At 72.3% G+C, this 56442-nt stretch carries 51 protein-coding genes, 1 pseudogene and 1 riboswitch (2 of these 53 running past the window's edge); of the genes and pseudogenes, 19 read left to right on the plus strand and 33 right to left on the minus strand.

Annotation, left to right across the window (positions count from 1 at the left end):
* The 5 genes from AB0G56_RS29035 to AB0G56_RS29055 all read right to left on the minus strand — a co-directional run.
* Window positions 1–1857 carry the 5' portion of a bifunctional diguanylate cyclase/phosphodiesterase gene (locus AB0G56_RS29035; RefSeq protein ID WP_360974677.1) on the minus strand. 408 nt of this gene lie to the left of the window's left edge, so only the first 1857 of its 2265 coding nucleotides appear in the window; the start codon lies at window positions 1855–1857; its stop codon lies beyond the left edge, outside the window.
* Window positions 1858–2116: 259 nt separating this feature from the next.
* Complete coding sequence (gene ligA, locus AB0G56_RS29040; protein ID WP_360974680.1) at window positions 2117–4312, minus strand: NAD-dependent DNA ligase LigA; 2196 nt, start codon at window positions 4310–4312, stop codon at window positions 2117–2119.
* A 15-nt stretch (window positions 4313–4327) separates the two neighbouring features.
* Complete coding sequence (locus AB0G56_RS29045; protein WP_360974683.1) at window positions 4328–5335, minus strand: methionine synthase; 1008 nt, start codon at window positions 5333–5335, stop codon at window positions 4328–4330.
* Between the two features lie 31 nt (window positions 5336–5366).
* Window positions 5367–6065: an SDR family oxidoreductase gene (locus tag AB0G56_RS29050; protein ID WP_360974686.1), complete on the minus strand. Its 699-nt coding sequence runs from the start codon at window positions 6063–6065 to the stop codon at window positions 5367–5369.
* Window positions 6066–6080: 15 nt separating this feature from the next.
* Entirely contained in the window at window positions 6081–6620 is a 540-nt protein-coding gene (locus tag AB0G56_RS29055) for a TIGR00730 family Rossman fold protein (protein WP_360974689.1), read from the minus strand.
* Between the two features lie 96 nt (window positions 6621–6716).
* On the opposite strand from AB0G56_RS29055, the gene AB0G56_RS29060 reads away from it, so the two are divergent.
* Together AB0G56_RS29060 and AB0G56_RS29065 are read left to right on the plus strand one after the other, a co-directional pair.
* Window positions 6717–7040, plus strand: a complete 324-nt coding sequence (locus tag AB0G56_RS29060; protein WP_360974692.1) for a DUF427 domain-containing protein — start codon at window positions 6717–6719, stop codon at window positions 7038–7040.
* 38 nt (window positions 7041–7078) lie between these two features.
* Window positions 7079–7858 carry an alpha/beta fold hydrolase gene (locus AB0G56_RS29065; protein ID WP_360974856.1) on the plus strand — a complete coding sequence of 260 codons (780 nt, stop codon included), beginning with the start codon at window positions 7079–7081 and terminating at the stop codon, window positions 7856–7858.
* 15 nt (window positions 7859–7873) lie between these two features.
* Here the strand turns inward: AB0G56_RS29065 and mnmA are convergent, their stop codons facing one another.
* Window positions 7874–9004, minus strand: coding sequence for a tRNA 2-thiouridine(34) synthase MnmA (gene mnmA / locus AB0G56_RS29070; RefSeq protein ID WP_360974695.1), 1131 nt, complete (start codon window positions 9002–9004; stop codon window positions 7874–7876).
* Between the two features lie 61 nt (window positions 9005–9065).
* Here mnmA and AB0G56_RS29075 point away from each other — a divergent pair, with 61 nt between their 5' ends.
* Complete coding sequence (locus tag AB0G56_RS29075) at window positions 9066–9836, plus strand: N-acetylmuramoyl-L-alanine amidase (RefSeq protein ID WP_360974698.1); 771 nt, start codon at window positions 9066–9068, stop codon at window positions 9834–9836.
* Between the two features lie 15 nt (window positions 9837–9851).
* On the opposite strand, the gene AB0G56_RS29080 is transcribed toward AB0G56_RS29075, so the two are convergent.
* The 3 genes from AB0G56_RS29080 to AB0G56_RS29090 form a co-directional block, all read right to left on the minus strand.
* Window positions 9852–11021: a cysteine desulfurase family protein gene (locus AB0G56_RS29080; RefSeq protein ID WP_360974701.1), complete on the minus strand. Its 1170-nt coding sequence runs from the start codon at window positions 11019–11021 to the stop codon at window positions 9852–9854.
* 99 nt (window positions 11022–11120) lie between these two features.
* Complete coding sequence (locus tag AB0G56_RS29085; RefSeq protein ID WP_360974704.1) at window positions 11121–11387, minus strand: DUF4190 domain-containing protein; 267 nt, start codon at window positions 11385–11387, stop codon at window positions 11121–11123.
* 94 nt (window positions 11388–11481) lie between these two features.
* Window positions 11482–11646 (minus strand): hypothetical protein, encoded by a 165-nt coding sequence (locus tag AB0G56_RS29090; protein WP_360974707.1) that lies wholly within the window; start codon window positions 11644–11646, stop codon window positions 11482–11484.
* A 134-nt stretch (window positions 11647–11780) separates the two neighbouring features.
* On the opposite strand from AB0G56_RS29090, the gene AB0G56_RS29095 reads away from it, so the two are divergent.
* Complete coding sequence (locus tag AB0G56_RS29095) at window positions 11781–12407, plus strand: TetR family transcriptional regulator (protein ID WP_360974710.1); 627 nt, start codon at window positions 11781–11783, stop codon at window positions 12405–12407.
* A 102-nt stretch (window positions 12408–12509) separates the two neighbouring features.
* On the opposite strand, the gene AB0G56_RS29100 is transcribed toward AB0G56_RS29095, so the two are convergent.
* Window positions 12510–13370, minus strand: coding sequence for a thioesterase family protein (locus tag AB0G56_RS29100; protein ID WP_360974713.1), 861 nt, complete (start codon window positions 13368–13370; stop codon window positions 12510–12512).
* A gap of 154 nt (window positions 13371–13524) precedes the next feature.
* On the opposite strand from AB0G56_RS29100, the gene AB0G56_RS29105 reads away from it, so the two are divergent.
* On the plus strand, window positions 13525–14769 hold the full coding sequence (locus tag AB0G56_RS29105; protein WP_360974716.1) for an alpha/beta hydrolase-fold protein: 1245 nt from the start codon (window positions 13525–13527) through the stop codon (window positions 14767–14769).
* Here AB0G56_RS29105 and AB0G56_RS29110 read toward each other — a convergent pair.
* The 10 genes from AB0G56_RS29110 to AB0G56_RS29155 form a co-directional block, all read right to left on the minus strand.
* Window positions 14678–15334, minus strand: coding sequence for a trimeric intracellular cation channel family protein (locus AB0G56_RS29110; RefSeq protein WP_360974719.1), 657 nt, complete (start codon window positions 15332–15334; stop codon window positions 14678–14680). The two genes, AB0G56_RS29105 and AB0G56_RS29110, sit on opposite strands and share 92 nt — an antisense overlap.
* 13 nt (window positions 15335–15347) lie before the next feature.
* A complete protein-coding gene (locus AB0G56_RS29115; protein WP_360974722.1) occupies window positions 15348–16781 on the minus strand; it encodes a M1 family metallopeptidase in 1434 nt (477 codons plus the stop codon).
* A gap of 100 nt (window positions 16782–16881) precedes the next feature.
* Window positions 16882–18462 (minus strand): dipeptide ABC transporter ATP-binding protein, encoded by a 1581-nt coding sequence (locus AB0G56_RS29120; protein WP_360974859.1) that lies wholly within the window; start codon window positions 18460–18462, stop codon window positions 16882–16884.
* Between the two features lie 23 nt (window positions 18463–18485).
* Window positions 18486–19583, minus strand: a complete 1098-nt coding sequence (locus AB0G56_RS29125; RefSeq protein WP_360974725.1) for an ABC transporter ATP-binding protein — start codon at window positions 19581–19583, stop codon at window positions 18486–18488.
* Window positions 19580–20578 carry an ABC transporter permease gene (locus AB0G56_RS29130; protein WP_360974728.1) on the minus strand — a complete coding sequence of 333 codons (999 nt, stop codon included), beginning with the start codon at window positions 20576–20578 and terminating at the stop codon, window positions 19580–19582. Before AB0G56_RS29130 ends, AB0G56_RS29125 begins: the two co-directional genes overlap by 4 nt.
* A gap of 111 nt (window positions 20579–20689) precedes the next feature.
* Entirely contained in the window at window positions 20690–22477 is a 1788-nt protein-coding gene (locus AB0G56_RS29135) for an ABC transporter substrate-binding protein (RefSeq protein ID WP_360974731.1), read from the minus strand.
* Window positions 22478–22545: 68 nt separating this feature from the next.
* The gene (locus AB0G56_RS29140; RefSeq protein ID WP_360974734.1) at window positions 22546–23553 is read right to left on the minus strand and encodes an ABC transporter permease; all 1008 of its coding nucleotides are present in this window, start codon (window positions 23551–23553) and stop codon (window positions 22546–22548) included.
* 324 nt (window positions 23554–23877) lie between these two features.
* Window positions 23878–24672: an enhanced serine sensitivity protein SseB C-terminal domain-containing protein gene (locus AB0G56_RS29145; protein ID WP_360974737.1), complete on the minus strand. Its 795-nt coding sequence runs from the start codon at window positions 24670–24672 to the stop codon at window positions 23878–23880.
* Between the two features lie 234 nt (window positions 24673–24906).
* Complete coding sequence (locus AB0G56_RS29150; protein ID WP_360974740.1) at window positions 24907–25710, minus strand: enhanced serine sensitivity protein SseB; 804 nt, start codon at window positions 25708–25710, stop codon at window positions 24907–24909.
* A gap of 41 nt (window positions 25711–25751) precedes the next feature.
* Complete coding sequence (locus AB0G56_RS29155; protein WP_360974743.1) at window positions 25752–26450, minus strand: AAA family ATPase; 699 nt, start codon at window positions 26448–26450, stop codon at window positions 25752–25754.
* A 170-nt stretch (window positions 26451–26620) separates the two neighbouring features.
* Window positions 26621–26720, plus strand: a riboswitch (glycine riboswitch).
* Between the two features lie 159 nt (window positions 26721–26879).
* On the opposite strand from AB0G56_RS29155, the gene gcvT reads away from it, so the two are divergent.
* The 7 genes from gcvT to AB0G56_RS29190 all read left to right on the plus strand — a co-directional run bounded on the left by gcvT (window position 26880) and on the right by AB0G56_RS29190 (window position 33187).
* Entirely contained in the window at window positions 26880–28007 is a 1128-nt protein-coding gene (gcvT, locus tag AB0G56_RS29160) for a glycine cleavage system aminomethyltransferase GcvT (RefSeq protein WP_360974746.1), read from the plus strand.
* A gap of 109 nt (window positions 28008–28116) precedes the next feature.
* Entirely contained in the window at window positions 28117–28494 is a 378-nt protein-coding gene (gene gcvH / locus AB0G56_RS29165; protein ID WP_360974749.1) for a glycine cleavage system protein GcvH, read from the plus strand.
* Window positions 28495–28511: 17 nt separating this feature from the next.
* The gene (gene glyA, locus AB0G56_RS29170; RefSeq protein ID WP_360974752.1) at window positions 28512–29774 is read left to right on the plus strand and encodes a serine hydroxymethyltransferase; all 1263 of its coding nucleotides are present in this window, start codon (window positions 28512–28514) and stop codon (window positions 29772–29774) included.
* 99 nt (window positions 29775–29873) lie between these two features.
* A complete protein-coding gene (locus AB0G56_RS29175) occupies window positions 29874–31241 on the plus strand; it encodes an L-serine ammonia-lyase (RefSeq protein WP_360974755.1) in 1368 nt (455 codons plus the stop codon).
* Between the two features lie 523 nt (window positions 31242–31764).
* Entirely contained in the window at window positions 31765–31959 is a 195-nt protein-coding gene (locus AB0G56_RS29180; RefSeq protein ID WP_360974862.1) for a type II toxin-antitoxin system VapB family antitoxin, read from the plus strand.
* Window positions 31959–32378: a PIN domain nuclease gene (locus AB0G56_RS29185; protein WP_360974758.1), complete on the plus strand. Its 420-nt coding sequence runs from the start codon at window positions 31959–31961 to the stop codon at window positions 32376–32378. The genes AB0G56_RS29180 and AB0G56_RS29185 overlap by 1 nt, the downstream gene beginning before the upstream one ends.
* A 254-nt stretch (window positions 32379–32632) precedes the next feature.
* Window positions 32633–33187 (plus strand): GH25 family lysozyme, encoded by a 555-nt coding sequence (locus AB0G56_RS29190; protein WP_360974761.1) that lies wholly within the window; start codon window positions 32633–32635, stop codon window positions 33185–33187.
* A gap of 34 nt (window positions 33188–33221) precedes the next feature.
* Here AB0G56_RS29190 and AB0G56_RS29195 read toward each other — a convergent pair.
* The 9 genes and pseudogenes from AB0G56_RS29195 to AB0G56_RS29235 all read right to left on the minus strand — a co-directional run.
* A pseudogene (locus AB0G56_RS29195) lies at window positions 33222–33884 on the minus strand (NAD(P)-binding domain-containing protein); the annotation flags it as partial.
* Between the two features lie 261 nt (window positions 33885–34145).
* Window positions 34146–34358 (minus strand): EF-hand domain-containing protein, encoded by a 213-nt coding sequence (locus tag AB0G56_RS29200; protein ID WP_360974764.1) that lies wholly within the window; start codon window positions 34356–34358, stop codon window positions 34146–34148.
* Between the two features lie 59 nt (window positions 34359–34417).
* Window positions 34418–35329: a MerR family transcriptional regulator gene (locus tag AB0G56_RS29205; protein ID WP_360974767.1), complete on the minus strand. Its 912-nt coding sequence runs from the start codon at window positions 35327–35329 to the stop codon at window positions 34418–34420.
* A 208-nt stretch (window positions 35330–35537) separates the two neighbouring features.
* Entirely contained in the window at window positions 35538–36749 is a 1212-nt protein-coding gene (locus AB0G56_RS29210) for a hypothetical protein (RefSeq protein ID WP_360974770.1), read from the minus strand.
* Window positions 36749–37579 carry a polysaccharide deacetylase family protein gene (locus AB0G56_RS29215; protein ID WP_360974772.1) on the minus strand — a complete coding sequence of 277 codons (831 nt, stop codon included), beginning with the start codon at window positions 37577–37579 and terminating at the stop codon, window positions 36749–36751. Before AB0G56_RS29215 ends, AB0G56_RS29210 begins: the two co-directional genes overlap by 1 nt.
* 134 nt (window positions 37580–37713) lie before the next feature.
* The gene (locus AB0G56_RS29220; RefSeq protein WP_360974775.1) at window positions 37714–38217 is read right to left on the minus strand and encodes an ATP-binding protein; all 504 of its coding nucleotides are present in this window, start codon (window positions 38215–38217) and stop codon (window positions 37714–37716) included.
* Window positions 38218–38478: 261 nt separating this feature from the next.
* Entirely contained in the window at window positions 38479–39246 is a 768-nt protein-coding gene (locus AB0G56_RS29225) for an enoyl-CoA hydratase/isomerase family protein (RefSeq protein ID WP_360974778.1), read from the minus strand.
* A 102-nt stretch (window positions 39247–39348) separates the two neighbouring features.
* Entirely contained in the window at window positions 39349–40602 is a 1254-nt protein-coding gene (locus AB0G56_RS29230) for an Ig-like domain-containing protein (protein WP_360974865.1), read from the minus strand.
* A gap of 331 nt (window positions 40603–40933) precedes the next feature.
* Window positions 40934–42163 (minus strand): Ig-like domain-containing protein, encoded by a 1230-nt coding sequence (locus AB0G56_RS29235; RefSeq protein WP_360974781.1) that lies wholly within the window; start codon window positions 42161–42163, stop codon window positions 40934–40936.
* A gap of 470 nt (window positions 42164–42633) precedes the next feature.
* Between AB0G56_RS29235 and glgX the strand changes: the two genes are divergently transcribed.
* From glgX to AB0G56_RS29250, 3 genes are all read left to right on the plus strand, one after another.
* On the plus strand, window positions 42634–44817 hold the full coding sequence (gene glgX, locus AB0G56_RS29240; RefSeq protein ID WP_360974868.1) for a glycogen debranching protein GlgX: 2184 nt from the start codon (window positions 42634–42636) through the stop codon (window positions 44815–44817).
* A gap of 31 nt (window positions 44818–44848) precedes the next feature.
* On the plus strand, window positions 44849–45415 hold the full coding sequence (locus AB0G56_RS29245) for a TetR/AcrR family transcriptional regulator (protein ID WP_360974784.1): 567 nt from the start codon (window positions 44849–44851) through the stop codon (window positions 45413–45415).
* A gap of 151 nt (window positions 45416–45566) precedes the next feature.
* Window positions 45567–46613, plus strand: coding sequence for a medium chain dehydrogenase/reductase family protein (locus tag AB0G56_RS29250; protein WP_360974787.1), 1047 nt, complete (start codon window positions 45567–45569; stop codon window positions 46611–46613).
* A 44-nt stretch (window positions 46614–46657) separates the two neighbouring features.
* On the opposite strand, the gene AB0G56_RS29255 is transcribed toward AB0G56_RS29250, so the two are convergent.
* The 4 genes from AB0G56_RS29255 to AB0G56_RS29270 all read right to left on the minus strand — a co-directional run bounded on the left by AB0G56_RS29255 (window position 46658) and on the right by AB0G56_RS29270 (window position 50265).
* A complete protein-coding gene (locus AB0G56_RS29255) occupies window positions 46658–47299 on the minus strand; it encodes a response regulator transcription factor (RefSeq protein ID WP_360974790.1) in 642 nt (213 codons plus the stop codon).
* Complete coding sequence (locus tag AB0G56_RS29260; RefSeq protein ID WP_360974793.1) at window positions 47289–48557, minus strand: sensor histidine kinase; 1269 nt, start codon at window positions 48555–48557, stop codon at window positions 47289–47291. Before AB0G56_RS29260 ends, AB0G56_RS29255 begins: the two co-directional genes overlap by 11 nt.
* Before the next feature lie 62 nt (window positions 48558–48619).
* Window positions 48620–49366, minus strand: a complete 747-nt coding sequence (locus AB0G56_RS29265; RefSeq protein ID WP_360974796.1) for an ABC transporter permease — start codon at window positions 49364–49366, stop codon at window positions 48620–48622.
* The gene (locus AB0G56_RS29270; RefSeq protein WP_360974799.1) at window positions 49363–50265 is read right to left on the minus strand and encodes an ABC transporter ATP-binding protein; all 903 of its coding nucleotides are present in this window, start codon (window positions 50263–50265) and stop codon (window positions 49363–49365) included. The genes AB0G56_RS29265 and AB0G56_RS29270 overlap by 4 nt, the downstream gene beginning before the upstream one ends.
* A 207-nt stretch (window positions 50266–50472) precedes the next feature.
* On the opposite strand from AB0G56_RS29270, the gene AB0G56_RS29275 reads away from it, so the two are divergent.
* The 4 genes in view from AB0G56_RS29275 to AB0G56_RS29290 are tightly spaced (at most 18 nt apart) and all read left to right on the plus strand, a layout consistent with a single transcriptional unit that may run on beyond the window.
* Window positions 50473–52407, plus strand: coding sequence for an ABC transporter ATP-binding protein (locus AB0G56_RS29275; protein WP_360974802.1), 1935 nt, complete (start codon window positions 50473–50475; stop codon window positions 52405–52407).
* A complete protein-coding gene (locus AB0G56_RS29280) occupies window positions 52404–54278 on the plus strand; it encodes an ABC transporter ATP-binding protein (protein ID WP_360974805.1) in 1875 nt (624 codons plus the stop codon). Before AB0G56_RS29275 ends, AB0G56_RS29280 begins: the two co-directional genes overlap by 4 nt.
* Before the next feature lie 18 nt (window positions 54279–54296).
* Complete coding sequence (locus AB0G56_RS29285; protein WP_360974808.1) at window positions 54297–56102, plus strand: ABC transporter ATP-binding protein; 1806 nt, start codon at window positions 54297–54299, stop codon at window positions 56100–56102.
* Window positions 56099–56442, plus strand: partial view of an ABC transporter ATP-binding protein gene (locus AB0G56_RS29290; protein WP_360974811.1) — the 5' portion only. Its footprint extends 1528 nt past the window's final position; only the first 344 of its 1872 coding nucleotides appear in the window; its start codon is at window positions 56099–56101; its stop codon lies off the right edge, out of view. The genes AB0G56_RS29285 and AB0G56_RS29290 overlap by 4 nt, the downstream gene beginning before the upstream one ends.

Raw genomic sequence — 56442 nt, forward strand, 5'->3', positions numbered from 1 at the left:
CTGGGGGTCCTCCAGGAGCACGTGCTCGGTGATCTCCAGCTGGAGGGCGCCCGCCGGGACGCCGTGCCGGGCGAGCCGGGCGGCCACCGAGCCGGCGAAGCCGGGGGTGTGCACGTCGCGCGGGGAGACGTTGACGGCCACCGGGACGAACAGGCCCTGCGCGCGCCACGCGGCGACCTGCCCGAGAGCGGTTTCGAGCACGTACTCCGTCAGATGGGGCATCAGCCCGGAGGACTCGGCGATCGCTATGAACTCGTCCGGCGGGACCTTGCCGCGCTCGGGGTGCACCCAGCGCACCAGCGCCTCCAGGCCGGCGACCTGGCCGTCGAAGCGGACCTTGGGCTGGTAGTGCAACTGGACCTCGTGGGCGTCCAGGGCCCGGCGCAGATCGCCGAGCAGCCCGAGCCGGTCGGGGGTGTTGGAGTCCCGCTTGGACTCGTAGGCCTCCACGCCCGTGCGGTCCCGCTTGGCCTGGTACATCGCGACGTCCGCCCGGCGCAGCATGCCTTCGGCGTCCAGGGCGTGATCGGGGAAGACGGCGACGCCGGCGCTGGCCTCCAGGACGAGGGTGAGCCCGTCGAGGTCGAGCGGGGAGCTGAGGGTGGTGACCAGGCCGCGCGCGATGCGGGTCGCGGACGTGGTGGAGTCGGCGACGGGGAGTAACACGGCGAACTCGTCGCCGCCGAGCCGAGCCGCCTCCGCGCCGCGCGGCAGCGCCTGCCGCAGCCGGTCGGCGATCTGCAGCAGCAGCCGGTCCCCGGCGAGGTGACCGAGTGTGTCGTTGACCGAGCGGAAGCGGTCGAGGTCGATCAGCATCAGGGCGGAGCGGGCACCGATGCGCTCGGCGTCGTCGAGGGCGGTCCAGATGCGCTCCAGGAGCCACTGCCGGTTGGGCAACCCGGTCAGCGGGTCGCGCAGTTGCTCCTCCGCGCGGGCGCGGGCGATCCAGAGGGTGGAGTCCAGGGCGATGAGCGGGATGGCGAACAGCGGCAGCAGCACGGGTTCGGCGACCGCGACGACGCAGACCAGCGGTGCGATGCCGAGCAGGGCCACCGCGACCAGGCCCTGTCTGACCAGCGCGGTGCGGGCGACGGTGGGCACCGGGTCGGTGCGCGGGGCGTGCAGGTACCACAGCAGGACGCGGGTGACCGCGAGGTAGACGGCGGCGACCAGCACCACCTGGGGGGCGGTGTACGCGGTCCAGGTGCCCGGGTCCCAGGGCCGCTCCACGGTCGGCACCCGGCCGAAGGCGCCGAGGACCAGGGCGGCGGCACCGATGCCGAGGATGTCGACCGCGCCGTGCAGCACGCCGGGGCGCCAGCGGTGCCGCCTGGCTATGCCGACCAGGACGACGACGGTCAGGCTGACCAGGCCGGCCGGAACCCAGCCGTAGAGCAGGAGCACGGCGAGGGTGAGGGCGGCGCCGGAGCCGGTGCCGCCCCACCAGCGGGCCCGGCCGAGCAGGACCAGGTGACCGACGATGATGCCGGTGAGCACGGCCAGCGACCAGCCGGCCGTGCCGGACGGGAAGAGCGCGTGCCCGGCGGTGAAAGCGCGGTAGAAACCGGCGCCGAGGGCGAGGGCGGCCACCGCGACGACCACCGTGGGCAGGGCCGGCCGGGACGGGGGCCGATCGGAGTCGTCGTCCGGCAGCCCCGCCGTGCGCGGCCCGGGCGGCCGCGCGGCGGCGCGCGCCCTCGTCCCCGGGTACGGTCCGCCTGCGCGGCCGGGTCGTCCGGCGCGCCCCGCGTGCGTGTCCGTGTCCGAACGCTCCCCCGCCCGCTCCCGGTACCCGCGCCACGCGCCGGTCATCCGGCGCAGCCGTGAGTGCGGGGCGGCGCTCTCGGTCGGTTCCATTCCCGTCCCTCTCACAGCCGGCGGTGCCCACGCCACGCGGCCCGGTGCCCGACGTCCGCTGGGCACGGCCGCGCTGGAAAACACTTCCACGTACTCGTCAGGAGCACGGGGATGCCCCGACCGCAGCTGGGCACGGCGGCGCACCCCTCAACAGTAGGCCGCAGAACGCTTCCTCGGGCAGCGGTCGTCGACGGTTGCCCGAATGCGCCCTGGCCACCCGTATGCATCTGGTATGCGCCGAACAGGGGGCCTTCAACCACTACTCGCCGGTCGGGAGAGCGACTTCGGCCGCCGCGTCCGGTCCTTGTTCCAGAAGTACCCCGAAACCCTCCTCGTTCAGAACGGGAACCTTCAGCTGCATCGCCTTGTCGTACTTCGAACCGGGGTTGTCCCCCACCACGACGAAAGCGGTCTTCTTCGAGACCGAACCGGTCACCTTCGCGCCCCGGCTCTGCAGGGCCTCCTTGGCACCGTCGCGGGTGAAGTGCTCCAGGGTGCCGGTGACCACGACCGTCAGGCCCTCCAGCGGACGCGGCCCTTCGTCCTCGCCCGAGGACTGGTCCTCCAGCGCGACTCCGGCGGCCTTCCACTTGCGTACGATCTCGCGGTGCCAGTCCTCGGCGAACCACTCCTTGAGGGCGGCGGCGATGATCGGGCCGACCCCGTCGGTGGCGGCCAACTCCGCCTCGGTGGCCTGTTCGATGCGCTCGACGGAGCGGAACTCGCGCGCCAGAGCCTGGGCCGCCACCGGGCCGACATGGCGGATGGAGAGCCCGTTCAGGAACCGGGCCAGCGGACGGTCCTTGGCCGCCTCGATGTTCTGCAGCAGCGCGAGGGTGTTCTTCTTCGGCTCGCCCTTCTGGTTGGCGAAGACCGTGACGACCTTCTCCTCGCCCGTCTTCGGGTCGCGCTTGGGCAGGCCGCTGTCCGGGTCGAGGACGTACGCCTTGATGGGCAGCAGCTTGTCCACGGTCAGGTCGAACAGGTCGCCCTCGTCGGCCAGCGGCGGGTCGGCCGGCTCCAGCGGGCGCGTGAGCGCGGCGGCGGCGACCTCGCCGAAGTGCTCGATGTCCAGGCACTGACGGCCCGCGAGATAGGAGACGCGCTCGCGCAACTGGGCCGGGCAGGTACGGGCGTTGGGGCAGCGGAGGTCGATGTCGCCCTCCTTCATGGCCCGCAGCGGCGTACCGCACTCGGGGCACTCGGCGGGCATCACGAACTCCCGCTCGCTGCCGTCGCGCAGGTCGACGACCGGACCGAGGATCTCCGGGATCACGTCACCGGCCTTGCGCAGCACCACCGTGTCGCCGATGAGGACGCCCTTGGCCTTGACCACCTCCTGGTTGTGCAGGGTGGCGAACTCGACCTCCGAACCGGCCACGGTGACCGGCTCCACCTGTGCGTACGGCGTGACGCGGCCGGTGCGGCCGACGCCCACCTTGATGTCGATCAGCTTGGTGTTGACCTCCTCGGGCGCGTACTTGTACGCGATCGCCCAGCGCGGCGCGCGGGCCGTGGAGCCGAGCCGGCCCTGGAGGCGGATCTCGTCGAGCTTGATGACGGCGCCGTCGATCTCGTGCGCCACGGAGTGCCGGTTCTCGCCGTAGTAGGCGATGAACTCCCGTACGCCCGCGAGGCCGTCGACCACCCGGTTGTGCGGGGAGGTGGGCAGGCCCCAGGTGTGCAGCAGCTCGTAGGCCTGCGAGAGGCGGGTGAGGCCTGCGTACCCCTCGAGGGCGCCGATGCCGTGGACCACCATGTGCAGGGGGCGGGTTGCGGTGACCCGCGGGTCCTTCTGGCGCAGCGAACCGGCCGCCGCGTTGCGCGGGTTGGCGAAGGGCTTGTCCCCGGCCGCGACCAGCCGGGCGTTCAGTTCCTCGAACTTCTCCATCGGGAAGTAGACCTCACCGCGGATCTCCACGAGGTCCGGGACCCGCTCGCCGTGCAGCCGGTCGGGGATCTCCGCGATCGTACGGACGTTGGGGGTGATGTCCTCGCCGGTGCGGCCGTCGCCGCGCGTGGCGGCGCGGGTGAGCCGGCCGCGCTCGTAGGTGAGGTTGACGGCCAGGCCGTCCACCTTCAGCTCGCACAGGAAGTGGTACTCCTGCTCGCCCAGCTCCCTGGCGATGCGGTCGGTCCAGGCGGCGAGGTCGTCGTCGTTGAAGGTGTTGTCGAGGGAGAGCATCCGCTCGCGGTGCTCGACCGCGGTGAACTCCGTGGCGTACGAGCCGGCGACCTTCTGGGTCGGCGAGTCGGGCGTGCGCAGCTCGGGGTGCTTGTCCTCCAGCGCCTGGAGGGAGCGCAGCAGCCGGTCGAAGTCGGCGTCGCTGATGACGGGCGCGTCCTTGACGTAGTACCGGAAGCGGTGCTCCTCGACCTGCTCCGCGAGTCGGGCGTGCTCCTCCCGCGCCTCGGCGGGCACCGCTGTTTCCGCTTGCTGCTTGTCGCCGGCCACCGTGTTGTCCTCCCGTTACTCTGGGTTGTCCGCGAGGGATCTCGCCGCCCGGACGCAGTGGGCGAGCGCCTGGCGTGCGTACGCGGGGGAAGCGCCCGCGAGGCCGCACGCCGGGGTGAGGGTGACCGACCGGGCGAGCAGCCCCGGTCGCAGCCCCAGCCTGCGCCACAGCGTTCTGACACCCATGACGCTACCGGCAGGGTCTGACAATGGGCCGTCCGTGGTCGGGACGACACCGGCGAAGAGGTGCGTGCCGCCTTCCACGGCCTCCCCGATCACCTCGTCGTCACGCTCGGTGAGGAGCGAGAAGTCGAAGGAGACACCGGTCGCGCCCGCCCGGCGCAGCAGCGCGAACGGCACGTCCGGCGCGCAGGAGTGGACGACGACGGGCCCGTCGGAGTGCGCGGCGAACACGTCCCGCAAGGTGGCCTCCACGACCTGCCGGTCGACGGCGCGGTGGGCGCGGTAGCCGCTGGCGGTCCGCACCTGTCCGCGCAGGACGGCGGTCAGCGAGGGTTCGTCGAGCTGGAGGACGAGGCGGGCCCCGGGCACCCGCCGCCGGACCTCCGCGAGGTGCAGCCGCAGCCCCTCGGCGAGCGAGGCGGCGAGGTCCCGGCAGGCGCCGGGGTCCGACAGGGCCGCCTCGCCGTTCCTCAGCTCCAGGGCGGCGGCGAGCGTCCACGGGCCCACCGCCTGCACCTTGAGCGCGCCCTCGTGCCCCTGCGTGAACTCCTCCAGCGCGTCCAGGTCCTCGCCCAGCCAGGACCGCGCCCGTTTCGTGTCCCGCCCCGGCCGGTCGCCGAGGCGCCATCCACTGGGCTCCACGCGCGCGTACATCTCGACGAGCATTCCGGCGGTGCGCCCGATCATGTCGGCGCCCGGGCCCCGCGCGGGCAGTTCGGGCAGGAAGGGGAAGTCCTCGAAGGTCCCGGTGACGGTCTTGACGGCCTCTCGGGCGTCCCCGCCGGGCATCGACCCGAGGCCGGTGGCCGCACCGAAGCCGGACTGGTTGTTTTCGCTCACCGCAGCAGCGTACGGAACGACCGCGGGGCGGTCAGCGCCCCGGTCGTACCGTCAGGTCGTTCACCTCCGCGTCGCGCGGCAGGTCGAGGACCATCAGGATGCTGGTCGCCACGGACTCGGGGTCGATCCACTTCCCGGGCTCGTACTCCTTGCCCTCCTGCTGGTGCACCTTGGCCTGCATGGGGCTCGCGGTGCGGCCGGGGTAGACGGAGGTGACGCGGACGCCGCCGGCGTGCTCCTCCTCGCGCAGGGCGTCCGCCAGCGCCTTGAGGCCGTGCTTGGAGGCGGCGTAGGCCCCCCAGGCGGCGTGCGCGCTCAGGCCCGCGCCCGAGTTGACGAACACCACGTGGCCGCGTGCGGCGCGCAGCTGGGGCAGGAAGTGACGGGTCAGCTCGGCGGGGGCGACCAGGTTGACGTTCAGCTGGTGGTGCCAGGACTTGGGCGTCAGCTCGCCGATCGGCCCGAGGTCGACCACGCCCGCGACGTGCAGCAGGGAGTCCACCCGGTCAGGGAGCGTCTGGTGCGAGAACGCCCAGCTGAGCCGGTCGGGGTCGGCCAGGTCGCCGACCAGGGTGCGGGCGCCGGGGAACTCGGCGGCCAGTTCCTTGGCCCGGCCCGCGTCGCGCGCGTGCAGCACGAGGTCGTCCCCGCGCGCGTGCAGACGGCGGGCGACGGCCGCGCCGATGCCGGAACCGGCCCCGGTGATCACATGTGTAGCCATGCCCGCCATGCTCGCACCCGTGGGTCAGCGGGCGCCCAGCGACTCCTCCAGGTAGGCCAGCGCGCCCGCGGGCTCCTCGGCGAAGAACACCAGCTCGGCCAGCGGCCGGGGCAGGAACCCCTCCTCCTCCATCCGGCGGAACTGCTGGCGCAGGCCGTCGTAGAAGCCCGCCGTGTTGAGGAGCACCACCGGCTTGCCGGTCCGGCCGTGCTTCTTCAGCTCCAGGATCTCGGTGGCCTCGTCGAGGGTGCCGGTGCCGCCCACCATGATCACCACTGCGTCGGCCTTCTCCAGGAGCAGCTTCTTGCGCTCGGCCAGGTCGCCCGCGATCACCATCTCGTCGGCGCCGGGCCGGGCCTTGGCCGACAGGAAGTCGACCGACACGCCGATCAGCCGGCCGCCCGCCTCCTGCACTCCGTCCGCGACCACCTTCATCAGCCCGCTGTCCGAGCCGCCCCACACCAGGCTGTGCCCGCCCTTGCCCAGCAGCCGGGCGAAGTCCCGCGCGGGTCGCGTGTAGCGGTCGTCGAGGTCGGCGGCGGAGAGGAAGACGCAGATGTTCATGCGCCCCACGGTACGCGGCCCCAGGCGGCTTCCCGCGCGCGGGAAGGACGGTGGATCGCGCGGGAAGAACCCCGCGCGCGCGAGCGCTTCCCTTGTATGACCCAAGGACACACGATCACGATCGAGCAGGGCGACGAGCACGTGCGCGTGGTGCACGGCGGGCAGGTCCTGGCGGAGAGCCGCCGTCCCCTGGTGCTGCGCGAGACCGGCTGCCCCCCGCGCTACTACCTGCCGTCCGAGGACGTACGCCTCGACCTGCTGACCCCTTCGGACACCCACACCGAGTGCCCGTTCAAGGGCACTGCGTCGTACTGGTCCGTGCCGGGCGCCGCCGACCTGGTGTGGGCCTACCCGGACCCCAAGCCCGAGGTCGCGGAGATCAAGGACCACCTGTGCTTCTACGGCGCCGAAGTGTTGTAGCCCGGTGAGCCGCCGCCGCCGTGACAGTCTTCATGGCCATGGACAAGAAGACGCTCTCGCGTGACGGCACCCCGATCGCCTACCAGCGCACCGGCACCGGCCCGGTGGTCGTCCTGGTCAGCGGGGCGATGTCGACGGGTGCCACGGTCGCGCCGCTCGCGGTGGCGCTCTCGGAGCGGTTCGGCGCGGTCGTGTACGACCGCCGGGGCCGCGGGGAGAGCGGTGACACGGCGCCGTACGCGGTGGAGCGCGAGGTGGAGGACCTCGCGGCCGTGATCGACGCCGTGGGCGGCGACGCGGCGCTCTACGGCATCTCGTCGGGCGGCGCGCTGGCCCTGCGGGCGGCGGCGGCCGGGCTGCCGGTGCGGCGGGTCGCGGTGTACGAGCCTCCGTTCGATGTCCGGGAGGACCGCGGCCCGGAGCACGCGCGCTACTCGGCCGACCTGGACCGGGCGCTGGCTCAGGGCCGGCGCGGGGACGCGGTGGAGCTGTTCCTGCGCGTCACCGGGCTGGCCGAGCAGATGATCGTGAACGCCCGCCAGTCCCCCATGTGGCGGGGCCTGGAGGCCGTCGCGCCGACCCTCGCGTACGACGACGCGGTCATGGGCGACGGCACGGTCCCCCGTGACCTGCTGGCGTCGATCACGGTCCCGGTCCTGTCCGTCGCGGGCGACGCGGGCCCGGCGTGGGTGCGCGAGGCGGCCCGCCAGGTGGCCCGTGCGGCCCCCCAGGGCACGTACCGCGTCCTGGAGGGCCAGACCCACGCGGTGGAGCCGGAGGTGCTGGCGCCGGTGCTGGCGGAGTTCTACGGGGCGTAGCGGCCGGCGTGGGGGTTACGCGGCGCCCGCGGTCGCCCGCCGGGTCGTCGCGATCGTCGCCGAGCCGACCACCCGCGTGCCGTCGTACAGGACGATCGCCTGGCCGGGGGCGACGCCGCGGACGGGCTCGGTGAAAGTCACCCGCAGTTCGCCCTCGACGAGTTCGGCGCTCACCTCGGTCTCGCCGCCGTGGGCGCGGAGCTGGGCGGTGTAGGTGCCGGGGCCGGTGGGGGCGGTGCCGCACCAGCGGGGCCTGATCGCGGTGAGGGCGTCGACGTCCAGGGCGGCGGCCGGGCCGACCGTGACCGTGTTGGTCACCGGTGAGATGTCCAGGACGTAGCGCGGCTTGCCGTCGGGGGCCGGGGTGCCGATCCTGAGGCCCTTGCGCTGGCCGACGGTGAAGCCGTAGGCGCCCTCGTGGGTGCCGACGACCGCGCCGGTCTCGTCGACGATGTCCCCCTCGGCCTTGCCCAGGCGGCGGGCCAGGAAGCCCTGGGTGTCGCCGTCGGCGATGAAGCAGATGTCGTGCGAGTCGGGCTTCTTGGCGACGGCCAGGCCCCGGCGCTCGGCCTCGGCGCGGATCTCGTCCTTGGTGGTGACGGTGTCGCCGAGCGGGAACAGCGCGTGCGCGAGCTGCTTCTCGTCGAGGACGCCGAGGACGTACGACTGGTCCTTGGCCATGTCGGAGGCGCGGTGCAGCTCGCGGGTGCCGTCCTCGCGGAGGATCACCTTCGCGTAGTGGCCGGTGCACACCGCGTCGAAGCCGAGGGCGAGCGCCTTGTCCAGCAGCGCGGCGAACTTGATCTTCTCGTTGCAGCGCAGGCACGGGTTGGGGGTGCGGCCCGCCTCGTACTCGGCGACGAAGTCCTCGACGACGTCCTCGCGGAAGCGGTCGGCGAGGTCCCACACGTAGAAGGGGATGCCGATGACGTCCGCGGCGCGGCGGGCGTCGCGCGAGTCCTCGATGGTGCAGCAGCCCCGCGCGCCCGTGCGGAAGGACTGCGGGTTGGCGGAGAGCGCGAGGTGGACGCCGGTGACGTCGTGTCCGGCTTCCGCGGCGCGGGCCGCGGCGACGGCGGAGTCCACGCCGCCGGACATGGCGGCGAGGACGCGGAGGGGGCGGGAACGCGGCGGGGTGTCAGTCATAGCTCCTCCAGGGTACGGGGGGTGCGGGAACCCGGGCTGCCGGATATCCGTTGGAGGTCGCATGGGGGCGAAGAAGGCCGGGCAGTCCGGCGGGGACGGCGGCGCGGGACGGTGGCCGGCGCGCCGCGCGGTGCTCGTGGGCGGGGCGGTGGCCGTCGCGGGCGGTGCGGTGCTGTGGCACGACGAACTGGCCCGGCTCTGGGCGGCCCTGCCGGGCGAGGGCCGACCGCGGGTGGCCGGTGCGGTGGACTTCGCCGGAGCCCGGTGGGTGGCGGCCTCACCGGCGAACTACCGGCGCGCGGACCGGCCCGAGGACTACGCGGTCGACCGGGTGGTCATCCATGTCACGCAGGGCAGCTACGCGAGCGCGGTGAAGGTGTTCCAGGACCCCGGGCACCAGGCCGCGGCGCACTACATCGTGCGCGCGGACGGGCACGTGACGCAGATGATCCGCGAGCTGGACGTGGCCTTCCACGCGGGCAACCGGGAGTACAACGAGCGGAGCGTCGGCATAGAGCACGAGGGCTTCGTGGAGAAGGCCTCGTCCTTCACCGACGCGATGTACGCGGGCTCGGCGCGGCTGACGGCGGGAATCTGCGGGCGGTACGGCATACCCGTCGACCGCGAGCACATCATCGGGCACGTGGAGGTGCCGGGAACCGACCACACGGACCCGGGGCCGTACTGGGACTGGGACCGTTACCTGCGGCTGGTGCGCCGCGCGCGCACCGCTCCCACCCCGCGTGCCTCACCCACCGCGCACCCCTCGTCGGCCGAGCGCACCACGCACGCCTCGGGCACCGGCCGCGCCGAGCACACCGGGCGCACCTGAGTCTGCCGCCCGGCGTCAGCTGAGACCGGCCGCCCGCGCCCGTTCCACCGCCGGGCCGATGGCCTCGGCGACCGCGTCGACGTCGGCCTGCGTGGAGGTGTGGCCGAAGGTGAAGCGGAGGGTGCCGCGGGCCAGGTCGGGGTCGGTGCCGGTGGCGAGGAGGACGTGGCTGGGCTGGGCGACGCCCGCGGTGCAGGCGGAGCCGGTGGAGCACTCGATGCCCTGGGCGTCCAGCAGGAGCAGCAGCGAGTCGCCCTCGCAGCCGGGGAAGGTGAAGTGGGCGTTGGCCGGAAGCCGCCCCCCGGGTGCCGGGTCGCCGCCGAGGATCGCGTCGGGGACCGCCGTGCGGACGGCGGTGATCAGCGCGTCGCGCAGGGCGCCGATCTCGCGGGCGAACCGTTCGCGCCGCTCGGCGGCGAGCCGGCCGGCCACGGCGAAGGAGGCGATGGCGGGTGCGTCGAGGGTGCCGGAGCGGACGTGGCGTTCCTGGCCGCCGCCGTGCAGCACCGGGACGGGGGTGTACTCGCGGCCGAGCAGCAGTGCGCCGATGCCGTACGGTCCGCCGATCTTGTGTCCGGAGACGGTCATCGCGGCGAGTCCTGAGGCGGCGAAGTCGACGGGGACCTGGCCGAAGGCCTGGACGGCGTCGGCGTGCAGCGGGATGCCGAACTCGGCGGCCACGTCCGCCAGTTCACGCACCGGCAGCACCGTGCCGATCTCGTTGTTCGCCCACATCACGGTGGCCAGGGCCACGTCGTCCGGGTCGCGGGCGACGGCCTCGCGCAGGGCCTCGGGGTGGACGCGTCCGAAGGAGTCGACCGGCAGGTACTCGACGGTGGCGCCCTCGTGCTCGCCGAGCCAGTGGACGGCGTCGAGGACGGCGTGGTGCTCGACGGGGCTGGCCAGGACGCGGGTGCGTGCGGGGTCGGCGTTCCGGCGGGACCAGTACAGGCCCTTGACGGCGAGATTGTCGGCCTCGGTGCCGCCGGAGGTGTAGACGACCTCGCTGGGGCGGGCGCCGAGTGCTTCGGCGAGGCTTTCGCGGGACTCCTCGACGGTGCGGCGGGCCCGGCGGCCGGACGCGTGGAGGGAGGAGGCGTTGCCGGTGACACCCAGCGCGGCGGTCAGCGCCTCTGCCGCCTCCGGGAGCATGGGGGTGGTCGCGGCGTGGTCGAGGTAAGCCATGGTGAGGCTGATTCTACGGGGCGCCCGGCGGGGGCCACGGGGCAAGGTCGCGCCGGATCGCCGCCCGGGCGGCCAGGGCCCGGCAAGGCCTCCGGAGAACTAGAAGCTCCAGGACACCGTGTGGTCCACCTGCATCAGGGACACGAGGACGACGAGGTCGGCGATGCCCAGGGTGAGGCCGAGCAGGGCGCGCCCGCGGCGTTCGGTGCCGCGCCACAGGGCCACCGACGCCAGGACGACGGAGATGGGGCCGAGGACGAGGTTGAGGACGAGCAGGCCGATCAGGCCGAGGATGAAGGACGCGACGGCCATGCCGTCGGCGTCGCGCGTGACGGTGCGGCGCGTGACCGGTGCGGTGAGCTGCATGGCGGGTGGCTCCTTGGGTCGTACGGGCGGTCGGAGGGGCCGGCGGGACGGTCCGAGGGGCGTCGGGCCTGTCGGGCGGGCCGGCCGGGCGGTGTCAGTGGGAGGTGCCGCGGCGGCGGGCGTGGCGCTCGCGCAGCGCGAAGACGGCGAGCCAGACGGCGATCACGACGGCCGCGACGAGGGTGAAGCCGAGCGGCGCGTGGGCGACGGTGCCCAGGGTGACACCGAGCAGCAGCAGTGCGGCGACGAGGAACAGCATGGGATCCGATCCCCCTTCGGCGCCGGCCGGGGATGCTCCCGGCGGACGCTTGCGTTAACAGTTGTTCACTGACTACCCAGTCTAGCGCCGCCCACCGCTTGGAAATTCCAGAGAACAGTTGTTAACTGTATGGCATGAGTCACACCCCCGGCGTCCGGCAGGCCCAGAAGCAGAAGACCCGCCAGGCCCTGCTGGACGCGGCGCTGACGCTGCTGGAGGACCAGAGCCTGAGCAGCCTGGGCCTGCGCGAGGTCACACGGGCCGTCGGGGTGGCCCCGACGGCCTTCTACCGGCACTTCCGCTCCACCGCGGACCTCGGCGTGGCCCTGGTCGAGGAGGTGCTGGGCAGCCTGCATCCACTGATCAGGACCACGGTGTCCACCGCGGACGACAGCGAGGAACGCATAGCGCGCGCCGTCGACCTGATCGCCCGTCACGTGGCCGAGTACCCGGCCCACGTCCGTTTCATCGCCCGGGAGCGGCACGGCGGGGTCCAGCCGGTGCGCGCGGAGATCCGCGCGCAGCTGTCCCGCTTCGCTCGCGAGGTCAAGGCGGAACTCGCCGAGGACGCCCTGGCCGAAGGGTGGAGCGACGACGACCTGCTGATGCTCGCGCATCTGTACGTCGATCAGATGCTGATCACCGCCTCGCTCTTCCTGGAGGCGCTGGAGGCCCCGGAGGCGGAGCGCGAGCGCGTCACCCGGCTCGCGACCCGGCAGTTGCGGCTGATCAGCATCGGCCGCCGGCACTGGCGGGAGTGAGGGTCACCCCGCACTGCGCACGGCGGGCACGGAGCAGGCCGCCCCCGCCCGGGAGGCCCGGCACGCGAGGGCGGCCGGCGATCCGGCCGGGACGGCGTCCGCTCAGCCGAGCCTGACCCGCGCGAGCTGCCGGGACTGCGCCACCAGCCGGTCGGCGCCGTCCCACACCTCGGCGTCCTCCTCCAGGAAGCCGCCGGCCAGGTTGCGGGTGGTGATCGAGACCCGCAGCGGGCCGGGGGCCGGGCGGCAGCGGACGTGCACGGTCAGCTCGACGGTCGGGACCCACCCCCTGAGGCCGAGTTCGAACGCGGTCGGCGGCAGCGCGTCCACCGCGAGCAGCAGCGAGAGGGGGTCGGCGTCGCGGCCGTCGGCCAGTCCGAACCAGGCGCGCATCTCGCCCCTGCCGGACGGCGAGCCGAGCGCCCAGCCGAGGGTGGCCGGGTCGAGCTTGAGCATCAGGCGGTCGGCGATGGCGGAGCCGCCCTCGACCGGGGCGGGTCCGTCATCGGCGCCGAAGCACTGCTCCAGGGGCGGGATCGCGGGCGGCTCGGCCGTGGTGCGGACGTCGTCGGGGAGCGCGTCCAGGTCGCCGTAGGAGGCGAGGACCCGGATGCGTTCCACCTCGGTGCCGTCCTCCTCAAGCTGGAAGAGCGAGGCCTGGCCGGTGGAGAGGGTACGGCCGGTGCGGACCACCTCGGTGCGCACGACGGCCGGGCCGGGCTGCGAGGCGGTCAGGTAGTGCGCGGAGATCGTGAACGGATCCGGGTGCGGCAGGGCGTCCGCGAGCGCGCGGCCGAGGACGGCCAGCAGATAGCCGCCGTTGACGGCGTTGATGATGGTCCAGCCGGCGGAGAGGTCGGTGTCGTAGACGCCCGGGGCGCGGCGGGTGACCGCGGTGTCCCGGTCGAACTCACTGTCGCCGATCGAGGCCCGCACGGCCGGGGCGGAGGCTGCATCTGGCATACGGGAACGGTACAACAGGCAACTACTAAGCGGTAGCTTTTGTTATGACGGCTGCGTGACGGGCGCCTTCCACTGCGTGAACGCCAGGCAATTTCTCGGTAAGTGTCCGCACTCGTCCGTAAACCCGAGGCCCCTGTTTTCCCTCTACGGGGACATGAGCCTCACCGGGACTCCGTTCCTGTACACCACCATCGCGCTGGCCGTGGTGGCCCTGGTCCTGCCGTTCGCCCTGTGGACGCGGACCAAGGGCCCCAAGGCGCTGCGCGCCGCCCTGCGGGCACTGATGCTGCTGTTCGCCCAGGCCACCGCCATCACCCTGGTCTTCGTCCTGGTGAACAACTCCAACAACCTGTACGACAACTGGTCCGACCTGCTCGGCACCGGCAACCACGTGCAGCAGGCCGCCGACCTCGGCGCCGACGGCACCGGCGGCATCGCCTACCGCAAGCTGCCCAAGGTCGAGCAGAAGTTCTCGCAGGCCGACGGGCCCCGTATGCACGCGGCGGGCGGGGTCAGGGTCACCCAGCTGAAGGGCCGGGTCTCCGGGGTCAGCGCCGAGGTCTACGTCTGGCTGCCGCCGCAGTACGACGAGCCGGCCTACCGCGGCAAGAAGTTCCCCGTCGTCGAGCTGCTGTCCGGCTACCCCGGCTCGGCCAAGGCGTGGTTCGGCTCGCTGAAGGTGCACGAGCAGCTCGAACCGCTGATGCGCAGCGGGCAGGTCGCCCCGTTCATCCTGGTCTCGCCGCGCACCAACGTGATCGCGAAGGCCGACACGGGCTGCGCCAACATCCCGGGCACGGTCAACGCGGACACCTGGCTGAGCATCGACGTACCGAAGATGATCACCGACAACTTCCGCGCCCGGTCCGCGCCCGACGGCTGGGCCGCGGCGGGCTACTCGGCCGGCGCCCACTGCGCGGCCAAGCTCGTCGTCGCCCACCCCGACCGCTACCGGGCCGCGGTGAGCCTGTCCGGCTACAACGACCCGATAGGCGAGAGCGCCTCGCTGGCCGCGCAGAGCCCCGCCCTGCGCCGGGCGAACAACCCCTACGTACTGCTGAAGAAGTACCGCAAGCCGCCGCACATCGCGCTCTACCTCTCCGGTGAGGCCGGCGACGGCTACCAGGCCGGAGTGGCGCTGGAGCAGATCGCGAAGCCGCCGACGACCGTGCACGTGGTCTTCCTGCCGCGCAGCGCGGGCGGGCACAGCATGGCGCTGTGGCGGCCCCAGGTGCCGACGGCGTTCCGCTGGCTGACCGTGGAGATGAGCCGCAGGGCCGGCCACGGCGGGCACACCACGACCCCGCCTACTCCTCACGGACGGTCGAACGCCGGTTCCACGCCCGCGGAGCTCGCCAGTGGTACCGCATCGCGAGCAGGCGGAGCGCGAAAGCCGTGACCGCCGCGAACGCGCTGGTGACCGGCGTCAGCACGGCGTAGTGGATGCACAGCACCACCATGGTGGAGCCGACGATCGCCGGGACCGCGTACAGGTCGCGGTCCCAGCGCAGCAGTGAGGGCACCTCGTTGGCGAGCACGTCGCGCAGCACACCGCCGCCCACGGCGGTGGCCAGTCCCAGGGTCGCCGACGAGGTGAGGCCGAGCCCGTAGTCGTACGCCTTGGTCGTGCCGGAGACGCAGAACAGGCCGAGGCCCGCCGCGTCGAAGACGTAGACCGCCCGCTGGATGCGCTCCACGTGCGGGTGCAGGAAGAAGACCACCAGCGTGGCGATCAGCGGGGTGAGGAAGTACCCCAGGTCGGTGAAGGCGGCCGGCGGCACGGCCCCGATGACGATGTCCCGGAACAGCCCCCCGCCCAGCGCGGTGACCTCGGCGAGCACGGCGATGCCGAAGACGTCGAAGTTCTTGCGGACGGCCAGCAGCGCGCCGGAGATGGCGAACACGAAGATGCCGATGACGTCGACCGTGTGCTGGACGGAGGGGCTGAACAGTTGCTGAAGCACCCCACATTCTTACTCAGGGCGCGGTGCGGGCCCCGCCGCGCGAGTCCCCTGTCCCCTGCAGCGCGGGCCTGCCCTGGGTGTACAGCCAGGTGTGGAAGAAGTCGCCGAGCCGCTGCCCGGAGACCTTCTCCGCGAGACGGACGAAGTCGGCGGTCTGCGCGTTGCCGTAGCGGTGCAGTGTCGTCCAGGCGGGCAGCAGCCGGAAGAACGCCTTGTCGCCGATGCGTTCGCGCAGCGCCTGGAGGGTCATGGCGCCCCGGTCGTAGACCGCGTCGGCGAACATGGTGTCGCGCTGCGGGTCGGCGGGCCTGATCTGCCAGAAGGAGTCGTCGGCCGCGATGGAGTCGTACGCGGCGCGGAAGGAGTCGTGCGCCGAGCGGGTGCCCTTGTGCTCGGCCCACAGCCACTGGGCGTAGGTGGCGAAGCCCTCGTTGAGCCAGATGTCCTTCCAGTGCTTCACCGACACCGAGTCGCCGAACCACTGGTGGGCCAGTTCGTGCACGATGGTCGACTCGCTGCGCACGGCCGAGTAGGCGGGCTTGCTCTGGACCTCCAGCGAGAACCCGGCCTGCGGCATGTCGTCGACGATCGCGCCGGTCTCCTCGAACGGGTACGGCCCGAAGACCTGCGACCAGTAGTCGGTGGCGGCGGCGGTCACCGCGTACACGTCGACCTTGTTGCTGTTCTTCAGCTTCGGGTCGATGGCCACGTACATCGGGGTGCCGCCCGGGGTCCGGCCGGTGCGCACGTCGAACCTGCCGATCGTGGCGGTCGCCAGGTAGCTCGCCATCGGCCGGCTCTCGCGCCAGTGCGTGTACGTCGAGCCGCCCTTGTCGTACGTCGAGACGAGCCGGCCGTTGGAGACGCCGGTCAGGCCCTTGGGCGCCTTGATCCGGATGTCGTAGGTGGCCTTGTCGGAGGGGTGGTCGCTGGAGGGGAACCAGGTGGAGGCGGCGTTGGGTTCGCACGCGACGAAGACGCCGTCCTCGGTCTTCATCCAGCCGTACTGGGAACCGAAGACGATGGGGCCGCTGAGCGGCTCGGGTATGCCGCCGTAGGTGACGGCGACCGTGAAGGTGCGGTTCTTGCGCAGGACCCCGCGCGGGGTGATGCGCAGTTCGTCGCCGTCACGCGTGAAGTGGGCGGCTCTGCCGTTCACCTCGACCCGGGTGACCTCCAGATTCTGCAGGTCCAGGTCGAAGGAGGACAGGTTCTCGGTGGCGCGGGCGGTGAGGGTGGTGCGCCCGTCGAGGCGGTCGGTGTCCGGGTTGTAGGCGATGTCGAGGGCGTAGTGGCGGGCGTCGAAGCCGCCGTTGCCCAGCTGGGGGAAGTAGGAGTCGCCGATGCCCGGGGCACCGTGGGTGGGGGCCGAGGAGGCGGCGATCGCGAGGAAGGAGGCCGCCGCGGTCGCGACGGCCCCCAGACGTGCCGAACGGGAGAGTGCCATGAGTCGTCCCTTCGCGCGTGGATCAGTGGATCACACGGACAGGGACGACTCTGCGCTCTCCCGTTCGATCATGTGCATGACTTTGCCAAGTCGTCATGCCTCAGTCGTCGGTCGACTCCTGACGCTCCGCGCCGCCCGCGTCCGCGCCGCCGTCCACGTCCTTCGAGACGGCGGCTTCGGCGGCCTTCGTCGGCTTCACGGACTTGACCGACTTGGCGGTCTTCGCGGACTTGGCGGCCTTCGCGGGGCCGGCGGTCTTCGCCGTCTTCGCCGTCTTCGCGGTCTTCGCCGTCTTCGCCGTCTTGGCCGTGGCCGTCTTGGCTGCCTTCGCCGTGGCCGTCCTGGCCGGCTGCGCGGGTTCCGCGGCGCCGTCGGCCGGCTCACCGGCCTCCGCCGTGGGCTCGGCGGCGGCTTCGGCGGACTCGGTGGCGCCCTCCGCGGACTCGGTGGAAGCCCCGGGCTCAGGCTCCGCCGTGGTCTCCGCCGACTCCGCGACCTCCGCCGCGACCGCCGCCGAGGTCTCGGCGGACTTGGCCAGGACCTCCTCGGAGACCAGCTCCGCCGCCTCCTTCGCGGCCGACAGCAGCACCGTGTCCTGCGGTGCCTGGTCCGCGAAGTTCTCCGGGTGGTGGCAGGCCACCCGCTGACCGGGCTTCAGCTCCTTCAGCTCCGGCTCCGTCGTGCGGCAGACCTCCGTCGCCTTCCAGCACCGGGTGTGGAAGCGGCAGCCGCTCGGCGGGGAGATCGGCGAGGGCACGTCGCCCTGGAGCAGGATGCGCTCGCTCTTGGCGTTCTTGCGCCGCGGGTCCGGGATCGGCACCGCGGACATCAGCGCCTTGGTGTACGGGTGCATCGGCGCCCTGTAGAGGGCGTCCCGGTCGGCCAGCTCGACGATCTTGCCGAGGTACATGACCGCGATCCGGTCCGAGACGTGCCGGACGACCGACAGGTCGTGCGCGATGATCACGTACGTCAGCCCCAGCTCCTGCTGGAGGTCGTCGAGCAGGTTGACGACCTGCGCCTGGATCGACACGTCGAGCGCGGAGACCGGCTCGTCCGCCACCACCAGCTTCGGCTTGAGCGCGAGCGCGCGGGCGATGCCGATGCGCTGGCGCTGGCCGCCGGAGAACTCGTGCGGATAGCGGTTGTAGTGCTCGGGGTTGAGCCCGACCACCGACAGCAGCCGCTGCACCTCCTTCTTGATCCCGCCCTCGGGCTCGACGCCCTGGAGCCGGAAGGGGGCGCCGACGATGGTGCCGATGGTGTGGCGCGGGTTCAGCGACGAGTACGGGTCCTGGAAGATCATCTGCACGTCGCGGCGCATCGGGCGCATTCCGCCGACCCCGAGGTGCGTGATGTCCTTGCCCTCGAACTCGATCCGGCCCGCGGTGGGTTCGAGCAGCCGCGTGATCAGCCGGCCCATCGTCGACTTGCCGCAGCCGGACTCGCCCACGACACCGAGGGTCTCACCCGAGCGCACCTCGAAGTCGAGCCCGTCCACGGCGCGCACGGCGCCGACCTGGCGCTGCAGCAGCCCCTTCTTGATGGGGAAGTGCTTCTGCAGCCCGCTCACCTTGAGCAGGACCTCGCCGGGCGCGGCCTCCTTGGTGAGGGTGGCCGTGCCGGACGCCTCGGCCTTCGCCGCGGCCTCGTCGCCGTCGCTCTGCGCAGGGATGCCCACTGCCTTGTCCTTGGCGTTCTCGCTCACAGCTTCGGCGCAATCTCTTCGGTCCAGATCCGCTCCCGCTGCTCCTGCGACATGTGGCAGGCGGCCCAGTGCCCGCTGCCCACCTCGGTCAGCTCGGGGCGCACCGTGCGGGTCACGTTGTCCTTGGGTACGTCGGCGTACGGGCAGCGCGGGTTGAAGGCGCAGCCGGAGGGGACGTTGATCAGGGAGGGCGGGGACCCCTTGACGGGGATGAGCCGCTCCTGCTGCTCCCGGTCCAGGCGCGGCATCGAGCCGAGCAGCCCCCAGGTGTAGGGGTGGCGGGGCTCGTAGAACACCTCTTCGGCCGGACCGCGCTCCACGCACCGGCCGCCGTACATCACGAGGATGTCGTCGGCGAGTTCGGCGACGACGCCCAGGTCGTGGGTGATGACGATGACCGCGGAGCCGAACTCCTTCTGCAGGTCCCGGATGAGGTCGAGGATCTGCGCCTGGACGGTGACGTCCAGGGCGGTGGTCGGCTCGTCCGCGATGAGCAGTTCGGGGTTGTTGACCAGCGACATCGCGATCATCGCGCGCTGGCGCATACCGCCGGAGAACTCGTGCGGGTAGTTGTCCACGCGCTTGTCGGGCTGCGGGATGCCCACCCGGTCGAGCATCTCGACCGCACGCTTGCGCGCGGTCTTCTTGTCGACGTCGTGGTGGATGCGGTACGCCTCCACGATCTGCTGGCCGATCGTGTAGTACGGGTGCAGCGCGGAGAGCGGGTCCTGGAAGATCATCGCCATCTGCCGGCCGCGCAGCTTGCGCACGTGGTCGGGGTCGGCGGACAGCAGCTCGGTGCCGTCCAGCCAGATCTCGCCGGAGATCTGCGCCTTGCGCTTGCCGTACTGGCCGGCGGTGTGCAGGCCCATGATGCCCAGCGAGGTCACCGACTTGCCGGAGCCGGACTCGCCCACGATGCCGAGGGTCTTGCCCTTCTCCAGCTTGAAGCTGAGTCCGTCGACGGACTTGACCAGGCCGTCGTCGGTGGGGAAGTGCACCTTCAGGTCGCGCACTTCCAGGAAGGCGCTCGGGGCGGCCGAGGCGGCGGTGGGCTCGCCCACGGCGGCTCCCGTCTTGCTGAGTTCGGTCATGCGAGCCTCACTCGGGGGTCGATCACGGCGTACAGGACGTCCACCACGAGGTTGGCGATGAGCACCGCGAGCGAGGTGATCAGGGTGACGCCCAGGATGATGGGCAGGTCCTGGTTCCTGATGCCGTTGAGCACGGCCTGGCCGAGGCCGGGCAGGCTGAACGTCGTCTCGGTCAGGATCGCGCCGCCGATCAGGGCGCCGAGGTCCATGCCGAGCATGGTCAGGATCGGCGTCATCGTCGAGCGCATGGCGTGCTTGCCGATGACGGTCTGCTCGCGCAGGCCCTTGGCGCGGGCGGTGCGGATGTAGTCCTCACCGAGGACCTCCAGCATGGTGGCCCGGGTGATGCGCGCGTACATCGCGGCGTAGAGGAAGGCGAGGGTGATCCAGGGCAGGATCATGCCGCCGAACCAGCCGGTGAAGCTCTCGCTGATCGGCACGTACTGGCCCTTGAACAGCTTCAGTCCGAAGACGAAGATCGCCATCGAGAGCATGCCGGTGAAGTAGATGGGCAGCGAGACGCCGCTGAGGGCGACGACCATCGCGCTGCGGTCCCAGATGCTGCCCCGCTTGAGGGCGGAGAGCACACCGGCGGCGACACCGAAGACGAGCCACAGCACCGCGGCACCGAGCGCGAGGGCCAGGGTCACCGGGAAGCGGTCGGTCAGCACCGGCCAGATGGCCTGCTCGCTCTTGAAGGAGTAGCCGAAGCACGGCGCGGGGCAGTGGGTGACGCTGCCGCCGCCCGAGTAGGTGCGGCCCGCGAAGATTCCCTGGAAGAAGTGCCAGACCTGGGTGTAGACCGGGGCCCCCAGGTCCAGTTTCTGCCGGACCCCTTCGACGGCGGCCGGGTCGGCCTGTTTGCCCACGAAACTCAGGGCGATGTCGACGCCCGCCCACTTGGGGACGAGGAAGAAGATGCAGAAGACCACCACGATGATGACCACCAGCATCACTGCGGCGGCGAACAGCCGCCTGATGAGGTAAGCGAGCACAGCTTACGGCCCGCCGCGGACCGCGGCCCGCCGGAGATCTTCCGGCGGGACCGCGCTCACGCCGCGCCGGCCTTCACCTGCCTTTCGTGCCGTTCGGCGGGTGTGCCGGGTTTACTTCGTGGAGGTCAGGCCGAGGTTGACGAAGTCGTAGTACCCGCTGTACGCGTTCGTCGTGTACACGTTGCCCAGGCGCGTCGAGCGCCAGTTGAGCAGCTTCTCGAAGGTGAAGGGCAGGTAGTAGCCGCCCTCCATGACCTTGTGGTTGATCTGGGTGGCGAGCTGCGCCTTCTTCGCCTCGTCCAGCGTGGTGTTGTACTGGTCGAACAGGCCGTCGACCGACTTGTCCTTGATCAGGGCGTAGTTGTTGTTGCCGCTCTGCAGGATGTAGCGGCTGTCCCACAGCGGCACGCCGTAGCCCTGGACGGTCGGGAAGTCCGGGCCCCAGCCCATGATGATGATGCCGAACTTCTTGCTCTGCACGTTCGAGGGGCTGCCGATGATGCCGGCGGTCTGCGAGCCGTCGTACTGGTAGATGTCGGCGGTGATGCCGACCTTCTTCAGCGACGCCTGCAGGGACTGGGCGGTGGCCACCTCGACCGGCTTGTTGTTCCGGACCGCGATGGTGGTCTTGAAGCCGCTCGGCTGACCGCAGGCCTTCAGCTCTTCCTTGGCCTTGGCGGCGTCGCCGTTCTTGCCCGCGCCGGCGAGCTGGTACGGGTCGTACTTCTGGCCCTCGCCACCGGCGACGGACGGCGGGAGCATGTTCGTGCCGATGTCACCACCGGCGATCGGGCCGCCGCGCGCGGTCTGCAGCGACACGTGGTCGGCGCCGTAGATCACGGCCTTGCGGCAGTGCTCGTTGTTGAACGGCTTGACGCTCTGCGGGAAGACCGCGTAGCGGATGAAGCCGGAGACCGGGTTGTCCAGGTTGCCCTTGTGCTGCTTCAGGGCGATCTGGCGGCCCTGCGGCGACAGACCGGTCTGGCTGAGGTCCAGGTCGTAGTCGCCGTTGATCAGGCGCTGGTCCAGGTCGTTGGCGTTGGTGAAGAGCTTGAGCGACACCTTGTCCGGGTACGCCTTGCGGACGGGGTCCGAGGACGCCTTCCAGTTGGTGTTGCGGACCAGCACGAGGCTCTTGCCCGGGGAGTACGACTCGAACTTGTACGGGCCGGAGGAGAACGGGTGCAGGCCGTACTGCGACTTGGTGTCCTTGTCCTGGCGGACCGGCGACGCCGAGGTCAGCGCCAGCATCTGGATGAAGTCGGAGTTCGCCGTGGGCAGGTGGAAGACGATCGTCTTGTCGTCCGGCGTGTCGATCGCCTTCAGACCCAGGTGGTCGGCGGCCTTGTCCTTGTACGGGCCCTGGTAGGTCTTCTTGGGGTCGAGCGCCTGCTGGAGGTAGATCGGGCCGCCGGACAGGACGTCCTGCGCCCAGACCCGCTCGATGCCGTACTTGATGTCCTTGGAGGTGATCGGCTTGCCGTCCTCCCAGGTGCTCCCCTCGCGCAGCGTGAAGGTGTACGTCTTGCCGCCGTCGGTGACCTTGCCCATGTCCGCCGCCAGGTCCGGCGTGAGCTTGGCGCCCCCGGCTCCCGGCGCGGTCGAGTAGGTGAGCAGCTGACGGCTGTAGTAGCGCGAGAAGTCCCACATGAAGCCGTAGTAACCGCGTGTGGTGTCCCACGAGTCGGCGTCCTGGGTGCCGGCGAACTTCAGCTCGCCGCCCTTCTTGACCTTCGCGGCGTTGACGACCTTGTTGTTCGCCGCGTCGAAGCCGGCGGCGCCGCTCTTCGAGTCGCTGCCGCCTCCGCCGCCGCACGCCGCCGTGGTCAGCAGCCCTGCGACCACGGCCGCAGCGGCCAGTGCCTGCTTGCGCCGCCCTGAGGTGCGTTGGGTAGTCACGATCTCGGTTCCTCCGGAATAGATGAGAGACCCCGTGCATGCGCCACGGGTCGCTTGGATACGGCGGTTCAGCGGGAGCCCTTGGGGTCCAGCGCGTCGCGCACGCCGTCGCCGAAGAGGTTGAAGGCAAGGACGGTGATGAAGATCGCCACGCCGGGGATCACCATGTACATGGGGTCCGAGTCGTAGTAGTCGATCGCGCTCGACAGCATCTGTCCCCAGGACGCCGTCGGAGGCTTCACGCCCACGCCCAGGAAGCTGAGTGCCGCCTCGGTGAGGATGTTCGTCGGGATCATCATCGTCGTGTACACGATGATGGGAGCGACCAGGTTGGGCAGCAGTTCCTTGAACAGGATGTAGAACCGCCCGGCGCCCAGCGACCGCGCCGCCTCGACGTATTCGCGTTCCCTCAGCGAGAGCGTCTGGCCGCGCACCACACGGCCGATGTAGGGCCAGCCGAAGAAACCGATGACCAGGATCATCACGAACACGCGCACGCTGGAGCCGGTCAGACCCAGCATGTCACTGGGCATGACCGAGACGAGCGCGATGATGAAGAGCAGCTGCGGGAAGGCGAGCAGCCCGTCCATGACACGGCTGATGGTCGCGTCCACCCAGCCGCCGAAGAAGCCCGCGAGGATACCGAGGACCGTGCCGAGCACGACGGCGACCAGGGCGGACAGGAAGCCCACCAGGAGCGAGATCTGCGCGCCGTAGAGGATGCGGGCGAAGATGTCGCGGCCGTTGACCGGCTCGACGCCCAGGAGGTGGTCGCCGCCGATGCCGCCCAGGGATCCGGTGGGCGTACCGAAGAGCGGGTCGATCAGGTTCTCGTGGTAGGCGTTCGGGTCCTGCCCGATCAGCTTCGCGAGCACGGGCGCGAGCAGCGCGACGACGATGAGGAGGAGCACGACCACACCGCCCGTCAGGGCGAGCTTGTCCCGCTTCAGCCGCTCCCAGGCGATCCGGCCCAGGGAGCGGCCCTGGACGGCCTTGGCGCCCGTGGTGGCCACCGCCGCCTCATCGGCCGCGCTGGGGGCCGCTTCGGCGGTCGGCTCGTGCAATGGTGCCGTCATTAGGCAGGGACCCCTCTCAACCGGCGGTAGCCGGCCCGCACTTGCCGCTGTGGCGGCATCGTCAGTCCGTCGTACACAGGGGCGAACGCCCCTTGTTGCGGGAGTCTTCAACGCGCGGGCGATCTGTTGCCAGACTTGACGGTGAAAGGATGCGCAAACGTGATGCGGGTAGAGGGGTTCCGTTATCCGGACGTTGGGTAACGGGGGTCGGACGCGGGCCAGTTGGGTCTTTCTCCCGCAGAATCGGACCTTCCGCCCTCATCTACGCGCGCAGACAGGCTCGGGGTCCCTTGCTCGCCGCCGGACGGAACGTGCGGTTCCGGATCAGTGTCCGGTGGCGGCCGGCGGGTAGCCGTACCCGCCCACCGCGGGGGGGCCGGCCACCGCGTGCGACTCGCGGTCGTAGAACGGGCGGGAGTTGGCACGCAGCCACATCGCCACGGGGTCGAACTCGTCCGACATCACCACGGTCGAGACCGGCAGCCCGTCCGGGACGGCCGTCATGGACTGCTGCATCATCGCCCGCACCGAGTCGACGGCCGGCGGCGAGGTGTCGTACACGTCCAGGCCGATGGCCAGGTACGGCGCTCCGACGGCGGGCTGCACCCAGGCGCGGCGCAGCGAGCGCAGCGCGGGGGTGCGGTGGGCGGCCTGGGTGAGCAGCGCGTAGAACTGCGGGATCTCGACGGCCGGTTCGGAGAGCCGCAGCGGCCCGGCGGGCTGGCGGTCCAGGCCGGCGGCCATGCGGCGCAGGTCCAGCCAGGGGATGCCGACGCCACCGCCCGGGGCGTGCGGATTGAGCCAGAGGCCGTAGTGGTCGGGGTAGAGCGTGCGGGCGACGTCGAGCCCGTCGACCACCTCGTAGGAGCGCATCCAGCCGCTCGCCGACAGCTCCTGGGCGGAGGTGACACAGGGCGCGTAGCCGTGGCCGTCGACCTCCATGTGGCCGTACTGGGCGTCGGGGGAACCGGCCTGGCCGTGCCACAGCAGCATCCAGACCTGGCCGGAGGAGGGGGTCGCGAGGGTGCGCAGCAGCGCCTCGTAGGCGTCGTACCGCCCGGGTGTCACCTGGCGGAGCATCTGCTCCACGTGCCCGGCCGTGGTGCCGCTGGCGCTCACCTTCTACCGCCCCTTCGTCGTGCTCCGACCGAGCTGTGGACCTGGGTCCTGTCGTCGCCTTCCCGTCGTCCGCCCGGAGCGCGGGTCGGACGGGAACACGACGGCAGGGCCTAGCTTAAGGCCGCCCGTGCGGCGCGGTGCGTGCCGTGGTCGCGGGACGGCGGGCACGCTAGGCCGGGCTCGGCCCCGCGGTGCGGCGGCGCGGGTCGGGCGGCGCCGCCCGCACGGGGTGCCTCAGTGACCCGACTCGTAGAACGGCCGGACCCTTTCGCGCATCCATTCGGCCACCGGGTCGTCCGTGATGTCCAGGAGGACGAGGTTGACCGGCCAGGGGGTGGGTGCCTTGGCCAGGGCGCGGCCCAGCGCGTCCAGCGGGCGGCTGCGCAGGTCGTCGTCCCACTGGGACAGCTCGACCCCGACGAACATGACCGGGTCGGCCGTCTCGACGGCGGCCAGGCAGCGGCGGGCGGTGCGGACCACGCCGGTGGCGGCGAACTCGGTACCGGCGGCGGACAGGAAGTCCACCGGGTCGTCCTGCCAGTCGGGTTCGTAGAGGCGCACCCGGCCGCCGCCGGCGGGGCCGTCCAGTTCGGTGCGCCCGGCCCGGCACAGTTCGGCCACGGCCTGCGGGGGCAGCGGGAGACCGGCCACGCCGTCCGGGTTCAGCGCGATGCCGACCTGGGCGGGCAGTCCCCGCGCGAACTCGACGGCGGGCGCGACGGTGAACGCCATGTGGTGGCCGGCGACCTGGCGCAGCTGCTCCTCGGAGCTGAAGACCGGTACGTAGGCCTGGCCCTCGATCTCCAGGGTGGGCAGGTCGAGCGGGCCGCTGTGCGGGCCGCCGCCGCTCGGGAGCGGGACCCACAGGAAGCTGCGGCCCAGGACCTCGATGATCCGGCCGCCGGCCGTCGGGATGCCGAGGGCGGCGGAGAGCACTTCCTCCAGTTCGTTGCCGGGCCACCCGCCGTGCGGGTGGGGGTGCGCCTGTGCCGGGAAGTCCCCCGGAAAGTCCGCGGAGAAGTCCGCCGGGAAGTCCATCTGCCTACCGCCTGCTGGGAACCACTGCTGTGACGGAAAGGCTAACGGGTGCCGCCGCCGGGCGGGCCGGTGAACCCGATCCGCCGCAGACCGGCCGCCGCCTCCCGGTCCAGCAGGACCGCCGCGTCGCACCCCCGGGGCAGCTCACCGCGCTCCACGGCGGCGACCAGGCGGGCTGCGGCCCTGCGGTGGCGCCAGAAGGCGTAGCGGGAGACGCCCCGGCCGCGCTCGCGCTGGCCGCAGCGGGCGGCGGCGGGCGCCACGTCCAGCAGGAGCAGGTGGAGGGCGCCGCCGCGCCGGTGGGCGGTGCGGGCGAGCCAGGCGCGGACCCAGGCCTGGGTACCGCAGTCGTGGACCACGACGCCCTCGCCGGTGCGCAGGGCGCGGCGCAGCGCGGCGTAGTGGGCGAGGCGGACCAGGGGGCGGTACAGGGCGTACGGGAGAGGGCCGGCCAGGCGGGCGTCCCAGCGGTCGCGGGTGTCCTCGGAGTCGATCCGTGCGCCACGGGCCGCGCGGCGCATCAGCGTGGTCTTGCCGCTGCCGGGCAGGCCGGTGACCACGACCAGGTCGCGGGGGCCGAAGAGCAGGGCGTGCGGGGTGCGGCCGGCCCGCTGCCGCAGGTCGCGGACGACGGGCGCGGTGCGCTCGCCGCGGTGGGCGCGGCCGGCGGCCGGCGGCCGTGCGGGCAGGGCGGGGGTCCGGGTCGTCGCGTACGCCGGCGCTGTCCTGTTCACCGTCATCGTCCTCCCCGGGGGTGGTGACGGTTCACCTCCCCCTTGAGTGTAAAGAGAAGGTAATACGCGGGTCTGCCGTTTGCGTGCGCGTTCTGCCACAGGCCGGTTACAGATCCGGCCTGCCGCGAAGAGTCCGGGCGTGCGATGATGTCCGCGCCAACTGCATACCGGCCGCTTGAATCCGCGCGGGAGAGTCCCCGGCAGTACGTCTGCCCGGGGCGCCGAAGGAGCAAGTCCCTCCCTTGAATCTCTCAGGCCCCGTACCGCGCGGGCGAGGCACATCTGAAAAGCGGGCCGCTGCCGCAGTGGCTCCACCCAAGGTGCAAGCCGTGCCCGTCCGTCCGACGGCGGTCATGGCGAACCTCTCAGGTTCCGATGACAGATGGGGAGGACACCCGACCTGTCCTCGCCCGTTCCTTCCTGGGAGACCGACCGATGAGCAGTTCCGCGTCCCGTCCGCTCCGCCGTACCGCACTCGACGCGGTGCACCGTTCGCTCGGCGCGACGATGACCGACTTCGCCGGCTGGGACATGCCGCTGCGCTACGGCTCCGAGCGCGACGAGCACGTCGCCGTGCGCACGAAGGCCGGTCTCTTCGACCTGTCCCACATGGGTGAGATCACGGTGACCGGCCCGCAGGCAGCCGCCCTGCTGAACCACGCCCTGGTCGGCAACATCGCCTCCGTCGGCGTCGGCCGGGCCCGCTACACCATGATCTGCCGCGAGGACGGCGGCATCCTGGACGACCTGATCGTCTACCGGCTGGCCGAGACCGAGTACATGGTCGTCGCGAACGCCTCCAACGCGCAGGTGGTGCTGGACGCGCTCACCGGGCGGGCGGCCGGCTTCGACGCCGAGGTCCGCGACGACCGCGACGCCTACGCCCTGATCGCCGTGCAGGGCCCGGAGTCCCCCGGCATCCTCAAGTCGTTGACCGACTCCGACCTGGACGGCCTGAAGTACTACGCCGGCCTGCCGGGCACCGTCGCGGGCGTGCCCGCGCTGATCGCGCGCACCGGCTACACCGGCGAGGACGGCTTCGAGCTGTTCGTGAAGCCCGAGCACGCCGTGGAGCTGTGGCAGGCGCTGACGAAGGCCGGGGAGAGCGCCGGCCTGGTCCCCTGCGGCCTGTCCTGCCGCGACACGCTGCGCCTGGAGGCGGGCATGCCGCTGTACGGGCACGAGCTGACCGAGGAACTGACCCCGTTCGACGCGGGGCTGGGCCGGGTGGTCAAGTTCGAGAAGGAGGGCGACTTCGTCGGGCGTGAGGCGCTGCTCGCCGCCGCCGAGCGCGCCGAGCAGGCACCCCCGCGCGTCCTGGTCGGCCTCGTCTGCGAGGGCCGCCGCATCCCGCGCGCGGGCTACTCCGTCGTCGCCGGCGGCGAGGTCGTCGGCGAGGTCACCTCCGGCGCCCCCTCCCCGACCCTGGGCAGGCCGATCGCCATGGCGTACGTCGACGCCGCGCACGCCGCGCCGGGCACGGCCGGTGTCGGCGTGGACATCCGGGGCAACCACGAGCCCCTCGAAGTCGTGGCGCTGCCCTTCTACAAGCGGCGGAAGTGACGCCGTCGTCACCGGTCAGGGGTGACGTGGGGCACATCGCCCCGGTCACGCACGCCCTGCGCAGTCCCTCATTCACCAGCACTCCCCCGCGTACAGGAGAATTCAGGCCATGAACAACCCCCAGCAGCTGCGCTACAGCAAGGAGCACGAGTGGCTGTCGCCCGCCGAGGACGGCGTGGCGACGGTCGGCATCACCGAGTTCGCGGCCAACGCGCTCGGCGATGTCGTCTACGCCGACCTCCCGGCGGTGGGCTCCACGGTGACCGCGGGCGAGACCTGCGGCGAGCTGGAGTCGACCAAGTCGGTCTCCGACCTGTACTCCCCGGTCAGCGGTGAGATCACCGAGATCAACCAGGACGTGGTGGACGACCCGTCCCTGGTGAACTCCGCGCCCTTCGAGGGCGGCTGGCTGTTCAAGGTGCGCCTGTCGGAGGAGCCGGCCGACCTGCTCTCCGCCGACGAGTACAGCGCCCAGAACGCCGGCTGAGGAGCAAAGGGACCCAGATGACTGTTCTCAACACGCCCCTGCACGAACTCGACCCGGACGTGGCCGCCGCGGTCGACGCCGAGCTGCACCGCCAGCAGTCCACGCTGGAGATGATCGCCTCGGAGAACTTCGCCCCGGTCGCGGTCATGGAGGCGCAGGGCTCGGTCCTCACCAACAAGTACGCCGAGGGCTACCCGGGCCGCCGCTACTACGGCGGCTGCGAGCACGTCGACGTGGTCGAGCAGATCGCGATCGACCGGGTCAAGGCGCTGTTCGGCGCCGAGCACGCCAACGTGCAGCCGCACTCCGGCGCCCAGGCCAACGCGGCGGCGATGTTCGCCCTGCTCAAGCCGGGCGACACGATCATGGGCCTGAACCTCGCGCACGGCGGGCACCTGACCCACGGCATGAAGATCAACTTCTCCGGCAAGCTCTACGACGTCGTCGCCTACCACGTGGGCGAGGACGGTCAGGTCGACATGGCCGAGGTGGAGCGGCTGGCCAAGGAGAAGAAGCCGAAGCTGATCGTGGCCGGCTGGTCGGCGTACCCGCGGCAGCTCGACTTCGCCGCGTTCCGCCGGATCGCGGACGAGGTCGGCGCGTACCTGATGGTCGACATGGCGCACTTCGCCGGTCTGGTCGCGGCGGGCCTGCACCCCAACCCGGTGCCGCACGCCCACGTGGTCACCACCACGACCCACAAGACGCTGGGCGGCCCGCGCGGCGGTGTGATCCTGTCCACGGCCGAACTCGCCAAGAAGATCAACTCCGCGGTCTTCCCCGGTCAGCAGGGTGGCCCGCTGGAGCACGTGATCGCCGCCAAGGCGGTCGCGTTCAAGGTCGCCGCGAGCGACGACTTCAAGGAGCGCCAGCGGCGTACCCTGGAGGGCGCCCGCATCCTGGCCGAGCGCCTGGTCCAGGAGGACGCCAAGGCGGTCGGCGTGGACGTGCTGTCCGGGGGCACGGACGTGCACCTGGTTTTGGTGGACCTGCGCGACTCGGAGCTGGACGGCCAACAGGCCGAGGACCGCCTCCACGAGGTCGGGATCACGGTCAACCGCAACGCCGTCCCGAACGACCCGCGGCCGCCGATGGTCACCTCAGGACTGCGCATCGGCACCCCGGCCCTGGCCACCCGCGGCTTCACGGCCGAGGACTTCGCCGAGGTCGCGGACGTGATCGCCCTGGCGCTGAAGCCGTCCTACGACGCCGAGGTCCTCAAGGCCCGGGTGAAGGCCCTGGCCGACAAGCACCCGCTGTACGCGGGACTGAACAAGTAAGTCACCGGCAGCAGGGCGCGGGCGCCGGTGACCCCGGCGCCCGCACGCCGCCCGCCCTCTTCCCGTCCCCTCGCACCACCCCCGCATTGAGGAGTCCCCGTGGCCATCTCGGTCTTCGACCTGTTCTCGATCGGCATCGGCCCGTCCAGCTCCCACACGGTCGGCCCGATGCGCGCGGCACGCATGTTCGCCCGCCGGCTGCGCAGCGAGGGTGTGCTGGAGCGGACCGCGTCGCTGCGCGCGGAGCTGTACGGCTCCCTCGGCGCGACCGGCCACGGCCACGGCACACCGAAGGCGGTGCTGCTGGGCCTGGAGGGCGACTCGCCGCGCACGGTGGACGTGGAGACGGCGGACGAGCGGGTGGAGCGGATCAAGGCCGCCGGCCGCCTGAACCTGCTCGGCGAGCACGGGATCGCGTTCTCCTTCGACGACGACATGGTCCTGCACCGCAGGAAGGCCCTCCCCTACCACGCCAACGGCATGGCCCTGTGGGCGTACGACGCCTCGGGCGCCGAGCTGCTCACCAAGACGTACTACTCGGTGGGCGGCGGCTTCGTCGTCGACGAGGACGCGGTGGGCGCGGACCGCATCAAGCTGGACGACACGGTGCTGAAGTACCCCTTCCGCACGGGCGACGAGCTGCTGCGCCTGACCCGGGAGACCGGCCTGTCGATCTCCGCGCTGATGCTGGAGAACGAGCGGGCCTGGCGCTCCGAGGAGGAGATCCGCGAGGGCCTGCTGGAGATCTGGCGGGTGATGCAGGCGTGCGTGACGCGCGGCATGAGCCGTGAGGGCATACTGCCCGGCGGCCTCAAGGTGCGCCGCCGCGCGGCGGTCACCGCGCGCCAGCTGCGCGCCGAGGGCGACGCCGCCGCCCGCGCCATGGAGTGGATCACGCTGTACGCGATGGCCGTGAACGAGGAGAACGCGGCAGGCGGCCGGGTGGTCACCGCTCCGACGAACGGCGCGGCCGGCATCATCCCCGCCGTCCTGCACTACTACCTCAACTTCGTGCCCGGCGCCGACGAGGAGGGCGTGGTCCGCTTCCTGCTGGCGGCCGGCGCCATCGGCATGCTGTTCAAGGAGAACGCCTCCATCTCCGGTGCCGAGGTCGGCTGCCAGGGCGAGGTCGGCTCGGCCTGCTCGATGGCGGCCGGGGCGCTCGCCGAGGTGATGGGCGGCACGCCCGAACAGGTCGAGAACGCCGCAGAGATCGGCATGGAGCACAACCTCGGCCTGACCTGCGACCCCGTCGGCGGTCTCGTCCAGATCCCGTGCATCGAACGCAACGGCATGGCCGCCGTCAAGGCCGTCACCGCCGCCCGCATGGCCCTGCGCGGCGACGGCTCCCACAAGGTGTCCCTGGACAAGGTCATCAAGACCATGAAGGACACCGGCGCGGACATGTCGGTGAAGTACAAGGAGACGGCGCGCGGCGGGCTCGCGGTGAACATCATCGAGTGCTAGGAAACAGGCCCTGAACAGCGCGTTCGTGTCTTTCAGCGCTGTCAGGGCCTTCCCTGCTCACGTGACGGAAAGTCCCTGGGTGAGACCCTCGCCATCCCGCGCTCGGCCCCTGCCTGCGTCGGAGCGGACGCGGCGACGTCGGCGACTCCAGCCCATCGCGGGCGAGTTGGACGCTCTCTCCATCGTCCGCACCGCCGTAGATGCGGCGCTCGCCTGATGGTCAACCCCACCCGCGGCGCCACCGCCGGCCACGTAAACAACCTGCGCAACCTGGCCCGCCGCAACAGCCGGTCCACGGCGAGGTCATGGTCGAGTACATCCTCGAACGGTTTCTCTACCGCCTGGCCTCATCACCCCTGGGCCGGGGGCGCTTCGTCCTCATGGGCGGCCTGCTGCTCGCCCAGTTCGAATGAGAGCCGCACCCGCCTACTGGAGGTAGCTCACCGCTGCAGGCGCAGACAGTCCCCGCAGACCGCAGTTCACCCGAACGAGCGGCCCACCGTCGGACCACACTCCAGCAGACCTGCGGATCTTCGACACCAAGACAAAAGCTCAGGCCGTACGCCTCGCCATGGAGGACGCCGTCAAACGGCACCTGCGACAGGAAGGCTTCGACGCCATGGACGCCGGCGACTTCGACTTCAGCGAGATCATCGAGAGCACCGGCCCTCGGAACGCCGACGGAACCCTCAAGCGCGAGGGTGGCCGAGCCGCCTGATGCAGGACCGCTACCTGATCGACGAGTCCGCTCTGGCGCGCTGGACGAAACCCGGCGTCAGGGAGGTACTCGAGCCCCTCCACGAACGCTGCCTGCTCGCAGTCTGCGAGCCCACCGAGTACGAGATGATCCACTCGGCCCGGGACGCCGCCGAGGCAACGCGCATCAGCACCTGGCTCCACGCCTTCGACTACCTGCGCAGTGACGGCCGCACTTTCGCTCGCGCCCTGGAGGTCCAGCGCCACGCGCTCAACGCAGGCTTCCACCGGGCACTGTCACTCCCCGGCCTCCTCATCGCCGCCACAGCGGAGCTGAACCGGCTGACCGTACTCCACTACGACGGCGACTTCGACATGATCGCTTCCCTCACCGGCCAGCCCACCGAGTGGGTCGTGCCACCAGGCATCGCCGACCGCTGAACGCTACTGAGACCGCAGTGGAGACCACTGACTCCTGCGGGGAGCGTGCCGGCCTCGACATCGGCGATCGTGTGCGTGCCGAAGGCCCGGACTCCAGGCCACCGCCCGGCGCCGCACCGCCGTGCGGCCCGGCGCGCGCGCCGCGCGCTCCGGCCTGGGCTGATGTTCGAACACCCTGGAGGGATCGAACGTACCGAAGTGGGGCAGAACTCAAGCGACGACTCCTCCCCCCACGGTTCCCTCAGGGAGTTTGCATGCTGCACGGCATCGACGTGAGCGCGTACCAGTCCTCCACCTACGGCACGGACGGCCTCTCCTTCGTCTTCATCAAGGCGACGGAGGGCCGTTCGTACGTCAACTCCAGGCTCGCCGCCCAGGCCAAGCACGGCCGCGACGCCCATCTGGTCGTCGGCTTCTACCACTTCCTGTGGCCCGGCAACATCACGGCCCAGGCCGAGTACTTCCTCTCCCACGCCCCCGAGAAGCGGGGCGACGTCCTCGCCGTCGACTGGGAGACCACCGGCGAGGGAACCCACGCCTCCAACGCGGAGAAGGACTCCTTCATCCGCAAGGTGAAGCAACTGCGGCCGCACAACCGGGTGTTGCTCTACACCAACCGGCACTTCTGGCTGAGCGTCGACACCACCTCCTACGCCGGGGACGGCCTGTGGATCGCCGACTACGTCTCCGCCGGCCACCCCCGCATCAAGGCCAAATGGCGTTTCCACCAGTACACCGACAGCCCCCACGACACGAACGTGGCGAACTTCTCCAGTGCGGCGGCGCTGCGGGAGTGGGCGGGCGCGTAGGCCCCCGGGGCGGGCGCGGGCCGGTTCCGGCCGGTCAGGCCCGGAAGTCCGCCGGGCGCTCGGGGGAGGCCTCCGCCAGGGCCTTGGTGACGGCTTCGACGCCCTCCTGCAGCCCGTAGACCGGGGTGCCGGGCTGCTGGCGCCAGGACTCGTCGATGGTGCCGGAGTCCACCGTGTCGAAACCCAGTTCCTCGATCAGCGCCCGTACCTTCGCCTTGGCCGCCGCGTCGTCACCGGCGACCGGCAGCGCGAGGCGGCCGGGGTCGCCGGCCGGGCGGGGGCGGTCCAGGAGATCCTGGGCGTAGGTGCCGTTGAACGCCTTGACCACGGGGTGGCCCAGGTGCCGCGAGGTCCAGCGGCTCTCGGTGAGGCCCTCGTCCTCGATCGCCGCGATCCGGCCGTCCCGCTGGGGGTAGTAGTTGCCGGTGTCGATCACGACCGCGCCGTCCGCCGCCCCCGCCAGCAGGCCGGACGGCAGGTCCGGGACCGCCTTGAGCGGGACGGTGACCACGACGACCTCGGCGCCGTGCGCCGCCTCCTCCACCCGCACGGCGGTCGCCCCGGTCTCCTCGGCCAGCGCGGTCAGGGTCTGCGGGCCGCGCGAGTTCGCGACGGAGACGTCGTGCCCGAGGGCGGTGAGCCGCCGCGTCAGGTTGCCGCCGATGTTGCCCGCCCCGATGATGCCGATCTTCATCTCAGTTCGCCTCGCTCTTCCGGAGGTCCGGAGGTCGGTACCGGTGTCGTGTCCTTGCCGTACAGCATGTGCAAGGCACCACCAACCCCGGCCGGGAGCGGGCTATTCCGGGCGTGGGCCGGACAGGTCACCGGGGCAGTGGGGCGGGGCGGTCTCCGAGGGTCCGTCGGGGCCGCACGGGCCCGGCGCCGGGTGCACCGCGGGCCGTGTGACAGATGCGGAGAAGGGGCGCACGACAGCCGTCGTGCGCCCCCCCGGTGCGGGTCACTTGTTCAGGTAGGCCCAGAACTCGTCGAAGGACAGGACCTTGTCCCCGTCGAGGTCCCGCTGCTTGATGATCGCCTCCGCCACCGTGTCGGTGACGTTCCAGTCGCCTCCCTGGGCGAGGGCGGACCTGAACTCGGCAGCGGTGATGTACCCGTCACCGTCCGCATCGATCCGCTTGAACTGCTCGCGTGCCTCGTCGATGTCCGCCACCGATCCGCCCCTTTGTGTCGCTTCCGGTCTGTCTTGCTGTCGTACTGACGCAGGTCAGATTAACGGCCCGGCCAGGCCTTCAGTGCCGCGACCACCCAGGCGAACTCCTCCTGGTACCTCGGGGGCGCCTCCTCGCCCTTGATCTCGGACACCAACTCCCGGTAACGGGCGACCTCGTTGCCCATATCGATGCGGCGCAGGACGGCCGCGCGGTCGGTCCCCGCCCCCAGCAGTTCGACGAGCACGGTGTCCGCCCCGGGGTCGCCGGGCGCCACGCCCCGGGCCCGTGCGTCGCCGACCAGCCCGACCAGCCGCTGGAAGAACCGCATCGACGAGCCCGCCGGGGAGTCGGGGCCCCGGTCGGCGGCGTTGTACTCGATCATCTGGCGCATCGCGGCCCGGAAGCCCGGCTTCTGCAGCAGCTCCGCCAGTTCCACCCACGCGTCGACCTGGGCCGCACTGGGCTCGTCGGGCAGGCTGACGCCGAGGCTGCGGGTCCGCTCGCGGATCCACGGGTCGGCCGTGTCGAGCCCGTGGAAGACCTCGTCCACGAACTCGTCCACGATCCGCTGCCGCTCTGCCGCCGAGAGCCGTGCCAGTCTGTTCATGAGGGTCGTCTCCTCCGCACTCGAACCGCGGCGTGCCACGGTCGACAGCACCGCACGGGTCACCTTGAGCGACCGGATCCGCGCGTCCAGCGCCGCCACGTGCGCGGCGGCGACCTCCGCGACCGTCCGCTCCCCCGCCAGGACCCGGCGCACGTCCTCCAGACCGAGGCCCAGTTCGCGCAGGGTGCGGATCAGCTCCAGCCGGGCGACAGACGCGGCGTCGTACAGGCGGTAGCCGCCGGCGGAGCGCGCCACCGGGGGCAGGGCCCCCTCGTCCGACCAGAAGCGGATGGTCCGCACGGTCAGCCCGGTGGCCCGCGCCAGTTCGCCGATGGTGAAGAGTCCGGTGCTGTCATCGGTCATGTCCGCGATTCTTGGCCTTCCAGCGGGTGGAGACTCAAGGCACGGAGGCCCGCTGGATGCACGTGACGGTGTCGGCGGTGGAGGAGCAGGACGTACGGCACGGGGGCGAACGCCCGCCGTGCGCGGGCGTTCCAGGTGTCCCGGGTGTTCCAGGCGGCCGGCTGCCGGCCTGTGGGGGCGGAGGCGCTGTTGCCGGGTGCGGCCCGGGTCAGCGGAAGACGCCGGTGTGGCCGAGCGAGTAGCGGCCCGGCTGCGGGTAGACCGCGAGGCCGTGCGGGCCGCTGCCGACCTTGATGCGGGCGAGCTGCTTGCCGGTGCGGGTGTCGATGGCGTACACCTCGGAGTTGTAGCGGCCCGACAGCCAGAGCACCGTGCCGTCGGCGGAGACACCGCCCATGTCGGGGCTGCCGCCGTGCGGCAGGCGCCACTTCTTGGTCAGCTTGTGCTGGGCGAAGTCGAAGACCGAGATGGTCCCCTCGCCCCGGTTGGAGACGTACATCTCGCGCGAGTCGCGGCTGACGTAGAGGCCGTGGGCGCCCTTGCCGGTGTACAGGAACTGCGGCTTGCCGAACCTGTCGCCGTCCAGGATCCACAGCCCGTCGGCCACCATGTCGGCGACGTAGAACCTCTTGCCGTCGGGTGACATCTTCACGTCCTGCGGCATGGCGCCGTGGAAGGCCAGCTTCTGCTGCCCGACGACCTTCATGGCCGCCGTGTCGACCTTGAGGAGTTCGCCGCTGAACTCGCAGGAGACGATGAAGTAGCGGCCGTTGACGGAGAAGTCGGCGTGGTTGACCCCGGCGCAGGTGACCGGGAGCGTCTTCACCCGCTCCATGCTGTGCGCGTCGCGGAAGACGAGCTGGCGGTCCTTGGAGGCCATCACGACGGCGTACTTGCCGTCCGGCGTGAAGTACAGGTTGTACGGGTCGTGCACGTCGACCGGCTTGCCCGCCTTGCCGGTCTTCGGGTCGATGGGGGTCAGCGAGTTGCCGAGGTCGTTGTTGACCCACAGCGTCTTCAGGTCCCAGGACGGCACGACGTGCTGGGGCTGGCGGCCCACCGGGATGGTCTCCATGACCTTGTACGTCCGGGGGTCGACGACCGTGACCGTGTTGGAGTTGGTGTTGGGGACGTAGACCCGGGAGGGGAAGTCCTTGACGACGTCGGAGAGCCGGTTGGGGCGGTCGGCGGCGTAGACGTCCTTGGCGTCCAGGACGGGCGGCATGCCGGGCAGGGCGTCGGCGGCCTGCTGCCGGGGCTGCTGCGGGCGCGCGGGCGCCTTGCTGCCGAGGGCTTCGTCGGTGTGGTGCTGCGCGGAACCCCCGCTGCTGCACGCGGAGAGCGCGGCCAGTGCGGCGCAGGCGGCGCCGGCGGCGACGATCCGGGTGAGGCGGGAGACGGACGTGGGACTGGGACGCATCAGCTCAGCAGCTCCGTGGTGGTGACCGCGCGCAGACCGCGGCGGTCGAGTTCGGTGAGGAGGTCGGGAAGGGCGGTGGCCGTGCCGGGGTAGCCGAAGTGCAGGCTCACCACGGACCCGTCGCGGATCGCGGACAGCACGTTGCGGGTGACGGCGGCGGCGCCGGGCGAGGTGTAGTCGAGCGAGTCGACGTCGTAGGAGAGGACGTGCGGGTAGCCCGCGACGCGCGCGAGCCGTTCGACCAGCGGGGAGGCGGTGACGGCGCGCGAGGGCCGGAACCAGGTGCCGATCGAGCCGGTGAGCCGTTGGAGGCGGTCCGCGCAACCGGTGATCTCCGCCCGGGCGTCGGCCTCGGACATGTCGTTGACGGACAGGTGGCGCTGGGTGTGGTTGCCGAGGTCGTGGCCGCCGTCGAGGATCCGGCGGGCCATCTCCGGGTGTGCGTCGAGCCAGGTGCCGACGGCGAGCACGGTGACCCGGGCGCCGTGTTTCTCGGCCGTGGTGAGCAGGGTGCGGGCGAGCGCCGGGTCGCCCTGGCCGTGGAAGGTGAGGGCGACGTGCGGCTTGTCGCGGGGGCCGTGGCTGATCTGGGCGGGCTGCCCGGGGAAGGCGCGGGGGGCGGGGGCGGCGGAGGCGTGCGCGGCGGACCGCGGGGAGCCTGACGCGCCGTCGGTAGAGGGGCCGGACGGGCTGCCCGGCGAGGTGTCGGACGCGGCGGGGTGCGGGGCGGTACCGGCGGAGGAACACCCGGCGGCGAGCGCGCCCCCGGCAACGAGTCCGGCACCGGCCCGCAGCACACCGCGTCGGTCGGTGGTGGTCACCTGCACCATTTAAGGGGCGCAGAGTAAGAAAACGGGCGATTCACCCGGATGTCCACCGGGTGAACGTCGGGCAGGTGGTGCGGGGGCGCCCGCCCAGCGGTTGCTGAGTCCCGGTCAGGGGGCCGCCCTGGCCGGGCGGCGGGTCAGCGGTCCGCCACTCTCATCTCGAACCACGTCGTCTTGCCGCGCGGCAGCAGGTCGACGCCCCAGCGGTCGGAGAGCCTGTCCACCAGGAACAGGCCCCGGCCGCTGATGTCCAGTTCCTGGACGGGCATCAGGCAGGGCAGCCCGCGGGAGGGGTCGCGTACCTCGATGCGGATCCGGCCGGTGCGGCGGCGCATGCGGAGGCCGAACACCCGGGCACCGGTGTGGCGTACGGCGTTGCCCACCAGTTCGGAGACGAGGAGGACCGCGTCCTCCGTCAGTTTGGGGGACAGTCCCCAGTGGCGCAGGGCGACGACCTGGACCAGGCGGCGGGCGGTGGCCGCGGACTCGGGGCGGGACGGCAGCCGGACCTCGGACTCGGTGGGATTGCCGTACAGCTCCACCGCCGCCGAGGCCCGTTCGTCCTCGACCGCGGGCGACCAGCGCGGTACGGCCGCATGTCCCTGTCCCCGCGGCTGCTCGATGCCCTCCAGCCCCGCCATGCCCCCATCATGGCCGCCTGCGGTGCCCTCCGTGGCCGTTCCGGGGGAATACGCCCCCTGAGCGCCCCCGTCCCACCCCCTCGCCCGGCATATGCCAGGGGCACTTCAGAGGCCGGTGCGGACGGGCCGACCTGCGCGGACGGCCCGGCCGGCGACGGACGGGCACCGGCGCGCGCACCACACGCTTGAGGTTGCCTCAAGGCTTCCATGAACGCCCCATCGAGCGACTCGCGAGCAGACGCCTCGTCAGAGCCGACCGGTTCAGATGAACTTGGCCTTCCCCGGGCCCTCCTCCACGAAGCTGCGCATCCCGCGCTCGCGGTCCTCCGTGGCGAACAGTCCCGCGAACCAGGTGCGCTCGACGGCGAGCCCGGTGTCGATGTCGGTCTCCAGGCCCGTGTCGATCGCCTCCTTGGCGGCGCGCAGCGCGATCGCCGGCCCCTGGGCGAGCCTCGCCGCCCAGGCGTGCGCGGCCTCGTAAACCTCGGCGGCCGGCACCACGCGGTCCACCAGGCCGAGCGCCAGGGCCTCGTCGGCCTTGACCTGACGCCCGGTGAAGATGAGGTCCTTGGCCTTGGAGGGGCCGATCAGCCGGGACAGCCGCTGGGTGCCGCCCGCGCCCGGGATGAGGCCGAGCAGGATCTCCGGCTGGCCCAGCTTCGCGTTGTCCCCGGCGATCCGGTAGTCCGCGCAGAGCGCCAGCTCGCAGCCGCCGCCCAGCGCGTAACCGGTGACCGCGGCCACCACCGGCTTGGGGATGCGGGCCACGGCGGTGAAGGAGTCCTGCAGCGCGCGGGCCCGCAGCACCATCGCCGCGTGGTCCATCACCTGCATCTCCTTGATGTCCGCGCCGGCCGCGAACACCTTCTCGCCGCCGTAGAGCACCACGGCGCGCACGTCCGCGCGGCGGGTGGCCTCCTCGGCGAGTTCCTTGAGCCGGTCCTGCGTGGCGACGTCGAGCGCGTTCATGGGCGGGCGGTCCAGGCGCAGCGTGCCGACGCCCTCGGCGACTTCCAGAGATACGGTCATGTCCCGCAGGTTAGCGGTCGTTCACGCGGGAGGCAGCACCGGTGTGCGTACCGGCGGACGGCGGGCGCCGCGCCCCCGCCGGGGGGCGCGGGGTGCCCGTCCTTACGCCTTCCACTCCTGCCACGACATGTTCCAGCCGTTGAGGCCGTTGTCGGGGGCGACGGTCTTCTCGTGGGCGTTCTTGACCAGGACCACGTCGCCGATCATCGAGTGGTTGAAGAACCAGGCGGCCGGTGTGGAGCTGTCGTAGCCGCCGCGCACGTCGCGCAGGCCGATGCAGCCGTGGCTGGAGTTGTAGTTGCCGAAGGCGTCGCCGCCCCAGTAGTTGCCGTGGGCGAAGGTGCCGGAGGTGGTCAGGCGGATGGCGTGCGGGACGTCCTTGATGTCGTACTCGCCGCCGTAACCGACGGTGTCGCCGTTCATCCGGGTCACCGACAGCTTCTCGCTGATGACCATGCGGCCGTTCCAGGTGTCGTAGCCTGGCTTGCCGGTCGTGACCGGGAGCGTCTTGACGGTCCTGCCGTCCTGCGTGACCTTCATCGTGTGCTTCTTGGCGTCCACGACGGACACCTGGTTGCGGCCGATGGTGAAGGAGACGGTCTTGGTCTGCTTGCCGTAGACGCCGGGCCGGCCCTCCACGCCGTCGAGGCTGAGCTTGACGGTGACCTTGGTGCCGGCCTTCCAGTAGTGCTCGGGGCGGAAGTCGAGCCGGTCGTTGCCGAACCAGTGGCCCTCGACGTCGACGGCCGGTTCGGTCTTGATCTCGATGGCCTTCTCGACGGCCTGCGGGTGCGTGATGCCCCGGGTGAAGTTGACGGAGAACGGCATTCCGACACCGACGGTGGAGCCGTCCTCGGGGGTGAAGTTGCCGACGAAGGTGTTCTTCGGCGTCAGCGTGGTGAAACTGGAGTCCTGGGCCGCCTGACGGCCGTCGGAGTCCTTCGCGACCGCGTGGACCGTGTACTTGGTCGAGGCCGCCAGGTGGGTGGACGGCGTCCAGGTGGCGCCGCCGCCGGTTATCTTCCCGGCTATCTCACCGCCCTTGGCGTCCTTGACGACGACCTGCGTGAGCGTGCCCTTGCTCGCGCCGACCTTCAGGGCGCCGCTGGTGTCGACGGACGTCGAGCCGTCCTTGGGCGCGATGGTGACGACCGCCTGCGACTGCTTGCTCTCGGCCCCGGAGCCCTTGCCCGTGCCCTGCCCGCTCTCCGTGCCGGAGTCGCCTCCGCCGCAGGCGCTGACCGCGAGGACCAGCGCGCCGGAGACCAGCGCCAGCATCCCCCTGGTCCCCCGCCGTCCGCCACCCGGTCCCCGTCGCCGGGCCGCCTCAACCGACGCCCCCGATATCGGCCGCATGTTCAAGTCCGTCTCCTCCCCCGGGCCGGTCTGCCCCGAGCCCCAGCGCCTACCGCGCACACCCGCGCATAGTAACCACAAGGTCAGGGGCAGGATGTCAGGCAATTGTCACTGTTCCGTCCCAAGTTCAACAGACTCCGGACACGCTCGTGGGCATGGCCCGCGGCCCGCCGCGCGCCGCTTCCGCGGGGCTTCCGGGATCACCTGGCGGCGGCCCCGCGGCTGTCGGCCTCGTGCGACCGCGGGTCCCCCGCCGCTGCCGGCCTCGTTCGACCGCGGCCCCCGCGGCTGTCGGCCTCATGCGACCGCGGGTCCCCCGCCGCTGCCGGCCTCACTTGACCGCGCTGCCCGCCTTCCAGTCCTCCCAGCCCATGTTCCAGCCGCCCAGGCCGTTGTCCGCCCGCACCGTCTTGTCCTTGCTGTGGACGATCTCGACGACGTCACCGACGAGACTGCGGTCGAAGAACCACCCCGCGGGAGTGTCGGAACCGCCGCCCTTGACGTCCTGCAGACCCACGCAGCCGTGGCTGACGTTGGCGCGGCCGAACGGGTCGGTCGTCGACCAGTAGTTGCCGTGCACGAAGGTGCCGGAGCCGGTGAGCCGCATGGCGTGCGGGACGTCGGGGATGTCGTACTCGCCGCCGAAGCCGACCGTCCGGCTGTTCATGCGGGTGACCTCCAGCATCTCCATCACCACCATCTTGCCGTTGTAGGTGGTGTGTTGCGGCGCCCCGGCCGTGATGGGCACGGTGGCCAGCAGCTCGCCGTCGCGGCGCACCTCCATCGTGTGCGCGGCGGCGTCGACCAGGGAGACCTGGCTGCGGCCGACGGTGAAGGAGAAGGTCTTGTGCTGGAGCCCGTAGACACCGGGGGCCGCCTGCACGTCCCGCAGGCGCAGGTCGACGGTGACCCGGGTGCCGGGGGTCCAGTAGTGCCGGGGGCGGAAGTCCAGGCGGTCCTTGCCGAACCAGTGCGGGCGGATCTCCACCGGCGGCTCCGCGGTCACCCGGACGGCGCGCTGGACGGCGGCGCGGTCGGCGATCTCCCGGCTGAACGCCAGGGAGACGATCATTCCGGTGCCCACGACGGCGCGGTTCTCCGGGGTGACGTAGCCGATGAAGCGTTCTCCGGGGACGTAGGTGGTGAAGGTGGTGTGCCGGGCCGAGCGGTGCCCTTCGCCGTCGACGGCCACGGTGTCCACCGTGTACTTGGCGGCGAGGGCGAGCCTGTCCTCGGCGGGCCGCCAGGTGCGGCCGTCGCGGGAGAGCCGGCCCGCCACCCGGGTGTCCTGCGCGTCCTGGGAGCGGACCACCTCGACCGACTCCAGGTGGCCCTCGACGACCCGCACCCGCAGTTTCGTTCCGGGCTTCACGTCCTTGCTGCCGTCCTTCGGCGAGACGCGGACGGGGCCCGCCGCCCGCGGGGCCCCGCCGGGGGCCGCGTCCGGGGCGTCCGGGCCGCCCGTGGTGCAGCCGGTGGCCCCGGCCAGTAGTCCTGCCCATGTCAGTACGGCGGCCAGCGCGGCCCCCGCGCGCCGTGCGCGCCGTTGTACGTGCCTCACGAGCTGCCCAACGACCGGCTCGCTCCCGGGAAACGTGAGTGCGAGCCGAGCGGTGGGCAGAACAGTGGGGAGGAGCATGCGCCCGGAAGCCGCGCCGGGAGGTGGCCGCGGGAGCGAACCGGAGCCGAACGAGCCGCACCAGCCGAAAAAAAGGGGCCGACCAGGTGTCCAGCGCAGCCGAGCAGGAGGCGGTGGCGGGCGGGCGCGCCACCGGGAACGGACGCACCGGGGCCGACGGGCGGACCGGGACGGACGGGCGGGCCGGTACCGACGTGCGGACCGGCACCGAAGGGAGGACCGGTACCGACGTGCGGACCGGCACCGAAGGGAGGACCGGTACCGACGTGCGGACCGGCACCGAAGGGAGGACCGGTACCGACGTGCGGACCGGTACCGAAGGGAGGACCGGTACCGACGTGCGGACCGGTACCGACGGGCGGGCCGGTGACGGGGCGCTCGCGTCCGGCGTCGTGACCGGTGCGCGGCGCGCCGCGCCGCCGCCCGCCGTGCCCGTGTGGCCGGGCGCGCCGACGCCGCTGGGCGCCCGCTTCCGGGTCGGACCTGACGGGGTGGCGGGGACCAACTTCGCCCTGTGGGCGGGCGGCGCGGAGGCGGTCGACGTCTGCCTCTTCGACGAGGCCGGCCGGGAGACGCGCGCGCGTCTGGGCGAACTGACGCATGAGATCTGGCACGGGTTCGTCCCCGGTGTGCTGCCCGGCCGGCGCTACGGCTTCCGGGTGCACGGCCGCTGGGACCCGTGGACCGGCGCGCGCTGGAACCCGGCGAAGCTGCTGCTCGACCCGTACGCCCGCGCGGTGGACGGCGAGTTCGCGCTGCCCCCGGAGGTCTACGGGCACGTCCGGGACTGGCCGGAGCAGCACGTCGCCGACACGGTGCGCGACGACCGCGACTCGGCGCCCTTCGTCCCCAAGGGCGTGGTCGTCCAGGACGACGACGACTGGTCGGACGACCGCCGACCCAAGACGCCGTGGGCGGACTCGGTCATCTACGAGCTGCACGTGCGCGGCTTCACCAAGCTGCACCCGGGCATCCCCGAGGAGCTGCGGGGAACGTACGCCGGTCTGGCCCATCCGGCGGCGATCGAGCACCTGGTGAAGCTGGGGGTGACGGCGGTGGAGCTGCTGCCGGTGCACCAGTTCGCGCACGAGGACCACCTGCTGCGCCGGGGCCTCGTCAACCACTGGGGCTACAACTCGATCGGCTACTTCGCCCCGCACGCCGCCTACGCCGCCTCGGGCACCACCGGGCAGCAGGTGGGCGAGTTCAAGCGGATGGTGCGCGCGCTGCACGCGGCCGGCATCGAGGTCATCCTCGACGTCGTCTACAACCACACCGCCGAGGCGAACGAGTACGGCCCGACGCTCTCCCTGAAGGGCATCGACAACCAGCGCCACTACCGCCTCGCGCCCGACGCCCGCCGGTACGCCGACTACACCGGCTGCGGCAACACGCTGAACGTCGTCCAGCCGCACGTGCTGCGCCTGATCACCGACTCGCTGCGCTACTGGGTGACCGAGATGGGCGTGGACGGCTTCCGTTTCGACCTGGCCGCGGCGCTGGCCCGCTCGCTGCACGACGTCGACATGCTCTCCCCCTTCCTCGCCGTCATCGCGCAGGACCCGGTGCTGCGCCGGGTGAAGCTGATCGCCGAGCCGTGGGACATCGGCTCGGGCGGCTACCAGGTGGGCGCGTTCCCTCCGCTGTGGGCGGAGTGGAACGACCGCTACCGCGACGCCGTACGGGACTTCTGGCGCCACGCGCTGCCGGACGTACGGGAGATGGGCTACCGGCTCTCCGGCTCCAGCGACCTGTACGCCTGGGGCGGCCGGCGCCCCTACGCGTCGGTCAACTTCGTCACCGCGCACGACGGTTTCACCCTGCGCGACCTGGTGTCGTACGACCGCAAGCACAACGAGGCCAACGGCGAGGGCAACCGGGACGGCACGGACGACAACCGCTCCTGGAACTGCGGGGCGGAGGGCGAGAGCGAGGACGAGCGGATCCGGGCGCTGCGCCGCAGGCAGCTGCGCAACCTGCTGACCACGCTGCTGCTGTCCACGGGCGTGCCGATGCTGGTCGCGGGCGACGAGCTGGGCCGCACCCAGCGCGGCAACAACAACGCCTACTGCCAGGACAACGAGATCGGCTGGCTGGACTGGACCCTGCTGGACGACCCGGGCTGGAAGGCGCTGTTCGAACTGACCTCCCGGCTGATCGCGCTGCGCCACCGGCATCCCGTACTGCGCCGCCGGGCGTTCTTCTCCGGGCGCGCGGCCTCGGCGGACGGGCTGCGGGACCTGGCGTGGTTCACCCCGCGCGGCACCGAGATGACGGAGGGCGACTGGTACGCCCCCGCCGCCACGCTGGGCATGTACCTGTCCGGCAGGGACATCCCGGGCCGGGACGCGCGGGGCGCGCCGGTCCTCGACGACAGCTTCCTCGCCGTACTGCACGCCGGGGAGCGTCCGGTGGACTTCGTCCTGCCGGGCCCGCCGTGGGCGGAGCGCTACGAGGTGGTGGTGGACACGGGCCGCGAGGAGCAGCGCGTGGCGCCCGGCGGGACGCGCCGGGCGGGGACTGCGATCACCGTGCCGGCGCGCACGGTCCTGCTGCTGCGCGTCACCGCCGGTTGACCGAGAAAAGTGTGAGTGGTTGACTACACCTATGAAGACGGAACGCCCCCGACAGCTGTCCACCGCCGAAGAGCGCCGCGAGACGGTCCTGCACACCGCCGTCGGCGCCTTCGCGGCCAAGGGCTACTTCGGCACGACCACGACCGAGGTGGCCAAGGCGGCCGGCATCTCCCAGGCGTACGTCTACCGGCTCTTCCCGACGAAGGAGGCCCTGTTCACCGCGGTCGTCGAGCGCTGCTTCGTCCGGGTGCGGGCAGCCCTGGAGGAAGGCGCCGCCCAGGCCGCGGGCAGTTCACCGGACGCGGTCCTGTCCGCCATGGGGGACGCCTACGCCAAGCTGATCAGCGACAGCGACCTGCTCCTCGTCCAACTGCACGCCCAGGCGGCGGCGGTCTCCGAGCCGGCCGTACAGGAGGTCGTGCGCACGGGCTACGCCCGCACGGTCGAGTACGTCCGGGGGGCCTCGGGCGGCGACGACCAGCAGGTCCAGCACTTCTTCGCCGTCGGCATGCTGTGCCACCTGCTGGTGTCCATCGACGCCGATTCCGTGGACGCGCCCTGGACGCGGACCCTGGCGACGGGCATCCGGCACTACTGACACCCGCCCCGCCCCTCGCCCTTTCCCCGGGCGGCCGTCGGGCTCACCACCGGCCCGACAGCCGCCCTCTCCCCCAACCATTCAGTGAGTGATCGACCACTCATGCAAGGCCTTCTCTCAGGCCACTCGAATACGCCGAAACGGAGCAGCCATGCGTGTCACCGAGATCGTCCTCCCGGCCGCCGGAGAGCCCGAGACCCTGGAGACCCGGGTGCGGGACCTGCCCGGGCCGGGTCCCGGACAGGCCCTGGTGCGCATCGAGGCCAGCGGCGTGACCTTCGCCGAACAGCAGATGCGCCGCGGCAAGTACTACGACATGCCCGCCTTTCCCTTCGTCCCCGGCTACGACCTCGTCGGTGTGGTCGAGGCCGCCGGCGAGCCCGTACCGGGGCAGCCGTCGCCCGCCCCGGGGCAGCGGGTCGCCGCGCTCACCAAGACCGGCGGCTGGGCCGACCACGCGCTGCTGGACGCCGCCGACCTGGTGCCGGTCCCCGACGGCGTGGACCCGGCCGAGGCCGAGACGCTCGTGACCAACGGCGCCACCGCCTGGCGCATGCTGCACCGCGCCGCGCGCGTGCGGCCGGGCGCCACCGTCGTCGTGCACGGTGCCAACGGCGGTGTCGGCAGTGTCCTGGTGCAGCTCGCCCGCGCCCACGGCGTACGGGTCATCGGCACCGCCTCCGCCCGCAACCAGGACGCCGTCCGCGCCATGGGCGCCCTCCCCGTCGACTACCGATCCGACGTCCTCGCCCAGGTGCGCGCCCTTGCACCGCGGGGCGTGGCCGCCGTCTTCGACCACGTCGGCGGCCCGGGCATCAAGGACTCCTGGCGGATGCTGGCCCCCGGCGGCACCCTCGTCTCCTACGGCAGCGCCGCCACCCGCGACGAACCCGGAAACGGCAGGATCCCGGTCCTCGCGCTGGTGGGCCGGCTGCTCGTGTGGAACACCCTGCCGAACGGCCGCCGCGCCCACTTCTTCAACCTGTGGGCAGGCAGGGCCAGGCGCCCCGAGCGCTACCGCGCCCGGCTGCGCGAGGACCTCGCCCACGTCTTCGAACTGCTCCGCGCGGGGACGCTGGCGGCCAGGGTCGACCGCGTCTACCCGCTCGACCAGGCCGCCGAGGCCCTGCGGTACGCCGAGTCCGGGTCCGTGGTCGGCAAGGTCGTCATCGCGCCGGGCGCTCCTGCCGTACGGTGACCCGGGCCGGCCAAGGCGAGGGCGACGGCGCAGGCGCGGGCGGGTCAGCCCAGGATGCCCCGGTCGTAGGCCGCCGCGACGGCCGCCGCCCGGTCCTTGACGCCCAACTTGGCGTACAGGTGGGTGAGATGGGTCTTCACCGTGGCCTCGCTGATGAACAGTTCGCGGGCGATCTCCCGGTTGGAGGTCCCGCGGGCGACCAGGACCAGCACCTCGCGCTCGCGGGCCGAGAGCGGTTCGCTGCCCGGGGCGGGGGCGCGGACCGCGGAGACCAGGCGGGAGGCGACGGCCGGGGACAGCACCGTACGGCCCTCGGCGGCGGCCCGCACCGCGGTGAACAGCTCCTCGCGCGGGGCGTCCTTGAGCAGGTAACCGGTGGCGCCCGCCTCGATCGCGGGCAGCGTGTCGGAGTCGGTGTCGTACGTCGTCAGCACGAGCACCTTCGCGCGGGCGCCGCGGCGGGTCAGCTCCCGGATCGCGTCCACGCCCGCGCCGCCCGGCATCCGCAGGTCCATGAGGACGACGTCCGGGTCGAGCGCGGCGGCCTTCTCCACCGCCTCGGCGCCCCCCGACGCCTCGCCGAGCACGGTGAACCCGGACGCGGCCTCGAACATGCCGCGCAGACCGTCCCGTACGACGGGGTGGTCGTCGACGATCAGCAGCGAGATGGACGGGTCATCGGTCATCACCCACCAACGGTACGCGAGCCGAGACCGCCGTACCGTGGCCGGGCTCGGACTCGACCGTCAGGGAACCCGCGATGCGTTCGGCGCGGGCGCGCATGCCGTCCAGGCCGAATCCGCCGGCGCGGGTGCGGGCGGGCACGGCGAGCGGGTCGAAACCCCGGCCGTCGTCGCGGATGTCCAGGGAGACCACGTCGCCCATGAAGGACAGGGTGACGCCGACCCGGGAGCAGCGGGCGTGCCGGACGGCGTTGGAGAGGGCCTCCTGGGCGATGCGCAGCAGCGTCGCCGAGACCTCGTCGTGCAGCGGCTGGGCGGTGCCGGTCACGGTGAAGTCGGCCCGGTGTCCGGTGCGTTCGCCCCACTGGGCGACGGTGCTCTTCAGCGCCTCCGGCAGCCCGGCGTCCGCCAGGTCCACCGGGGCGAGGTTGTGCACCGAGCGGCGGGCCTCGCCCAGGCTGTGCCGGGCCAGGTCCATGGCGCGGCCCACGTGCTCGCGGGCCGTCGCCTCGTCCGGTGCGGCGGACACCACCTGGAGCTGGGCGATGATGCCGGTCAGCCCCTGGGCGAGGGTGTCGTGGATCTCGGCGGCCAGGCGCCGGCGCTCGTCGGCGACACCGGCCTCGCGGGCCTGGACGAGGAGCTGGGCGTGCAGCGCGGCGTTCTCGTCGAGGGCCTGCTGCAACGCTGTGTTGGTGCGCTCCAGTTCGCAGATCGTGGCGGCCTGGGTGCGGGCGCGGGCCTGCTCCTGGTCGGCGTACCGGGTGAACAGGAGGACCAGGCCGGCGTTGGCGCCGAGCACCACGACGAAGCCGAACCAGAGGACCAGGCCGTGCGGCGGCATGCCGCCGATCTCGCTGCCGGCCATGGTGACGGCGGTCAGGCACAGGCCGGGCAGCACCAGCCGGCGCGGCAGTTGCCGGGCCGCGGTGTAGTAGCCGGTGACGGCGTAGAAGGCGAAGAACGGGTTGAGCCAGGTCAGGGCGAAGCCCACGGCCCAGCGCGCGAAGTAGAAACAGGCACTCGCCCGCCCCGGCATCGGCCGTTCGCGGGCCCAGCGCGACCATCCCGCCTGGAGGACCAGCGCGACGATCACCAGGACGACGGCGACGAAGATCTCACCCCGGGTCATGCCGACCGCGACGGCCGAGCCCGCCGCCGTGAGCACGGCCACGACGAGCAGGGCATAGGGCCCCCAGACGTCGAACGAGGCCCGGGGCTGCTTCCACTCGGCGGTCGTCGTGGCTGTGGTGTCCGGCATGGCCCCAGTGTCCGGCACGGCCCCTCTCGCGGGCACGGCCCCGGCATCGGGCATGAGGGAGGTCACTCCCAGCGGAACCAGCGGGCGGCGCCAGCGGTGAGCAGCACCGTCCACGCCACCAGCACGCCCAGGTGGGTCCAGCCCGGCCAGTGACCGGCGGCGGCCTGGTCCAGGGCCTGCGCGGCGGCGCCGAAGGGCGAGTACCCGACGATCCGGGCGAGCACGTGCGGCATGGACTGCACCGGCACCCACAGGCCCGCGCTGAACATCATCGGGAAGAGGACGGCGCTCCCGATCGCGCCGGCGATCTTCGTGGTGCGCGACAGCGCGGAGACGACCGAGCCCAGCGCGAGGGCGGCGCACACGGCCAGCAGCAGCGCGAGCGCGTAGCCGAAGGGCTGTTCGGGCAGGCGTACGCCGAAGGCGAGCCGGCCGACGGACAGGGCGAGCAGGGCCGACACCAGCGCGGCGCCCGCGAAGAGCACCATGTGCGCCGTGAGCAGGACGATCGGCCGGACCGGAGTGGCGGACATCCGGCGCAGGATGCCGCGCTCGCGGTAGCCGGTGAGGACCTGCGGCATGGCCTGCAGCCCGCCGAGGATCATGCCGAGCAGCACCGCGACCGGTACGTAGGTGTCGACGAGCCGCAGACCGCCGAGCCCGTCGTCGTGCTGCCGGAAGGACGGGATGGATCCGAGGATCACCAGCAGCAGGGTGGGGAACAGCAGGATCCAGAAGATCGCGCCGCTCTCGCGGCGGAACAGGCGGATCTCGGTGCGCAGTACGGCCGGGTTCAGTGCGCTGCTCATGCGGCGGCCTCCGTCAGGTCGAGGAACGCGTCGTCGAGCGTGGCGTCGCTGACGCGGAGCTGGTGGGCGGTGATGTGGTGGCGGGCGAGCAGGGTGATGACCGCGTTGACGGTGGTGTCGGTGCCGGACAGCGTGATCCGGCCGTCCTTGGACGTCACCGACGCCAGCTCGGGCAGGGCGTTCAGGTCACGCTCGTCCAGCGGTGCGGACGGGGTGAAGCTGATGACGGTGGCACCCGCCGAACGCCGGATCAGCCCCTGCGGGGTGTCCAGGGCGGCGACCCGGCCCCGGTCGATCACGGCGATCCGGTCGCACAGCCGCTGCGCCTCCTCCATGAAGTGCGTGACGAGCAGGACGGTGACGCCGCCCGCCCGGACGTCCTCGATGAGCTGCCAGGTGTCGCGGCGGGCGCGCGGGTCGAGCCCGGTGGTCAGCTCGTCCAGGACGACGAGACGGGGGTTGCCGACGAGGGCGAGCGCGATGAACAGGCGCTGTTTCTGGCCGCCGGACAGCTTGGCGAAGCGGGTGGTGAGCCTGCCGGTGAGGCCCAGGCGCTCGGCGAGCGGCGTCCAGTCGGCCGGGTGCGGGTAGAAGGAGGCGTACAGCTCCAGCGCCTCGCGGACGGTGAGCTTGGCCTGCAGCTCGCTCTGCTGGAGCTGGGCGCCGAGGACGCGGGCGACCTTCTCGTGGTCGGCGACGGGGTCGAGCCCGGTGACCCGGACCCGGCCCGCGTCGGGCACCCGCAGCCCCTCGACGCACTCCACGGTGGTGGTCTTCCCGGCGCCGTTGGGGCCGAGGATGCCGAAGATCTCGCCCTCCTCGACGGCGAAGGAGACGCCGTCGACGACGGCCCGGCCGCCGTAGGACTTGCGCAGTTCGCTGACTTCGATGACGGACATGGCATCAGGGTCGCGGTCGGCGGCGCCCGTGCACATCGCCCGACGCGCTCGAGGCGGCATCGGCCGATCGGTTGATGCGGCACTGCGACCGGACGGCGGCACGGGTCGGCCGACCGGGCGAAGGCACAGGTGGGGGCCGGGCGGCCGGGCCCGGGTCGGCCAAAACTCGGTGGGCGATGTCAGTGCCGGTCCGTAGTCTCCGAAGTGATGTCCACTACACCTGCCGCCGCCGAGGACCGTACCGACCCCGCGGGCCCTGCCGATCAGGGCGACCGCGCCGATCCCGCCGCCCGTGCCGCCCCGGCCGCCGGGCGGTCCGCCGTCCGCACACTGCTGCGCCTGTGGCCGTACGTACGCCCGGTGCGCACGCGGCTGTCCGTCGCCGCGTTCGTGGCGATCGTCGCCTCCTGCGTCGGGCTGGTGATCCCGCTCGTCCTGAAATGGCTGGTGGACGGTCCGGTCGCCGACGGGGACCGGGGCGGTGTGTGGCTGGGCGCGCTGTACCTGCTGCTGCTCGGCGTCGCGGAGGCACTGCTGTTCGGGCTGCGGCGGTTGCTGGTGGCGCGCCCGCTGGCGAACGTCGAGGCGGAGATGCGGGCCGGGCTCTACGGGCATCTGCAACGGCTGCCGGTCGCCTTCCACGACCGGTGGGCGTCGGGCCAGTTGCTGTCCCGGGGCACGACCGACCTGATGCTGCTGCGCCAGTTCCTCGCCTTCCCCCTGACGTTCCTCCTCGTCAACGGCGTGACCATCCTCGTGGGCGTGGTCATCATGCTGCTCCAGGACTGGACGCTGGGCCTGGTGATGCTGGCGCCCGCCGTGCCGCTGATCGTCCTGAGCGCCCTCTTCGAGACGCGGTACGCGCACGTGGCGCGGCTGGCGCAGGACCAGGTCGGGGACCTGACGACGGTGGTCGAGGAGAGCGTGCTCGGCATCCGCGTCATCAAGGGGTTCGGGCGGCACCGCACCCAGGCGCGCGCCTTCCGCGCGCTGTCGGCCACCCTGCGCGGCACGGAACTGCGCAAGGCGCGGCTGCTGGCCACCATCTGGGCGGTCATCATGTGCCTGCCCGAAGTGGCCATCGGGGCCACACTGGTGGTGGGCGCCGTGCAGGTCGCGGACGGCGGGCTGTCGGCGGGAACCCTGGTCGCCTTCCTCTCCACGGCCCTCGCCCTGCGCTGGCCGGTGGAGTCGATCGGTTTCCTGCTCGCGATGAGCCAGGAGGCGGCGACGGCCACCGAGCGGTACTTCGAGGTGCTGGACGCGGAACCGGAGTCCACCGGGCCGGACGGCGGGGCCGCGGACGGCGGCACCGGCGCCGAGCCCGCGGACGTGACCGGGCACGGCGGCAGCGGTGCTCCCGCCGCGGGCGCGGGCGGGCTCCGCTTCGAGAACGTCCGCTTCCGCTACCCCGACGCCCCGCCCGGCTCCCCGCCCCTCCTCGACGACGTCGACCTGCACATCCGTCCCGGCGAGTCGATGGCCCTGGTCGGCGCCACCGGGAGCGGCAAGACGACCCTGACGGCGCTCGTGCCGCGCCTGCACGAGGTGACATCCGGGCGGATCACGCTGGACGGCACCGACATCCGCGCGCTGGACCGGCAGGCGCTGCGCACCCTCGTCGCCGTCGCCTTCGAGGAACCCACCCTGTTCTCCGCGAGCGTCGGCGACAACGTTCTCATGGGCGCCGGCGAAGGGGCGGACGCCGGTGAACTGGACCGCGCGCTCGCCGTGGCGCAGGCCGAGTTCGCGCACGCCCTCCCGCAGGGCACCGGGACGCAGGTCGGCGAGATGGGCCTGAGCCTGTCGGGCGGCCAGCGCCAGCGTCTCGCACTGGCACGGGCGGTCGTGGGCCGGCCCCGCTTCCTCGTGCTGGACGACCCGCTGTCCGCGCTGGACGTGCACACCGAGGCCGCCGTGGAGGCCGCGCTGCGCCAGGTGCTCGCCGACACCACGGCCCTGATCGTGGCCCACCGCCCCTCCACGGTGCTGCTGGCCGACCGCGTCGCCCTGCTCTCCGGCGGCCGGATCACCGCGGTGGGCACCCACCACGAACTGCTGCGCACGAACGCCGAGTACGCCCACCTGATGGCGGGCGGGCAGACGCCGCGAGCGGCGCAAGAGGAGGACGACGACCGATGACGGCCCCCACCACGTCCGTCCCCGCCACCGGGGACGAGGAGGACCTGCCGCTCACCGCCGGCACCGGCGCCGGGGACACCGGCGACCCCTTCGACCGGGACGTGCTGCCCACTCCCCCGGGTGCCACGGCCGCGCTGCTGCGCTCGCTGCTGGCGCCGATGAAGGCCCGCGTGGCCGCCACCGCGCTCGTGCTGCTGCTCCAGCAGGCGGCCGTCCAGACGGGCCCGCTGCTGGTGGCGTACGCCATCGACACGGCCGTACCGGCGTTCCGCGGCCACGACCACGGGCCGCTGGTCGCGGTGGCCGTCGGCTACCTGCTGTGCGCGCTGGCCTCGGGCGGACTCCAGTGGGTGTTCATCGTGGCCGCCGCCCGGGTCGACCAGGACGTGCTGCTCGACCTGCGCGGCCGTATCTTCCGGCACGCGCAGGCGCTCAGCGTGGACTTCCACGAGCGCTACACCTCCGGCCGGCTGATCTCCCGTGCCACCACGGACGTGGAGTCGCTGCGCGAACTGCTCAACGAGGGCCTGCAGGAACTGATCACCGTCGTCCTGTCCTTCGTCTCCATCTCGGCGATGCTGCTCTGGCTCGACCTCGGGCTCGGCGCGGTCGCGGTGGCGTCGTTCGTGCCGCTGTACCTGCTGGTGCGGCTGTACCAGCGGCGCGCGGGGCGGGTGTACCGGGAGCGGTCCACGGCGATCGCCGCGGTGATCGTGAAGTTCGTGGAGACGATGAACGGCATCCGCCCGGTGCGGGCGTTTCGCCGGGAGCCGGCCAACGACGCCGCCTTCGCCGTCCTCAACCGGCGCCACGAGCGCACGAACGGCGACGCGCTCCTCGAAATGGCCCGCTACGTCGTCGGTTCCCGCCTGGTGGCGAACACGGCGGTCGCGGCGATCGTCCTGTGGGGCGCCTGGCGGGTGACGGACGGCTCGCTGGAGCTGGGTGTGCTGGCGGCGGCGGTGCTGTACCTGCGCCGCCTCTACGACCCGATCGACCGGCTCGGCATGTTCCTCAACTCCTACCAGTCGGCAGCGGCCTCCCTGGAGAAGATCGCGGGCCTGCTCGCGCAGACCCCGTCGGTGCCGGAGCCGTCGGCGCCGCGGCAGCTGCCGCCCCGGACGTCCGGGTTCCCCGGCCGCGAGGTGCTCTTCGACGGCGTCCGCTTCGCCTACCGCACCGGCGGCGAGGTGCTGCCCCGCTTCGACCTGACGCTCCCGGCCGGGCAGACCGTCGCAGTGGTCGGCTCCACCGGCGCGGGCAAGTCGACCCTGGCGAAGCTGCTGGCCCGCTTCTACGACCCGAGCGAGGGCCGGGTGCTGCTGGACGGCGTGGACCTGCGCGAGCTGGACGTGCCCGAACTGCGGCGCGGTGTGGTCATGGTGACGCAGGAGGCCTTCCTGTTCTCCGGGACGGTCGCCGAGAACATCGCCGTCGGCCGCCCCGAGGCGAGCCGCGAGGAGATCGAGCGGGCCGCGAAGGCGATCGGCGCGCACGACTTCATCAGCGCCCTGCCCGACGGCTACGACACCGACGTCCGCAAGCGCGGCGGCCGCATCTCCGCGGGTCAGCGCCAACTGGTCGCCTTCGCCCGGGCGTTGCTCGCCGATCCGGCGGTGCTGATCCTGGACGAGGCGACCAGCTCCCTGGACATCCCCGGTGAGCAGGCCGTGCAGCGCGCGATGACGACGGTCCTGCGGGGCCGTACGGCCGTGGTCATCGCCCACCGCCTGTCCACGGTGGAGATCGCCGACCGGGTGCTGGTGATGGAGCACGGCCGTATCGTCGAGGACGGCACCCCGGCCGAACTCGTCGCGGGGACCGGCCGGTTCGCGCACCTGCACCGCGCCTGGCGCGACAGTCTGGCCTGAGCGGACGGAGGGACAGCGGTGATCGACGCGCGCGCGGACCCGGGCACGCCCGACAGCCGGGGCGGCTGGTGGTACCTGTGGTGGCTGGTGACCCGCCAGCCGGGCCGGTCGGTCGCCGGAGCGGTGCTGGCCAGTGTCTGGATGGTGCTGCTCGCGGCGACGCCGTACCTGATGTCCCGGGCGGTCGACGACGGTCTCCAGAGCGGCGACACGGCCGCGCTGGCCCTGTGGTCGGGCGCGCTGTTCGGGGTCGGCGCCTTCAACGCCTGGCTGAGCATCCTGCGCCACCGCACGATGACGCGGGTGCGCATGGACGCCAACTTCCGCACGGTCAAGGTCGTCGTGGACCACGTGGTGCGCCTCGGCGCCGCCCTGCCGCGCCGGACCGACGCGGGCGAGGTCCTCACCATCGGCGTCGGCGACGTGCAGACGATCAGCCAGTGCCTGACCGTGGTCGGCCCCGGGGTGGGCGCGGTCGTCGTCTACGCGGTGGTGGCGGGGATGCTGCTGGCGGTGTCCGTGCCGCTCGCCGCGGTGGTGCTGCTGGGGGCGCCGCTGACCGTGCTGCTGATCGGGCCGCTCACCCGGCGGCTGCAGGGGGCCGAGGGCGAGTACCGGGAGCGGCAGGGCGTGCTCACCGCGCGGATCGGTGACCTCGCGGGCGGGCTGCGGGTGCTCAACGGGCTCGGCGGCAAAGGGCTGTTCGCGGACGCGTTCCGCCGGGACTCGCAGCGGCTGCGGGCCCAGGGCTACCGGGTGGGCGCGGTGACCAGCTGGCTGCAGGCGCTCGGCACGGGCCTGCCGGTGCTGTTCCTCGCGGTCGTGACCTGGCTGGCGGCGCGGCTGGCCGCCCAGGGGCGGATCACGGTGGGCGAGCTGGTGTCCGTGTACGGGTACGTCGCGGTCCTGGTGACCCCGGTGTCCTTCTTCGTCGAGGGGGGCTACCAGCTGAGCCGGGGCGTCGTGGCCGCGCGCCGGGTGGTCGAACTGCTGCGGCTGCGACCGGAGAAGGACACCGGCACCCTGCCCCCGCCCGCCGAGCCCTCGGCGCTGCACGACCCGGAGTCGGACGTCCGGGTGGCGCCGGGGCGGCTGACCGCGCTGGTCAGCGCCCGTCCCGCCGACGCGACGGCGGTGGTCGACCGGCTGGGCCGCTACGAACCGTCGGCGGTGACCTGGGGCGGGGTGCGCCTGGACGCGTACGCGCTCGCCGGGGTGCGCGAGCACATCCTGGTCGCCGACAACGAGGCGGACCTGTTCGCCGGCTCCCTGCGGGAGGTGGTGTGCGGCGCCCGGGACCGGGAGGCGGGCGAGGTGGCCGAGGCGGTGCGGGCGGCTGCCGCCGAGGACATCGTGCAGGGGCTGGCCGACGGCCTCGACACCGCCGTGGCCGCGCAGGGCCGCAGCCTGTCCGGCGGGCAGCGGCAGCGGGTGCGACTGGCCCGGGCGCTGCTGGCCGGTCCGGAGGTGCTGCTGGCCGTGGAACCGACCTCCGCGCTCGACGCGCACACCGAGGCGGCGGTGGCGAAGCGGCTGCGGCAGGCGCGCACCGGCCGCACGACGCTCGTCACCACCACGTCGCCGCTGGTGCTCGACCACGCGGACACCGTGCAGTACCTGGTCGACGGCAAGGTCGCGGCCACGGGCCGCCACCGTGAACTCCTCGACACCGAGCCGGGATACCGGGCGCTCGTGGCACGCGACGCGGAGGAGTCCGGGGAGGAGAGCCGGGAACGGCGGACGGTGCGGGAGCCGGTGGAGGGGACCGTGGAGGAGCCTGCGGGGCGGGGCGCGGGCGAGGGCGCGCAGGAGGCCGTGCGATGACGGTGGACGACGCCGCGGACGGCAGGCTGCCGGTCGCCGGGCCCGTGGACGTACGGCGGGCCGCGCTGCGGCTGGTCGGGGCCGAGGGGCGAGCGTTCTCGGCCGTCCTCGCCCTGAACGTGCTCGCCGCCGGAGCGGGCCTGGCCGGTCCGTGGCTCCTCGGCCGGATCATCGACCACGTACGCGCGGGCGGCGGCGTCGGCGGCGTGGACCGGCTGGCCGTGGGCATTCTCGCGGCGGCGCTGGCGCAGCTGCTGCTGGCCCGCTGGGCCCGTTACGCGGCGCACCGCTTCGGCGAGCGCACGCTGGCCCGGGTGCGCGAGGAGTTCGTCGACCGGGC

Source organism: Streptomyces sp. NPDC021356 (genome assembly GCF_040641015.1).
GTDB lineage: Bacteria > Actinomycetota > Actinomycetes > Streptomycetales > Streptomycetaceae > Streptomyces.

Excerpts from the sequence above, each read along its gene's own strand:
- AB0G56_RS29050 (WP_360974686.1), bottom strand. The coding sequence starts at position 6,065 with ATGGCGGGCATGGCTACACATGTGATCACCGGGGCCGGTTCCGGCATC.
- AB0G56_RS29055 (WP_360974689.1), bottom strand. The coding sequence starts at position 6,620 with ATGAACATCTGCGTCTTCCTCTCCGCCGCCGACCTCGACGACCGCTAC.
- AB0G56_RS29060 (WP_360974692.1), top strand. The coding sequence starts at position 6,717 with ATGACCCAAGGACACACGATCACGATCGAGCAGGGCGACGAGCACGTG.
- AB0G56_RS29065 (WP_360974856.1), top strand. The coding sequence starts at position 7,079 with ATGGACAAGAAGACGCTCTCGCGTGACGGCACCCCGATCGCCTACCAG.
- mnmA (WP_360974695.1), bottom strand. The coding sequence starts at position 9,004 with ATGACTGACACCCCGCCGCGTTCCCGCCCCCTCCGCGTCCTCGCCGCC.
- AB0G56_RS29075 (WP_360974698.1), top strand. The coding sequence starts at position 9,066 with ATGGGGGCGAAGAAGGCCGGGCAGTCCGGCGGGGACGGCGGCGCGGGA.
- AB0G56_RS29080 (WP_360974701.1), bottom strand. The coding sequence starts at position 11,021 with ATGGCTTACCTCGACCACGCCGCGACCACCCCCATGCTCCCGGAGGCG.
- AB0G56_RS29085 (WP_360974704.1), bottom strand. The coding sequence starts at position 11,387 with ATGCAGCTCACCGCACCGGTCACGCGCCGCACCGTCACGCGCGACGCC.
- AB0G56_RS29090 (WP_360974707.1), bottom strand. The coding sequence starts at position 11,646 with ATGCTGTTCCTCGTCGCCGCACTGCTGCTGCTCGGTGTCACCCTGGGC.
- AB0G56_RS29095 (WP_360974710.1), top strand. The coding sequence starts at position 11,781 with ATGAGTCACACCCCCGGCGTCCGGCAGGCCCAGAAGCAGAAGACCCGC.
- AB0G56_RS29100 (WP_360974713.1), bottom strand. The coding sequence starts at position 13,370 with ATGCCAGATGCAGCCTCCGCCCCGGCCGTGCGGGCCTCGATCGGCGAC.
- AB0G56_RS29105 (WP_360974716.1), top strand. The coding sequence starts at position 13,525 with ATGAGCCTCACCGGGACTCCGTTCCTGTACACCACCATCGCGCTGGCC.
- AB0G56_RS29115 (WP_360974722.1), bottom strand. The coding sequence starts at position 16,781 with ATGGCACTCTCCCGTTCGGCACGTCTGGGGGCCGTCGCGACCGCGGCG.
- AB0G56_RS29125 (WP_360974725.1), bottom strand. The coding sequence starts at position 19,583 with ATGACCGAACTCAGCAAGACGGGAGCCGCCGTGGGCGAGCCCACCGCC.
- AB0G56_RS29140 (WP_360974734.1), bottom strand. The coding sequence starts at position 23,553 with ATGACGGCACCATTGCACGAGCCGACCGCCGAAGCGGCCCCCAGCGCG.
- AB0G56_RS29150 (WP_360974740.1), bottom strand. The coding sequence starts at position 25,710 with ATGGACTTCCCGGCGGACTTCTCCGCGGACTTTCCGGGGGACTTCCCG.
- AB0G56_RS29155 (WP_360974743.1), bottom strand. The coding sequence starts at position 26,450 with ATGACGGTGAACAGGACAGCGCCGGCGTACGCGACGACCCGGACCCCC.
- gcvT (WP_360974746.1), top strand. The coding sequence starts at position 26,880 with ATGAGCAGTTCCGCGTCCCGTCCGCTCCGCCGTACCGCACTCGACGCG.
- gcvH (WP_360974749.1), top strand. The coding sequence starts at position 28,117 with ATGAACAACCCCCAGCAGCTGCGCTACAGCAAGGAGCACGAGTGGCTG.
- glyA (WP_360974752.1), top strand. The coding sequence starts at position 28,512 with ATGACTGTTCTCAACACGCCCCTGCACGAACTCGACCCGGACGTGGCC.
- AB0G56_RS29185 (WP_360974758.1), top strand. The coding sequence starts at position 31,959 with ATGCAGGACCGCTACCTGATCGACGAGTCCGCTCTGGCGCGCTGGACG.
- AB0G56_RS29190 (WP_360974761.1), top strand. The coding sequence starts at position 32,633 with ATGCTGCACGGCATCGACGTGAGCGCGTACCAGTCCTCCACCTACGGC.
- AB0G56_RS29205 (WP_360974767.1), bottom strand. The coding sequence starts at position 35,329 with ATGACCGATGACAGCACCGGACTCTTCACCATCGGCGAACTGGCGCGG.
- AB0G56_RS29210 (WP_360974770.1), bottom strand. The coding sequence starts at position 36,749 with ATGCGTCCCAGTCCCACGTCCGTCTCCCGCCTCACCCGGATCGTCGCC.
- AB0G56_RS29215 (WP_360974772.1), bottom strand. The coding sequence starts at position 37,579 with ATGGTGCAGGTGACCACCACCGACCGACGCGGTGTGCTGCGGGCCGGT.
- AB0G56_RS29220 (WP_360974775.1), bottom strand. The coding sequence starts at position 38,217 with ATGGCGGGGCTGGAGGGCATCGAGCAGCCGCGGGGACAGGGACATGCG.
- AB0G56_RS29225 (WP_360974778.1), bottom strand. The coding sequence starts at position 39,246 with ATGACCGTATCTCTGGAAGTCGCCGAGGGCGTCGGCACGCTGCGCCTG.
- AB0G56_RS29230 (WP_360974865.1), bottom strand. The coding sequence starts at position 40,602 with ATGCGGCCGATATCGGGGGCGTCGGTTGAGGCGGCCCGGCGACGGGGA.
- AB0G56_RS29245 (WP_360974784.1), top strand. The coding sequence starts at position 44,849 with ATGAAGACGGAACGCCCCCGACAGCTGTCCACCGCCGAAGAGCGCCGC.
- AB0G56_RS29250 (WP_360974787.1), top strand. The coding sequence starts at position 45,567 with ATGCGTGTCACCGAGATCGTCCTCCCGGCCGCCGGAGAGCCCGAGACC.
- AB0G56_RS29255 (WP_360974790.1), bottom strand. The coding sequence starts at position 47,299 with ATGACCGATGACCCGTCCATCTCGCTGCTGATCGTCGACGACCACCCC.
- AB0G56_RS29260 (WP_360974793.1), bottom strand. The coding sequence starts at position 48,557 with ATGCCGGACACCACAGCCACGACGACCGCCGAGTGGAAGCAGCCCCGG.
- AB0G56_RS29265 (WP_360974796.1), bottom strand. The coding sequence starts at position 49,366 with ATGAGCAGCGCACTGAACCCGGCCGTACTGCGCACCGAGATCCGCCTG.
- AB0G56_RS29270 (WP_360974799.1), bottom strand. The coding sequence starts at position 50,265 with ATGTCCGTCATCGAAGTCAGCGAACTGCGCAAGTCCTACGGCGGCCGG.
- AB0G56_RS29275 (WP_360974802.1), top strand. The coding sequence starts at position 50,473 with ATGTCCACTACACCTGCCGCCGCCGAGGACCGTACCGACCCCGCGGGC.
- AB0G56_RS29280 (WP_360974805.1), top strand. The coding sequence starts at position 52,404 with ATGACGGCCCCCACCACGTCCGTCCCCGCCACCGGGGACGAGGAGGAC.